Genomic DNA, 57,671 nt, shown 5'->3' on the forward strand with positions numbered 1-57,671 from the left:
AAGAAGAGAAAGCACATAAGTACGATTCACAGGATTTCAAAAAAGAATTCATTGAAAAATTAGAGTTTGACCTTGCCATTTTGAAGGAAGTGAAAACATTGTGGCAAACCGTTAATTCTGACCCCAAGTTAGAAACATTCATAAAGGAGCTTAAAACTAAATCAGCACTAAAAAGCAATAAACTTGTGATCTTCACCGAATCTAAAGAAACAGGAGATTACATCTACGAAGCTTTGCAAGATGAGTTTAAAGGCAAAGTGATGTTCTATTCCAGCACGGGCGGACGACACACAGACAACAAACTCACTTCAAACCAGACGGTTTCAAGAGACATCATTACTTCTAATTTCGACCCGAAACACAAAGAGAAAAGAGACGACCTGAAAATATTGATTGCCACAGATGTATTGGCGGAAGGTATCAACTTGCACCGTTCCAACGTGCTTATCAATTATGATTTGCCTTGGAACCCTACACGGGTATTGCAGCGTGCAGGTCGTGTAAATCGTTTAGGTAGCAACTTCCCGAATGTGCATATTTTCAACTTCTTTCCTACTTCTCATTCTGACGAACATCTTGGACTGGAAGTCAACATCACCAATAAAATCCAAATGTTTCACGACATTTTGGGAGAAGATGCCAAATACCTGAGTGATGGTGAAGAATTCGGCAGTCAGGAACTATTCAACACATTGAACAGTAAAACCGCTTATACGGGTGAAGATGGCGAAGGCGATTCGGAATTGAAGTATCTGGAACTGATGCGAAAGATACGTGATGACAATCCCGACTTGTTTGAGAAAATTAAAAACCTACCGAAGAAAGCCCGTTCAGGTTTCAAAAAAGAAAATTTGGAAGATGATGCCTTGGTCACCTTTTTCCGAATCGGTAAACTCAAAAAGTTCTACATCAACCAAAGCGGCAAATCGGGTGAGATTACCTTTTTTGATGCCGTGAAAGAATTGGAATGTAAGCCCGAAACGCAACGAGCTAACATTCCAAGCGATTACTTTCATTTGTTACAAACCAACAAAACACGTTTTGAACTAGATACTACCGTTGGGGATGAACCCACCAAAGGAAGTGGGGGACGTTCAAACGCCAAATACATCGAAACCCGATTGAAAGACAAGTCTTTCAAAAACTTCAAAGGTTTTACCGATTCCAATGATGAATTTTTGAATGGTGTGCGTGAAATGCTGGCACAAGGTACGATTGCCAAGAAAACAGCACAGTTAATCAAAACGGAATTGGAGAAAACCACCGACCCGCTTCAAATATTGCACATACTGGAAAAGCATATCCGATATGTAGCCATTGAAGGAGCACAGAACGCCAAGAAATTTCAAAAACGTGAAGTTATCCTTTCAGGGTACTTAATCAAGTAAGCAGTATGGATAAGAAAATAGCTCAAGAACTAATAGAAAAAACGTTTAACAATGCTTTCAGCGAAGAGCAGTTCACCGTTTTTGCCAAAAACCTGTTGAATGATTTTGAAGACAAGCACAATCAGTATAGCGGAAACCTGATTTGGGATGACTACAAAGAACATATCAACACCTACAAACGCATTGGTAAGTACATTGACCCTGATGGCGAAGCATTGGACGTGCTGATTGTAGAAGTAAAAAGCGTTAACAAATTAGAACGGGCAAGAACCGCACTTCGCAACTTTGTCATCAAGCACCTGAGCAAGTTTGAAAAAGATTATGCCTTAGTGGCTTTTTACAGCAAGGAAGATAATGGAAACGACTGGCGATTCTCTTTCATCAAATTGGAATATCGTTCGGAACTGGACGAAGATAAAGGCAAGGTAAAAACCAAGAAAGAATTTACCCCTGCCAAACGCTATTCGTTTTTGGTGGGTAAATACGAAAAAGCCCATACCGCGAAAAATCAGTTGTTGCCTTTGTTGCAAAACATTTCCAACAACCCCACCATCGAAGAATTAGAAGCCGCCTTTAGTATTGAAAAGGTAACAGACGAATTCTTCAACCAATACAAAGACCTATACATTAAACTGTACGAGCATTTCGAAAATGACAATAAAGTAAAAGCAGCCATTAAGGAAGCAGGCATTGACAATGCCCGATTTACCAAAAAACTCCTGGGACAAATTGTGTTCCTGTATTTCTTACAGAAAAAAGGTTGGTTGGGTGTAGCTCAAAATGCTCGCTGGGGAACGGGCAAAAAACGTTTTGTCCAGGAATTGTTTGAGCAAGCACAAACTCAAAAACTCAACTTCTTTAAATACAAACTGCAATACCTGTTTTATGAAGCATTGGCAAAAGAACGGGACAACGAAAACTCGTATTACAAACGTTTCGATTGCCGCATTCCTTTTTTGAACGGTGGTTTATTTGAAGCCGATTACAACTGGCAAGAAGCCAATATCAGTATTCCTTCAACTCTGTTCAGGAACGAAGAAAAAAACAAAGCGGGTGATGTAGGGACGGGCATTTTAGACGTATTTGACCGATACAATTTTACCATTAAAGAAGATGAACCATTAGACAAAGAAGTAGCTGTTGACCCTGAAATGTTGGGGAAAGTGTTTGAGAATATGCTCGACATCACGGAGCGGAAAAGCAAAGGTGCTTTTTATACGCCCCGTGAAATTGTACATTATATGTGTCAGGAGAGCTTGGTTCATTATTTGGACAATGCCCTGAACAATGGCACCAGCAGTTATCAGGAATTGGGCTCTGACCAAACCAAACTTTTTGGCGGAAGCACCAACAAAAAAGGCAACCTGAAAATAGAACTGGAACACGGCAAGCAAATTCTTGTACCGAAAAAGGATATTGAACTGTTCATTCGTGAAGGGCATTTTGCCTTAGAAAATGATGAACGGGTAGCCACCAAAGGCGAAACAAAAACCTATCAGTACCAATTGCCCGAAAGTATTCGCAAAAATGCCGACCTGATTGACCAAAAACTGAGCAGCATAAAAATTTGTGACCCTGCCATAGGTTCGGGAGCTTTTCCTGTGGGCTTGTTGCACGAATTGGTAAACGCAATGTTGGTACTAAAACCCCATTTGAGTTACGATTACCTGACCGAGAAACTCAAAGGCTTTGGATTTACCCACCGGGAAAGCATCAGCGACAGCCGCTACATCTACCGCCTGAAACGCCATATCATACAAGAAAGTATTTATGGTGTGGATATTGACAGCTCTGCCATTGACATTGCCCGTTTGCGTTTGTGGTTAAGTTTGGTGGTGGACGAAGACGACCTTGACCCAATTGAAACACTTCCAAACTTGGATTATAAGATAGTATGTGGTAACTCTTTAATAGGAATACCAGCAAATGGAACAATACTAGATGGTAATGCTCAAAAACATTTAGAAGAATTTAAAGAACAATTCTACAATGAGACAGATGAAGGTGAAAAAAAGAAACAACGAAGTATCATAAATAAAAAAATTCAAGAGTTTCTAAAATCTACTTCTCAGTGGGCAGGTTATAACATAGATTTTGACTTTAAACTCTTTTTCTCAGAAGTGTGGCGAGAAAAGGGGGGCTTTGACGTGGTTATTGGGAATCCACCTTATGATGTTTATGAAGGAAAGAAATCTGATGAAATACCTACAATAAAGAAAATTGATATTTATGATATTGCCAAGTCAGGAAAACTCAATGCATATAAACTCTTCCTGGCTAAATCAATAAGGATTTTAAACGATGGGGGAATTTTTAATCAAATCTTTCAAAATTCATTTTTAGGTGACAATTCAGCAAAACTTCTTCGCAAACACTTTTTAACCGAACAAAAAATTATCAAAATTGACTCGTTTCCCGAAAGAGACGATTTAAATAAAAGGGTCTTCGTTTCTGCAAAAATGAGTGTTTGCATTCTATTTTCTCAAAACAAAAAATGTAATGAATATGACTTCCCATTATTTGTTTGGAGTGAAAGATGGATGGAGACTTCATATTCCTCAATATTCAGCAATAGAGAACTACTAGCTTTTGATAAAGAATCGTATGTTATTCCTTCAGTTTCCCAAGCTGAAAAAGATATTTTGAACAAAGTATCTAAATTAAAAAGATTTGGGAGTACTATAAACTGCTATCAAGGTGAAATAAATCTTTCAACGAACAAGTCGATAATTGTTCAAGAGCCTAAATCTAATACAATGCCATTAATAAAAGGAGCCGGGGTTCAAAAATGGCATTTACCTGAAAAAATGAGCCAAGGTGTAGTAGAGTATTTAATTCACAATGATTATTTGAGCCAAAACAAAGGAGAGAAGAGCACACATTTTAATTTTCCAAGAATTGTAATGCAAGGAATCACAGGGGTGGATGAAAAGCATAGAATTAAATCAACAATTCTTGAAAAGGGTTTCTTTTGTGGACACTCAATTAATTACATCTCGCTAAGAGATGTAACAGATTTATTAGCAAAATATTACTTGTCAATTTTAAATTCAGAATTTTCAAATTGGTTTTTCAAAAAGTTTAGCACTAACAGTAATGTAAACAGCTATGAAATTCATAATCTCCCATTGCCAATTTACTCCGATAGATTTTTACCTCTTTCAATTGTTTCATCATATTTATTGAACAAAAAAAAGTGGATTAACGAAGTGATATTTAATTTTTACGAGCACCTTATTAATTCTATTGTATATGAATTAGTGTTTCCTAAAGAAATCAAATCGGCAGGCAAAGAAATCCTAAAGCATTTGGGAGACCTGAAACCCATCACTGATGATATGAGCGAAGAAAAGAAACTTGCCATCATCCAAAGTGAGTTTGAGCGTTTGTACGACCCCAACCACCCTGTTCGCTTTGCCATAGAAACACTGGATAGCGTGGAAGAAGTAAGGATTATTAAGGAAGCTTTGAAATAGAATGCTATGAAGATTAAGAAAGTTGAAATACGGGATTATAAGGCATTCTACGGCTTAAATAAATTCAATGTAGAAGGCAAAAACCTGTTTATCTATGGCGAAAACGGAAGCGGTAAAAGTTCCTTTTACTATGCCTTGAAGGACTTTTTTCAGTCATCCACGGAAACATTGAGTTATGATGAAACCGAAAATATTTTCCTGACCAAAGCCCAAAAAAGCAAAGGTTTCATAAAAGTAACTTTCAATCCTGACCGAAGCGGAGCAGCCAATGACAAAACTTACACCGTCAAGAAATCATCAAAAGACACCTATGCCGCTGGAGATACAAGCATCCGTGATGCTATTAAGCTCAAAAGCTTTTTGACCTATAAACACCTGCTTTCCATTCATCACATCAAAAGAGACAATGAAATTGATTTGTTTGAATTGTTGGTTAAAGGCGTTCTCAAGCATTTCAAGAGTGTAGCCATCACAGGCACAAAGGAATTAGGTGAATTGTGGGATGATGTAGAAGTAGCGACTGGCAAAGAAACCAGTCAAGCATTTAACATAACCGCCAAAAAAAAGGAAGTAGATGAAGCTATTGACAAGTTCAACAAGGCATTCAAAAAGCTGTTTGATAAAACGAGCATTGAAAACATAATGAAGTTTACCCAACCCATCTTGGACAAGTTTGGGCACAACATAGAAATTGAACTCAATTACACACAAGCCAGACCCAATGCTGCATACAATGCAATTGAACGTAACTACGTAAGAGCCAAAGTGAAATACTTGGGCAAAGAAATCCCGAAACCACATATTTTTCTGAACGAAGCAAGACTTTCAGCCATTGCTATTTCCATTTACTTAGGAATGGTAAAAAGACACGTTCAAGGCATTCCTTGTAAAGTGCTTTTCTTAGATGATATTTTCATTGGGTTAGACATTTCAAACCGTTTGCCTTTGTTGAAAATCCTTGATGAAGAATTTCCGAATTACCAGGTTTTCATAACTACTTATGACAAACCGTGGTACGAGTTTGTAAAATCAACATACTTAGACGGCAATAATTCTTGGAAGAGTTTTGAATTTTATGCCCGAAGGACAAGAAAAGGATTTGAAATACCTATCATAAGAGAGAACAAATCAAACTCACACATACAAAACTACATTGATAAAGCTGAGTATTACTTTAATCAAGCTGACAACAAAGCCGCTGGTGTTTATCTGCGTTCCGCATTTGAGTTTATCCTAAAAAGATTTTGTTATGAGAAAGTCCCAGTTACGTTTAACTTGGATAGTTCAAAAATGAAAACAGACACATTTTGGAACGCATTGAAGAAATTCAAGCAAGACAAACCAACAAAATGTGGACTAACACCAGCGACAACAGCACAAATTGACCATTACACAAGCTTAGTATTAAATCCTTTGAGCCACCACGACATTAACAAGCACGAAATAACAACAGAAATACAGGGTGCATTGACAACAATAAAAACTTTAAAAGCGGAACTGAATGTATAAGCCAACCCTTCACAGCCACACACATTGCCAAGCCGCACAAGCCCACGCTACAACCCAAGCTTGGCAAAGAGTGTGTCTGTCCAGCCGCACCACCAAAACGGCCGACAAACCAGTGTACGAAAAAGAACACCGAACCGGTAACATGCGTTTGGCGTCATGCGGGGTGAAGTGCTTAAATTCAAGTTCAGTTTTTCAAATCAACTTTAGTGCTGGGTTGACAGTTTTGTGCTCCGAAATCCCGCACGAACGCCAAGCGCAAAAACGTTCCCTTTACAACATATAGCAACGAATCGAAAATCTATAGACTGCCTTAGGAGCCTGATGAGTGCCCTTTCGTTGCGTAGCCCTCCCAAAAACTTCACAATTCCCCTATCTTCGGCCAACAATACTAAACCACCATGCTCGCGCTTCAACACGTTCACCATATTGCCATTATTGGGTCAGATTATGAGGTTTCGAAACGGTTTTACACCAAAGTGCTGGGCCTGACGGTCATTCAGGAGGTGTACCGGGCCGAGCGGCAATCGTATAAGCTCGATCTGGCGCTCCATGGGCAGTACGTGATCGAGTTATTTTCGTTTCCCAATCCGCCCGCGCGGCCGTCGCGGCCCGAGGCCACGGGGCTGCGTCACCTTGCCTTCGCCGTTGCCGATGTGCAGGCGACCGTCGATGCCCTGCAAAAACACGGTATCGAGGCCGAACCCATCCGCACCGACGAGCTCACCGGCAAGACGTTTACGTTCATTGCCGATCCCGACGGCCTACCCATCGAATTTTACGCGTCGTAACGCAACCGGCTATGGTAACGCTTTTTCCACCTGATCGAGCGATACGCCCAGCACTTTGCGGGCTATTTCGTCGAGTTTGGCCCGGTTGCCGGTCAGGTGCAATACCGTGTGGGTATGTCGCAATGAGCCGCCCGGCCCTAAAAACGCACCCGGCGATACGCTTTCCAACTCATAAAACGGCCCCATCTGCGAGCCGTCGGCCAGCGGACCATCGTTGTACGCATTCACGGCATCGCCCAGGTACGGATCGGGCATCAGCTTCCAGGCCTGATTGAGGTACGTCCCGTCCTTGTCGACCTCGAACAACGTGAGCGTCAGCACCTCATTACCGGCATCGTAGCTACCGGCCACCGGCTTGGCCCGCTTGCCGGTAAGTCCAATTTTACCCCGACTTTTACCATCAGCCTTGAAGAATAGTACGCCGTTCTGGTACGTAATTCGTTCGGGCGGAATGGCCCCGAAATAATCGGTAGTGGCTACAGGACCCGTACCGGCTTGCTCGTATGGCACCACAATGGTTGTCTGGTCGCTGGGCATGAGCATATCGAGCACCCAGAGGCAGGGTGCCCCGGTTTCGCGTGTCCAGGCCGACGTACCGATATTAGTCAGTGCATTTTCGGTCAGATACCCAACCGGCCGGATATCGTCACCGAGTGCCATTCCGAGCGCTTCGCCCACCTGCTGCCGGGACAGCAACCGCACAGCCCGGTCGAGACGAATGGCAAGCTGCGTACCGCTGTAATTGAGCAGGGTGGCTTTTTTCTCCATCACCAGCTCGCGCGGCTGCCGCGACACCACGGTCCAGGGCTCCGTATCGATAGCCGCCGGGGTCTGCCAATTGGCAAACTCCATACGGGTACCGGGCTTGAAAAACAGGCTATATGGCCCTCCTTCCGGACCAAGCCACAACCGATTTTCACCCCCATAGGCATTCATGTGGGGTTGCGGCTCGCCCTCAAACGCTTTGTAGTTGATCCAGCCGAAACTTTGACCGGCCGCACCGTTGGCTGTTGAAGTAAATACCTTGCCCTGATACCGGGCCGACACAATCACCTGCGCCCGTGTATCGTCGGGATCGGTCAGGAGGGCCAAATCGGGGTCCTTGGCTTTTAGAAATTGGAGGTCGTACCCAAAGGTTCCGGGCTGATTCATGGTATCGGATGGTTGATTAGCCGACGTACAGGCCACCAACCCGGCCATCAGATACCAACAGGGCAACAGTCGGGCAGACTTCATACGGCAGTACGGCGTTTGGTGTAACGGTTAAGCTACCTTACAAACCACGCCATCCAGCTTTTCTAATCCCCGGATAAACGTATTGGCGGGGCTAACCTTCACCGTTCTGGACAACAAACTCACCTCGATCCGCTCATCGGGGTCCGACACGTTGAGCAAAAACGTGCAATTGCCGGGGTGAGCCGCTACCAGCTCATTGATTTGTGCGATCATCTGCGCGTTGACAGATTGTAGCGCCAGCGACACCCGAACTTCCTTGCACATTTTCTCGCGCATCTCGGTCAGCAGCCGGATGTTGGCTGCCTTAAACTCCAGTTGGTCGGAGTTCCAGCGGTTCTGGGTTTTGCCCGTCACATGCAGGAAACGCCCCAGCTCAATGTATTGGCCCATTCGGACGTAATCTTCGCCAAACAGGGTCATTTCCATCGAGCCAGAATAGTCTTCCAGCTTGAAAATCACAAACGGGTTTCCGTTTTTGGCAATCCGCTGCATCACCGACGAAACAATACCCGCAACTTTGATTTCGGGCGTCCTGACTTCGTACACCTTGTCGAGCGTACAATTGCAGAAACCGTCTATTTCAAGCTTGAACTCATCAAGCGGGTGGCCCGTGATGTAGAAGCCAACAACGTCTTTTTCAAACTTAAGCTTCTCAATCTGATTCCATTCGGGCACCACCGGCGGCTTGGGCTTCGGAATCATGGGGTCTCCACCAGCCCCTCCAAACAACGACTGCTGACTCGCCGATTTTTCGGCGTGGTAATTGTTCGCGTACCGGATAATCTTTTCCAGATACGTACCCGTTTCGCCCGCTGGCACTTCGAAATACTGAGCCCGGTGGTATTCGTCCAGCGCATCAAAAGCACCGGCATACGCCAGCGATTCGAGGGTCTTCTTGTTCACCGTCCTGAGGTTTACCCGCACCGCAAAATCAAAGATGTCTCCATACGGGCCACCTGCTTTCCGCTCCTCAATAATCGCTTCCACAGCGGCATCACCTGCTCCTTTAATACCACCCAGACCAAAGCGGATTTCGCCTTTTTTATTAACGCCAAATACGCGCTCCGATTCGTTTACATCCGGCCCCAGTACCGGAATACCCAGCGCCTTACATTCTTCGAGGAAGAACGTAATCTTTTCGATGTTGCCCAGGCAGGACGTCAAAACGGCCGCCATGTACTCGGCCGGGTAATACGTTTTCAGGTAGGCCGTCTGGTAAGCGACAAAGGCGTAGCAGGTTGAGTGCGATTTATTGAAAGCGTACGAAGCAAAGGCTTCCCAGTCGGTCCAGACTTTTTCGCAGATTTTCAGGTTCAGTCCATTGGCTTTGCAGCCATCCATAAACTTACCTTTCATCTTATCCAGTACGTCCTTCTGCTTCTTACCCATCGCCTTCCGAAGCACGTCGGCGTCGCCTTTGGTAAAGTTGCCGAGCTTCTGCGACAAGAGCATCAGCTGCTCCTGATACACCGTAATACCGTACGTATCAGCCAGATACTCCTCCATTTCGGGGAGGTCGTACTTCACTTCTTCACGACCATGCTTCCGGTTAATAAACGTCGGGATATACTGAATCGGGCCGGGCCGGTACAGGGCGTTCATGGCAATCAGGTCCTCAAACCGGTCGGGCTTCAGGTCCTTCATGTACTTCTTCATCCCGTCGGATTCGAACTGGAAAATGGCGTTGGTTTCGCCCCGTTGAAACAGTTCGTAGGCTTTCGGGTCATCAAGCGGAATATCATCAATATCCGTCTCAACGCCGTTCACAAACAGCCCCCCGTGGTTTTGCTTCACCAACCGCAGGCACTCCTTAATGATGGTGAGGTTTCGTAACCCCAGAAAGTCCATCTTGATGACCCCCGCATCCTCAATTACTTTACCCTCATACTGGGTGATAATCAGGTTGGTATCTTTGGAGGTTGATACCGGAACGATGTTCGACAGGTCGTCGGGGGCAATGATGATGCCGGCCGCGTGAACGCCCGTGTTCCGTACTGTTCCTTCGAGCCGACGCGCCTGCTGAAGCACGTTCTGAACCTTCTCGGTATCAATTAGCTTCATGGCCCGCCCCACGCTCTGATCGCCTGCTTCGAGCGCCCGCATCCGCTTCACATTTTCGACTTCTTCGGGTTGGATCAGGTTAGACAAACCACCCGGCCCATCGATCGGATCTTCAAAAATCCGCCGGAGCGTCATGTTGTACGTCGGCTTGTCGGGCACCAATTTAGCGAGTGCGTTGGCGTCGTTGAGGGGCAGGTCCATCACCCGCGACACATCTTTAATGGCCGATTTGGCCGCCATCGTACCGTATGTCACAATAGCCGCCACCTGCTGCTTACCGTACTTCTGCACCACATAATCAATCACCTTCTGCCGACCTTCGTCGTCAAAGTCCGTATCAATATCGGGCATTGACTTCCGGTCGGGGTTCAGGAACCGTTCAAAAAGCAGGTCGTATTTAATCGGGTCAATGTTCGTAATACCGATGCAATACGCCACGGCGCTCCCGGCAGCCGAGCCACGGCCCGGCCCTACCATCACGCCCAAATCCCGGCCAGCCTTGATAAAGTCAGCCACAATGAGGAAGTAGCCGGCAAAGCCCATTGTCTTGATTGTGAACAACTCAAAATCAAGACGTTCCTGCACGTGCGATTCAATCTCGCCGTACCGCTTGCGGGCCCCTTCGTACGTCAGGTGCTTCAGGAATTCCCACTGATTGGCAACGTCGTCGTCGTGAATTTGAAACTCATTGGGAATCGGGAAGTTAGGCAGCAGAATATCCCGTTTCAGCTTGAGCGTTTCTACCTTATCGACAATCTCGTTGGTGTTGTCGATGGCCTGCGGCAAGTCATGAAACAAGGTGCTCATCTCCTGCGTGTTCTTGAAGTAGAACTGATCGGAGAAGAAGGCAAACCGGGTGTTTTTGGGCATCACCTCGTCGTCGCTGAATTCCTTCATCGACGGCGTACTTTGCTTTTCACCGGTGTTTACGCACAGCAGAATATCGTGGGCCACCCAATCATCACGGTCCACGTAGTGCGAGTCGTTGGAGGCAATAATTTTTACATTATGCTTCACCGCAAACTTCACCAGCACTTCATTAGCCTTGATCTGATCGGGAATCTCGTGGCGTTGTAGCTCCACGTAATAGTCTTCACCAAACCGGTCGAGCCACCATTTAAATTCTTTTTCTCCCTCTGCTTCCCCTTTTTTCAGAATTGTTTTGGGCACAATGGCACCAATACAGCAGGTGGTAGCAATAAGGCCCTCTTTGTATTTATCAATCAGCTCCTTGGTTACGCGGGGGTATTTACCATAAAGGCCCTCCATGTAGCCCAGTGAGCATAACTTCACCAGGTTTTTGTAGCCGGTTGGGTTTTTGGCAAGCAAAAGCTGGTGGTATCGCACATCTTTTTGCTCTTTGGTGAATTGCTTACGGGTATGATCTTCCACCACGTAAAACTCGCACCCGACAATAGGCTTAATTCCCTGCTTGGCCGCTTCGGCTACAAACTCAAACACACCAAACATATTACCGTGATCGGTGATGGCCACCGCAGGCATATTGTCGGCCTTTGCTTTTTTGATAAGCTTCTTGATATCAGCCTGTCCGTCGAGCAGGGAGTATTGAGTGTGGCAATGAAGGTGAGAGAACTGCATAAATGACCTGATTTACTGGCCTAAAATTACGGGTTTTGTCTGTGTCTTCAGTTATAAAAATTGGTGAACCCGTAACCTACCTCAAAGCCAGTCTGTAAAGGGCGGGCTTCCATCCATTTAGCTACTTTCTTTCTGGCCAATCCATACAGAAAACATAATTGTTTATGTCTGAAGTTAACAGACCCATTAATTTTGTGAAACCCATAAAAGTTTTTACTCCAACAAATAAGCAGCTTCTGCGTTACGTCCTGCACGAAGCAGAGGTGCATTCTTTTAGGTAAAAAATACACTCGTTAGAATAAATAACCTGTTTTTGAAAACTCAATATATGTTCATTAGTATTATTAAGAATCCTCTTCACATGGAGGTTTAGAGGTGCTACCACCCATCACAAAGTTGGGCTTTTTATGCAGCTCAAAAATTTTTTTTACAATCGCGATTACATTTCGACCTCCTCAAACGACTGATATATGTCAGGTACGAAACGGACACTAAACAGCTTATCGGATACCGACCTTTTGGCGGGTATCAAAACAGGTGATGGCATTGAACGAGCCATGCGGTTCATTTATCAATCTCATTACCGGATGCTGGAAAGCTATGTGTGCAATAATAGTGGTGACCCGGACGACGCAGCCGATTTGATTCAGGAGGTAATGGTTACGTTTATCGAATTGGTGCAGAAAGACAAGTTTCGGGGTGAGACAACGGTAAAATCGTTTTTATACACCCTCACCCGGAATTTGTGGATCAGCGAATTGCGCAAGCGCGGCAATGACGCCAAGCGCAATGAGGAATTTGAAACGAGCCGGGACACTCTCGAAGCTGATGCCGCTCAGTATGTGATGTATAAGGAAGCTCAGAAAACTATAGTGGCTTTGTTTGATAAACTCGGAGCCGTCTGTAAGCAGATTCTGACCTTGTTTTACTACGAAGATCTTTCGATGAAAGAGATTCTGGAACGTACTGAATATGATAACGAACAGGTTGTTCGGAATCGAAAGTATAAATGCTTGAAGGAGTTAACGGATCTGGTAAATTCCTCGCCAGCCACTTTTGATAACATAAAAGCTGCGTTGCAGCGCACCAAATGACATGGAACAGCTCGAACGGATTGATCGGTATTTAGACCGAACATTACCTGTTGATGAAGCAGATAATCTGGAGCAAATGCTTCAGATAGACTTCGAGTTGCAAAGTCTTCTGGATCGGGTTACAATCGTCAAAGACGCCGTCCGGTCGGCAGGCCTTCGCAATCAGGTTCGCGATCTGCACTTCCAGTTTATGCACGAACTGGATCTGGATCAACCCGGTGATGACATGCCCGAATCGGCACCCGAGAAAGCCATAGTACGGCCACTTTGGTACCAGCAGCCCGTCCGGTGGACAGCCCGGATTGCCGCCAGTGGGTTGTTGCTCCTGCTCGGTTATGGTACGTTCCAGTACGCAACAACAAATGTGGGCACCCTGTATAGTGCCAAGTTTATTCAGTACGAATTGCCCAATACAAGGGGCACTGAGGAAGCCAAAACACCCTTGGATGCTCTTTATCAGGAAGGAAATTACGATGCGGTCATCGAGCGGTTTATGACCTCTCCGACGCAGTCGCAGCGAGATCAGTTTCTGACGGCAATGGCCTATTTACAAAAAGAGCAATATGGCCAGGCTATTGAGCGATTTGACGCCCTGAGGGCGCTCAATGGGCGAACCAACCGGCAATTATTTGAACAGGAAAGCGACTACTACATGGCGTTGGCTTACCTGGGCGACGAGCGAATTGATGAAGCCTATTCGCTCTTTAAGAAGATCAAAAACACCCCTCGTCACCTCTACAACCAGAACGTGACGGAGCAGGATTTGTGGAAACTAAACCTGTTGCGGTGGAAAAAGTAATATGAAGTTATATCATATGGGTTAGGTAATTCGGAAAGGTCACTGTGCAATCGCAGTGACTTTTTTTTGTTTCATCAGCCGCCAGGCGCCCCCTCCCATTAGCAACAATGCAACGGCCAGCAGACCGATGGTTCGGGCATTGAACGGCGCTTCTGGTTCGGACGGAGAGCCGATAAATACCAGGTGCGACCAGTACTGGGGCGAGTGAAACTGGGCGTAACGGCCATCGCGCAGCAGGTCGAGTTTGGCCAGTTGTAACGAACGTGCTACAGAGTTGCCCTCGCGCAGGTGGCAGTAAAACTTCATACTGATATAGGCCGTTGCCCGGTCCTCAGCTTTCCAGAGCGAGGTGATCAGGTTTGGGCAACCCGCATACGAAAGCGCACGCGACAAACTCATAACTCCCTCCCCATCGATCAGCTGCCCGCTGGCGGTTTCGCAGGCACTCAGAAAGATAAGTTTGGCCCGATCAAACACACCAAACTGCAACTCATGGGCATACAGCCGATTGTCGGCCGATTGCGGAGTAAACGCAATAAACGAACGGGAAGGCTGCCCATCATTAGCAACTGCGTGTGTAGCCAGGTGAATAACCGATGCCTCTTTGGCCAATTCGAGAAACCGGCTTTTGGTAGCCTCCGTATTCAACAGCTTAATACCTTCCAGGCTACTTACCTCCTGCCCCGAAGCAGGCAATGGCTCAAAACCTCCCAAATTGGTACTATGGTTAAACGGCGCAACCGACAGGACAAGGCCATCTTCCAACTGCGGAATGGCCTCGACCCGCAAAAAAGCCGTTGAATATTGGTACGTAATATCAAACCGCTCAACTAAATACTGCTGCTGGGCATTTTCAAGTACGTCAAATGACAGCTGAGTCAGGTCACCGTGCGGAATCACAATGAGCGATTGTACCCCCTTCAGATCTTTTTCCAGGGGCTTTATCAGGCGGTCGTACAGGTATCGTGCACTCGTAACACCGGGGTATTGCTCACCGGGAATAACTTGTTTCAGGGTGCCAATCAGCCCCCGTAAATGATGCCGAAAAACCGAATCGTTGGGCGTCCTGAAAAGCCGGAGCTGATCATCCGTCAGCAAAAACGTGTACGTCATCTGGTCAGTCTGGAAATACGACACAATGGCTCTACGCGGATTCAAAACCTTCTGCCGGAGCATCTGCACATTGACTGAATCAGTCCCAAATTTTTTCTGATAGTAATCTGGATAGTCGTGTAATCGATCGGCCAGGCGTGACAACTCTACTTCTTTGTCCCGGATCTGCCCCCGAATTTGCGCGACTTCGCTCTGGGTGCTTGAGCGGTCGAGCCGCATAAATAGGTGAGAAATGGCAAACCTCAGGTTTCGCTCCTGCTGCAGCAGCGAATCGGGGATTCCGGTATTGGCCTTGCTCTCGTTTTCTTTCTGCCCGATATACAATACGGCCGCTTTGCCTTGCTCACACCGCCGAAAGGCTTTTTCGAGATACTTCGGATTATTGGTACGGTCATAGGCGTAAACCAGCAATGTAACAGCCCGCTGTAACACCGGATATCCTTTATTGACCACAAACAACCGGCTCTGCTCAGTATCAAACGACTTTTCGATGTAGTTGGCCAGATTCAGAGCCGACCGGTAGGTACTTACGGCCATTTCCATGGCGCGTACATCGCCCGACAATCGGGCTATTTTTTCCAGACTCGCTGCTTTGGCGGCCAAACTTTCGAAAAGCAGGAAGCTGGTAAAATCACCGTTGAAATGCGTGGGGTTTGCCTGCGGATTGGGGTCGTTAAAATCGTAGTCTAACTGAATAATAGCCTGCTGATAAAGTGTAACGGCTTGCCGGTACTGTGCTTGCTCGGCGGCTACATCTCCCAGTAATTTGTAGCTAAGTCCCAGGTTTTTATTTTTTGTAGAAGCCTGATTCTGCGAGAGCTGACGCTCATACTTCTGCATAGCCTGAGTCAGGATTTGCGTAGCCCGGTCGTACTCCTGCAATTGAATGTAGGCCCGGGCCAACGTATTTTCGTACAGAATCTGGTAACGATCTTCAATAGGCCCAATCTGCTTGAGATAGTACAGCGCCTGCTTAGGGTCTTTCTTACCTACGTAGGTGATGCCCAGATTAATGAGCAACTCGGCCCGGTTGTTATGCAGTGGCAACAACTTTTTGTACAGATTGGCAGCCGACTCGTACTGTTCCAGGTGCAGCAGGGCCGAAGCAATGTTGCTGGTGTAACGAACAAAAAAGTCGTTTTTCCGTCCACCCTTCTGCTGCTCATTCAGTTGCAGTGCTTTCTGAAAATAATTGATACTCTGCTGGTAGTTGCCTGCTTCGTAGTACAACACCCCAAACGAGTTATACAATCGTTGGGCTTCGGGCAGGTGCGGGTTCCGCAGGTAGATTTGCTCGGCTTTCTCGTAGTAATACGTCGACGAATCGAATGCGTGCAGGTAGTAGTGGGCCGTACCAGCGTAAAGGTAGGGTTTGAAGAGCAGGGTATCGGGCAACCGAAACCGATTGCCAATCTGAATAGACCGCTGATATAACCGTAAAGCTTCGGATTGCCGGTTATCGTCCTGATTTATGATCCCCGCGTATAGATAACTGCTGGTGAGCAGCCGGGCCGAAGCAGGCTCTGGCTTTACAAGCGACGTAACTTTCAGGAAGTTGGCTAACGCGGTGCTGTCTGAACGTTCGTCAGGGACAGGTTGGCTAAACTGGCTCAGCGCATACGCGTAAACCCGTTCGGCCACCCGCAGTTTGGCCTCCGTCTGGGCGAAGAGTGTCCCGACGTACCAACAACCTACCCATAGCAAACAAATTACGTATGGTCTTTTCATAACCTTCCCTTCGGGGCAAAGTTATAAAAAGAAGCAGGTTAAACTTAATTAGTCTAACCTGCTTTGTCTATGATTTGTATAAATTTTGTTAAACAAACTTCCGACTAGGGTCCAACGATGATAATATCGGGTGGACGTGGACGTGATGAGTCTTCGGCTATATCTTCAGCCTCATAGTTAAGTGATTGGGCGGTGGGCAGACTTGGCGTTGCCTGACGGAAGGTAGCAAACGTTTTTACATCAGCCTTCGCAATCAGGTTACCCGGTACTGCACTCATTTTGCTGTAGTAATGGAGCCGCACGTCGATGTAGTTGAGCGACTTTTTACTCGCATCGTTCATTCGGTAATAAATCCGAAATATCTGCACGGTACCATCAGCCGGTTTTTGCCCGAATGCACCATTCAGCACCGTTTTACGCAGGTTTATAGCACCGGTAACCTTATCAATGTCAACGCCTTTGGGCTTTTTCATCCGACTATCGAGCACGGTCGCTACCGCGGCATCATCGTCGTCCAGAAACTCCCCGGCAGCCGCCATTTTTTTGTTTTGCTGTCCATTATAGAATGGCATAGCCAAGTCGTCTCCTTCGGTTAGGTTATAAATCCGGCTTCGGTAGTTAATACCCGAAATCGTAATGTACGTCGTGCAGGTATCTTTTGACCCTTTAGCCGTGTACCAGACCCGGTACGTAAGGCCCGACTCACTTTGGTTTACGTCAATGGCTCCGGTTTGTGGGTTGATCGATAAACCCTTCGGAAAAGCGCCGTAGGTACCTGCCCGTGAACTTTTGGGTCGTTCGGCATAATTGGATTTCTGCTCGTTGTAATAAAAAACAGAATCGGTGTAAACAAACGAATTACAGGCTGTTTCTCGGGCGATTCGAGCCGAAGTTTCGGGGGTAATTTGGGCATCTGGATTCATCTGTTCACAACCTAACAAGGTCCAGACTACTGATACAAATGCAGACAAAAGCGAAAATGAACGTTTTTTCATGACTATGTTATTTCAATGGGTTTGTTACCCTTATGGGTCGATTCTGATGAACAGAATGTAATCGACGTGCAGCAACTTTTTCCACAAATCGATTTGACCCATTGACACATAGTCACTCAATTGGTCATTACGCTTTCGCTACGGGATTGGGCATGGCTGTCAGCATGTTATCAATATCGACATGTTCGTTGAGTAAGACCCGGGCATTGAATATTTCCCAGAATAACTCATCCGAAACCTGATAATATTTTTGCAGCCTGATCATATCCTTGATACTTTCTTTTAGCGGCTGCGGGTCACTTGTCGGGGGTTTGGAATACAGGGGTTGCATAGCTTGTGTCTGGTTTTGTTGTACATGCATGCGCGACATACTAAACTCGCTCATTTATAGAGTGTTTCGTCATATAACATTAAAATTAATGCTTCCTTGCAGAGTACAAGCTCTGGAGCCTCTCAAGGGCCTATTCCTAAAATTTATCTTAGAAACTTGCAACCCGACGAACCGACGGTTTCCTTTGACTCTGAATGTAATCCAAAGACGATCATGCAAAAGACATGCCTGAAAATTACCGTATTAGGTTTCGCGCTGCTCGGAGCAACCCTGGCCCAGGCATCCACTATTCAGCCTAAGCCCAAACCCAAAAAACTGGTGATGGCCTGGGAAACCGATACCACCCTGCGTGTGCCCGAGTCGGTACTGTACGACCCGGCTGGTCGGGTATTATTTGTGGCTAACATCGACGGAAAACCCGACGGTCTCGATGGCAACGGCTTTATCTCCAAAGTGGGCCTCGACGGTAAAATCCAGAATCTTCGCTGGACATCGGGCCTTAATGCACCCAAAGGAATGGGGCTCCACCGGAACCGCTTATACGTAACCGATGTGTACCGGCTCGTAGTAATCAACACTACTACCGGACAGGCGGAGAAAACATACGATGCCGTCGACACCAAAAACGCGTTTCTGAACGATGTTACAGTCGCCAAAGATGGAACGGTGTACGTATCAGACAGCCGTTTCGACAAAATCTACCGGCTCAAAGACGACAAGTGGGAAGTCTGGATGGAAGGCGAAACCCTGAACAAGCCGAACGGCCTATTGGCCGTTGGCAACGACAAGCTGATGATCGGCAGTACCAAGCTGGGAGCGTTGCAGGCCGTAGATGTGAAAACCAAAACGATTACGCCCGTTGCCAACGGAATGGCGGCAACGGACGGCATCGTAGCCGATGGCAAAGACAACTACCTGGTTTCGGACTGGAACGGCCAGATTTTTTACGTCGACGGCAAAGGCGAGAAACAACAGTTGCTCGATTCACGCGAACAAAAGGTAAACACAGCCGACATTGAATATGTACCGGGTCAGAAGCTGTTGCTCGTCCCTACATTCTTCAAAAATAAGGTGGTTGCGTACCGGGTTGAATAAGCAGAACAGACAACTGGAAAGCCCTCCAACACAAACCGTTTGTGTTGGAGGGCTTTCCAGTTGTAAAACATACAGTGAATAATGCCCCGGCCATTAACTGGCAGTTGGCTCATTTTACGTCGTTCATTTACACACTCTCTTCCTCGCCTGTCATGGGGCTAAGCAGGCTATTCAGAGCCTCGGTGACCCGATCATTGCCAAAGCCGGCCATAGCCTCATCCATATGCTGCACAATCCGGTCGTTCATCAGGTTACCGATGCTGCCTTCGTGCGTGTGGTTGAGCTGACGGGGGGCCGTGTACGTATGTTCGGCAATCTCCTTGCCTACAGCCTGATAAGCCTCCCTGAACGGCACCCCCTGCAATACCAATTCATTGACCCGCTCCACACTGAACAGCAAATCGTACCGCTCACTATCGAGCAGGTTTGGCTTCACTTCCAGGTTTTCGAGCATGAAGGCCGTGATGTTTAAGCAATCGAGTAATTCATCGAATGCCGGCATCAGTACCTCTTTGAGCAACTGCATATCGCGGTGATACCCCGACGGCAGGTTACTCATCACGAGTGTCACCTCCATAGGTAACGCTTTCAGGCGGTTGGTTTTGGCCCGCAGCAGTTCGGCCACATCAGGGTTCTTTTTGTGGGGCATGATGCTGCTTCCCGTCGTGAGGGCGTCGGGCAGGGTCAGGAACCCGAAATTCTGGCTGTTGTACAGGCAAATATCCATAGCCATGCGCGACAGCGTAGCCGCCACCGACGCCAGTGCATTCAGGGCGATCTGTTCAGTTTTGCCCCGGCTCATCTGGGCATAAACCACGTTTACGTGCATGCCTTCAAAACCCAAAAGCTCAGTCGTAAGCGTACGGTTGAGCGGAAACGACGAGCCGTAGCCCGCGCCCGACCCCAGTGGATTGCGGTTGGCAAAGCGGTAGGCCGTCTGGAGGGTCAGCATATCGTCGGCAAGGCCCTCGGCATACGCCCCAAACCACAGCCCAAACGACGAAGGCATGGCAATCTGCAAGTGCGTATAGCCCGGCAGCAAATCGGCCTTGTGCATTTCGGAGCGGGCCACCAGCTGATCGAACACACGCCGGGTGGCCTCAGTAACAGCCCAAAGTCGATTCCGGGTAAAGAGCTTCATGTCGACCAGCACCTGATCGTTGCGGGAGCGCCCGGCATGAATTTTCTTACCAATATCGCCCAGTTGGCGGGTCAGCAGCAGTTCAACCTGCGAATGCACATCTTCGACCCCTTCTTCGATTTCAAACTCACCAGCCTCAATTTCGCCATAAATAGCGAGTAGCTGCGCCTTGAGCAGCAGTAATTCCTGCCCATTGAGCAGGCCAATTTGCTGGAGCATGGTGGCGTGGGCAATATTCCCCAACACATCGAACGGAGCCAGATAAAGATCCATTTCGCGGTCGCGCCCCACGGTAAACCGTTCAATTTGGTCGTCAGTAACGACCCCTTCTTTTTGCCAGAGTTTCAAGACGTAATGGGCGAACGAGTGGATGGGTGAATGAGTGAATTGGCAATGGGGACCCATTTTTTCGGGTGCCAAAATAGAATCAGAACGAAACCCGACCATCCGCCAATTCACGCATCGGCTCCTTCGCTAAATGCAAATGTAGTACAAGCCTGTCAACTTTTATGAGCGGTTTTTTGTTGACAACTCACAGACCTACAAGATCATCCGTTAACTTTGCGGTTCATTTGAAGCCGCGACTGATAACCTATCATGCTTACTATTAGCGATTTACAGGCCAACATTGGCGAAAAGCAGATTTTAAAAGGCATTAACCTCACCGTCAACGCCGGGGAAGTACACGCCATTATGGGCCCCAACGGCTCGGGCAAAAGTACGCTGGCGTCTGTTTTGGCAGGGCGGGAAGACTATGATATCACAGGCGGTAGTGTAGATTTTGAAGGAAAAGATTTGCTCGACATGGCGCCCGAAGAGCGGGCAGCCGAGGGCATTTTTCTGGCATTTCAATACCCTGTGGAGATTCCGGGCGTAAGCACGACTAACTTCCTCAAAACAGCCATGAACGAGATCCGCAAGTATCGCGGACAAGACCCACTGGACGCCGTTCAGTTTCTGAAGCTGATGAAGGAGAAAATGAAGCTCGTCAACATCGATCAGTCACTCCTGAGCCGCGCCCTCAACGAAGGGTTCTCGGGTGGAGAGAAAAAACGGAATGAAGTGTTCCAGATGGCCATGCTCGAACCGAAACTGGCGATTTTGGACGAAACCGATTCAGGTCTCGACATCGATGCCCTGCGTATTGTAGCCGAGGGTGTCAACAAACTGCGCTCACCGGAGCGGGCTACCATTGTGGTGACGCACTACCAGCGTTTGCTCGACTACATCGTCCCTGATTTTGTACACGTGCTTTACAAAGGCCGGATCGTGAAATCGGGCCCGAAAGAACTGGCTCTGGAGCTGGAAGAAAAAGGATACGATTGGATCAAAGCAGAAGTGGAAGCCGGCGTATAAGATCATGAGCAAGACCAATCAACCTGACAATACCCCTGTTCCGACGTTCCGCGATCAGCTACTGGCTGGTTTTCGGGCTTCGGAAGAGCGGATGAACGGCGAGAGCAAATCGGCCCTGCATCAGGTACGCCGGGCGGCTCTGCAAACATTTGAAACCCTCGGTTTTCCGACCATCAAGCACGAAGAGTGGAAATACTCGAACGTAGCTGGCCTGATTAACAAGGCCTATGAGCTGGAGCAACCGTCGGCGCTAACGGCCGAAGAGCTCGACGTTTTGCAAATTCCGAACCTCTCCGGCAACATCCTGTACTTCGTAAACGGGCAGTACCGCGCCGACCTATCGCGCATTGTGAGCCCGGCTTCGGAGGTGCAGATTCTGTCGTTCCGGGAAGCCATGAGCGAGCAGTCGGAAGCTGTGGGCGCGTACTTTTCGCGTCTGGCCGACTTCCAGGACAATGCCTTCACGGCGCTCAACACCGCTTTTGCGTTTGATGGCGTGTTCATCCGGGTACCCGACAACAAAACCGTTGCCGAGCCGATTGTGATGCGGTTTATCAACGACGCCCGCGAGGCCAACGTAGCCGCTCAACCCCGTAACCTGATCATTGCCGGACGCAATGCCGAGGTGAAAGTGATTGAGTCGTACCGGACGCTGGGCGAGCAGTCGAGCTTTACCAACACCGTGACCGAGGTATCGGTGGCCCGCGACGCCCGCGTGGAGTACTACAAAGTACAAAACGACACGGAGCAGGCGTACCACATTGGCACGACGCAGGTTCGGCAGGCCGACAGTAGCCTGTTTTACTCGGCTACCGTGACGCTCAATGGTGGGTTTGTGCGCAACAACCTCAATATTGTGCTCGACGGTGAGCATTGCGAGGCTCACATGTACGGCCTGTACATTCCGAACGGACGGCAGCATATCGACAACCACACCCTGGTTGACCACGCTAAGCCAAACTCGTACAGCAACGAATTGTACAAAGGGATTCTGGAGGAGCGTTCGACGGGGGTTTTCAACGGGAAAATCTTTGTTCGGCCCGACGCCCAGAAAACCAACGCGTACCAATCATGCAAAAACGTGGTGCTCTCGCCCGATGCAACCATGAACACCAAGCCTCAGCTGGAAATTTACGCCGACGATGTGAAGTGTTCGCATGGAACCACCACGGGTAAACTGAATGAGGAAGCGTTGTTCTACATGCAGTCGCGGGGGATTCCCAAGCAGCAGGCCCAAACCCTGCTCATGTACGCCTTTGCGGAGGATGTGCTGAACAAGATCAAAATTGACCCCATCCGGGAATATCTGGAGAAAGTTGTAGCCCAGAAATTGGCTATATAACTTTCCTAATGAATAGTGTATAACGAAGAATGGATAATGCTGCTTCCGGGCGGTTCGTTATCCATTTTTCATTATACACTATTCATACTTCATCCTTCATTATCCATTTTCCCCACTTAACTCGCCCCAGGCAGTAAGAACGAGTGTACGGCTACCACCCCGGTCCCGGTGCTCGCCCAGATAAATGCCCTGCCAGATACCAAGATTCAGCTGCCCGTTAGTGATTGGGATAAGAACCGAATGCCCTAGCAAAGCCGCTTTGAGGTGGGCGGGCATATCATCGTCGCCCTCATAATTATGCTTGTAATAGGGCGCTCGCTCAGGCACCATCTTGTTAAAGTGTGTTTCAAAATCCTGCCGCACCGTTGGGTCGGCATTCTCATTAATGGTAAGGCTGGCCGATGTATGCTGAATAAATACCTGAAGCATGCCAACGCGGAGCTGTTGCAACTCCAAAAACTCCCGCTCCACGGTTCGGGTGATGAGGTGGAAGCCGCGTGGATACGGCTGCAATCGAATCGTTTTTTGAAAGAAAGGCATACGGGCAAATCCTAAATTTTAGTGGCTCAACCGGGCACAGGTACTAACTTGCAGTGTCTTTTCTGTAACGCCTATTCGGCCCGTTGAGTTTTAGCGTTCAAGGGTCGGTGAGCGTCACGAACACCCCACGAACCAACATGGCTATGCGCCCTTACATCTTAGCTGAAACCAACTACCGCGCCATTCAGGAGAAGCCCATCGAATTGGCTATTCTGCCCTGGGGGGCTACCGAAGCGCACAATTATCACCTGCCCTATGGCACCGATGTGTACGAAGCCGACCACATTATGGCCGAGGCCGCCCGACTCGCCTGGGAACAGGGCGCCAATGTGATGGTACTACCCACGGTGCCGTTTGGGGTGAATACAGGTCAGTCAGATATTTTGCTCGACCTGAATATCTACCCAAGCACCCAACTCCTTATTCTGAACGATCTGGTGGAGGTGCTACACCGACAGGGCATTCGGAAACTGCTCATTTTCAACAGCCACGGCGGCAACGATTTCAAGCCGCTGATTCGGGAAATTGGCCGTCGATACCCCGACATGTTTATCAGCCTTTGTTTCTGGTTTACGGTGCTCAACCGGTCGGCGTATTTTGAGGAAAAAGGGGACCATGCCGACGAACTCGAAACAAGCGTGATGCAGTACCTCCGCCCCGATCTGGTACAGCCCCTGTCGGAAGCGGGCGACGGAGCCGCCAAACGGTGGAAAATCAAAGGTATGGACGAGGGCTGGGCCTGGGCCGAACGCCAATGGTCGAAGGTGACGGCTGATACGGGCATCGGCAACCCGTACAGTGCTACCCCCGAAAAAGGCGAACGGTTTTTTAAAGACCTGACCCAAAAAGTAAGTACGCTGCTGGTAGATCTGGCCAAAGCCGACACAGACGACCTGTACGAGTAAGCAACCCTTCGCAGCCTGCTTTTACCGGTAACAATTCATCCTCAACCGGTTCGGCTCCATGCGTCTGCTTCTTTGTTTACTCCCCGTTTCGGTGTTGGCTCAGTCGGGTTCAAACACGTCTACGAAAACCCCTTCCGATCCGAAGTTTCGGATTGAGGTTGTTGATAATCAAATCAGTATTGGATACGGGTTGGCGATTGGCGATGTCGACGGCGACCGCCAACCCGATATTCTGATGGCCGATCAGAAAGAGTTTGTCTGGTACAAAAACCCCGGCAAGCAGTCGCCCGGCCAGGCGAACGGGGCAAAACCCGCACCCGACGCACCGAGCCGATGGACCCGGCACGTACTGGCCCGTAACCTGACCCCACAAGACAATGTGTGTATTGCGGCCCGTGACCTCGACGGCGACGGCCGGGTTGAAATTGCGGTGGGGGCCGGCTGGAACCCCGCCGAAACGGCCGACAGCACCAAATCGGGCGCGGTATTTTACCTCGTTCGCCCGCAAGACCCTACGCAACTCTGGGAGGCCGTTCGGTTGCCGCACGAGGTAACCACTCACCGGATGCGCTGGGCCCGCACCGGCCGTAATAACTACCAGCTGATTGTGGTGCCGCTGCACGGCCTGGGCAACAAAAATGGCGAAGGCCGGGGTGTGCGCATTTGGGGCTACGAGTTCCCGAAAAACCCACGCGGTCGCTGGAAACAGCATCTGGTCGACTCGACCATGCACCTGACGCATAATTTCGAAATCTGGGAAGATGGCAACACCACCAGCCTGATGATTGGCGGCAAGGAAGGAGGCAAACGGGTAGCCTGGCAGAACGGAGCCTGGCAAAGTATGCCCGGTACCAGTACCAGCAACCTACCACAAGCAGGAAGTACGACTGGCCCCATGGCGGCCGGTATCGGCGAAATCAGGCGGCTCGATGGCGGTAAGGCCATTGCCACCATTCAGCCGATGCACGGTCATCAGTTGGTGATTGAGACAGGAACTTTTACGGCTGCCCAATCCCGACCCAACGCACCGGTACAGACTCCAAACGCCCTGAGTCGTGAACTGAGCCAGGGCCACGCGTTGGTCTGCGCCGACTGGCTGGGGCTGGGTCGCGATCAGATAGCCGTGGGCTGGCGTAACCCCAATGCGGAGGGCAAAGTGGGCGTCCGACTGTTTCGACCTGAAGCCGACGGTAACTGGACTCCCCTACCCCTCGATGATAGCGTCCGTATGGCCTGTGAAGACCTGTTTACTGCCGACCTCGATAACGACGGCGACCTCGACCTGATTGCGTCGGGCCGGGCCACGCTCAACCTGCTGATCTATTGGAACGAGCGGATTCCCTAACCGCCTTCTCGTCGTCTATGACTCAACCACTCATACAGTAATTTGACCGCTCGTCAGGCTTGAGGGCTTCAGCAGAATAGTTAGTCAAAAAAGTTGACCAAACGGGCGTTTGGTCAATCATTTAGTCTTAATTTCGTTGTTTCACCGATACATTCTACTGAATGAAACTCACTTCTTTACTCCAGTTTGCCATTGTCGGGCTGGTGTCGGTCGGAACCGCCTATTCGCAGGCGAAACTGGTCGAAAAAGTAACCCGCAAGGGCAACGAACTAGTGATTCCGTACGAAAAGTACGTACTCCCCAACGGCCTGACGGTGGTGGTGCACGAAGACCACTCCGACCCGATTGTCCACGTCGATGTGACGTACCACGTGGGCTCGGCCCGCGAAGAAATTGGTAAGTCGGGCTTTGCGCACTTCTTTGAGCACATGATGTTTCAAGGCTCCGACCACGTGGCCGACGATGAGCATTTCAAAATCGTAACAGCTTCCGGGGGTACCCTCAACGGTTCAACCAACCGCGACCGGACCAACTATTACGAAACGCTGCCGAGCAATCAGCTGGAGCGGGCCCTTTGGCTCGAAGCCGACCGGATGGGCTTCCTGCTCGACGCCGTGACCCAGAAGAAGTTCGAGATTCAGCGGGCCACCGTGAAAAACGAACGGGGTCAGAACTACGATAACCGCCCTTATGGTCTGGCGGGCGAGTACATTGCCAAGAACCTCTACCCCTACGGACACCCCTACTCGTGGCTGACCATCGGCTACGTGGAAGACCTGAACCGGGTGGATGTAAATGACCTGAAAAACTTCTTCCTGCGCTGGTACGGTCCTAACAACGCCGTGCTGACCGTAGGCGGTGACGTGACACCCCAACAGGTGCTGGCACTTGCCAATAAGTATTTTGGCACCATTCCGCGCGGCCCCGAGGTAACCAAGACAATTGTACCGGCGGTGGTACTCGAAAAAGACCGCTACGTGTCGTACGAAGACAATGTCCGGTTCCCAATGTTGCAGATTGCCTACCCAACCGTACCCAACTACCATCCCGACGAGCCCGCCCTCGATGCCCTCGCCGAGATTCTGGGGGGAGGTCGCACCTCGCTGTTCTACAAAAACCTGGTGAAAACGCAGTTTGCCGTACAGGCCAACGCCGGTCACCCTACCACCGAACTCGCCGGTCAGTTTGCCTTGTCGGTGCTGCCGTTCCCCGGCAAACGCATCGATAGCACGCAGGCGCTTATTCGCCGGACAATGGCCGAGTTTGAAAAGCGGGGCGTTACCGACGACGATATGGCGCAGTTCCGCGCGACCCGCGAAACCCAGCTGATTCAGGGCCTGTCGAGCGTATCGGGTAAGGTATCGCAGTTGGCCGCGTACCAGACATTCCTGGGCAACCCTAACTACCTGCCGCAGGAGTTGAAGCGTCTGCAGAGCGTAACGAAAGAAGACGTAATGCGGGTGTACAACCAATACATCAAAGGCAAGAACGCGGTGATTCTGACGGTGTACCCCAAAGGCAAGCCCGAAACCGTAACCACGCCCGACAACTACACGATCTCGACAGCGGGCTACAAGGCCCCCGATTACGGCTACGCCGGCCTGAAATACAATAAACCGAAGGATTCGTTTGACCGCAGCGTGAAGCCTGGCCCCGGCCCCAACCCGGCCCTGAAAGTACCGCCTTTCTGGAACGACAAACTGGCTAACGGCATCAAGGTTATTGGTACCCGCAACGACGAAGTGCCGACCGTAACCATGCTGTTTACGATCAAGGGCGGGCATTTGCACTCGGCCAACGACCCAGGCAAGGCGGGCATTGCCCAACTGACGGCGTCGATGATGAACGAGGCCACCCAGAACTTTACAAGCGAGCAACTGAGCCAGAAACTCGACAAACTGGGCAGCGACATCAGCATCCGGGCAAGCACCGAAGAGATCAACATCTCGGTTGAATCGCTGGTGAAAAACCTCGACTCGACGCTGGCCCTGCTCGAAGAAAAGCTTCTGCGCCCCCGGTTCTCAGCCGAAGATTTCGACCGGTTGAAGAAGCAGCAAATTGAACTGGTAGCTAACCAGAGCACGCAGCCCGTTGTGATTGCCAACAAAGCGTACAACAAGCTGCTGTATGGCGCAGGCAACATCCGGGCGGTACCCGTGAGCGGCACCACCCGCACCGTAGAAAGCATCACGCTCGACGACGTGAAAGCATTTTACCAGAAATACCTGTCGCCGACGGTGACGAATCTGGTGATTGTAGGCGATGTGGAGCAGAAAGCCGTTATGTCAAAGCTGGCTTTCCTGAACAAGTGGGCGGCTAAACCCGTAACGGTGCCCACGGCCGCCGTGACCCGCAAAGTCGACAAGACGCGGCTGTACCTGATCGACAAGGAGCAGGCGGCTCAGTCGGAAATTCGGATTGGTTACCTCACCGACCTGCCCTACGATGCCACAGGCGACTACTACCGGGCTTCGTTGGCCAACTACATGCTGGGTGGTGCGTTTAACAGCCGGATCAACATGAACCTGCGCGAAGACAAAGGCTTTACGTACGGTGCCCGCTCAGGCTTTGCGAGCACGCACACACCGGGGCCCTTTACGGCGCAAGCTGGTGTGAAAGCAGCCGCTACGGATAGCTCGGTGGTTGAGTTTGTGAAAGAAATGACGCGGTACGCCAAGTCGGGCATCACACCCGAAGAGTTGGACTTTGTGAAAAGCTCACTCGGCCAAAGCGACGCCCTGCGCTACGAAACCTCGCTTCAGAAGGCGTTTTTCCTTAACCGGATTATCGACTACAACCTGCCCAAGAACTTTGTGGAGCAGCAAAGCGACATTCTGCGCAAGATCACGAAAGCCGAGATTGATGCCATTGCGAAGAAGCGTCTGCCGGTCAATAACATGATTATTACGGTGGTGGGCAACAAGCAGCGCATTAAGCCGAGCCTGGAGAAACTGGGCTACGAAATTGTGGAGCTGGACAAGGAAGGCGACCCGGTGGGTACGTCGGCCAACCAGAAAGGCAACGAAGCCCCCCCGGCCAAAATGTCGGGCGGCAAAGGGGAGTAATACCCTGACGCGTAACCTTTTCACCGGGGGCGGATTGGCAACAATTCGCCCCCGGTGTTTTTTTAGGCCACGCTTAATAGAAAGTAAGCCCGCTTCCGGGCATACCTATTGCAGGAGAAAGTTTACGTATGTATGATTGTGGGCGGGTTAAGCTACTTCTCGAACACTTAACTACTTTTTTTGAAAATCAACAAGTTATGATTAAGTGAGTTTGCGTACGATATGGTGTTGGGTGACCCGTTCATGTCAGTGGGCGTTTCACGTATCGTGCGACAGGATAACGAATTGATAGTGAGTGTTTTTTGCTGGCTTTTCGCGTTCCGGTCGACAGGTCAAAGCCCGTTCGACAGCACGTTTTTGTTGGCGTTTCGCACTACAAAGGAAGCATTGTAGTTGGTGGATTTCGTATTTATCAAGGTCCAGATTCTTGCCTACAGGCGGGCCATTTAAGTATAATTTTTTAGTCTAACGATTAAACATAACTCTAAGCTCTAAGTTAATGAACATCATTCAAGATTTAATTCAAAAACAGTTGTACACTACTGATTTCAAGTACGTTGTCGCTTTAGTTTTATCAGAGGATCAGAAAGAAAAGTATACGTATTCTGAGATTGTAGACCTTTTCAAATTAGCCGACTTGCCAAATATGGCGGTCGTCGAACAAGATAAAAAAACCTTCTACAATACAATCGGAAAGACTTTGTCATCGGTTGTATATGATGGTACAATTAATCAAACTTATCAAGAATTTCACCGCTACAATTTACTTGACCAATACTCGCAAGTAGTTATTGACATGATTAGCGAGATTAAAGCTTTTGATGAAAGTCAATTCCTTGGCTTATGGAAAGTAACCAAAAATACGTTAACAACTTCCGCAGTAAACGATTTTTTAGAAAGCTTAACAGGCTTCAGTGCCAGAGTTATTGAATTTCAGTTGATTCAAGTTGAAAAGGAAATCGGGGCTAAAAAAATGGGTGTTGTAATGGAGATGTTAAACAGCCCTAGCCCAAAGCAAAAATCTAGCAAAAGTGGCTGTTACATAGCAACTTTTGCATATGGCGATGTAAATGCTATTGAGGTTAACAAGTTCAGAGAGTTTAGAGATACAAAACTACTCAGAACTGATTTGGGTAGCTTGTTTGTCAATTTCTACTATAAATTCAGTCCACTATTTGTCAAAGTAATATCTAAAATTCCTCATAGTCAGAGGGTAAGTAGATACATATTGGATTCAATTTTGAGAAAACTTTGATTTTCTAATTGCAAGTTTACTGACACAATCAACTGCATACCATGCCTTTTATTACTCAATCTAACTTTAGTAGAATTGTAGGTGAAATGCCTACGAGTGAAGAAATTCAGGGAGAACTTTACAAAACTCCTATTTACTTTTTCAATAAAACGGAAAGGTATAGACTTTTAAGGATAAAACAATTTCTACAATTAGGTGAGGATAAATTAGTTAAGGTCTTCATTAAGGTCGAAAGAGAAGATACTCAAAGCTGGATTTTTGAAGGTGGCAAGCCAGCATATCACAAATCTACTGACTGCTCTACTCTTAATGGTGAATACGTCAACTTTCCAATACCAGAAGAAATTAAAGAGAAAAATCAAGTTAAAGAGTTTAGGGAATGGTTTAAAGAAAATAGCTATTTACTTGAAGACAGTTTAAAAAGGAATGAAGAAGCATTTGCTTTAAAAATAAAGAGCAGGTTCGGTGTAAATATAGAAGGGCGAATTACAAGGCCTAATTCTGGTAAAATGTTATTTATTGATCTGGACTTAGAGGAACTAGAAAAAGCAATAGATAACCTTCTTGAAAAATCAAGAAGGTTTTATGGTTCGTCCTCGCAGAGTCAGCAAGCAGCGATAAAGAAATACTCTCAAAGGGCGTTTCTTTATTTACGAAAATATGAAATTTCAGATAATGATACAGGTTTAAGCGAAGAGCAATTAAGGCAGTTTTTACAAGAGTACGATCAAAAATTTAAACAGCCTGTCAAAGATTTGCTTACAAAGTATTACATGGTAAAGTATAATCCAAAGCTTGAATTTAAAGGCAGTTTGTTAGAGCAACTTGGTTTCAAGGAGTGCCAGAAATGTTATGGCAATTGATTGGTTTTTTGCACTGTTGGTCAGCTCTGCATGGTCCACTTACCTCGGACAGGAAACATTCGGAGTAGGCCAGTGGGGCACCCAACACGAACAAGGGTGAAAAGGTCAAGGCAACGTATCTGACTATAGCCTTTCTTCCTTTTGTCATTATCTTTTCTAATAATTTGAAGAAGACAAAAGCCGAAATTCGTTCAAGGAACTGATGCGTGAAGGGCTCTGCGAAAGATGGACATAGTATCCGCTCAGCGCTGCTTGGTCCACTTACCTCGGACAGGAAAGTGCCCGGCTAGCCAAAGCGGCACCCAACGTGGCATTGGGTGAACACAACAGCATGTGGGTCCAAAGCGGGTTACCGGCGACAGGGCGCACTCCTCGCGGAAGCAGGTTTTGGGCTTCCATTTCGAAGTTTCGAGCGACAGAATAAACCTGTGAAATACAACGTTTTTTTATCTCGTATGCCGCGTCTCGTCTGACAATTCAAATCGTGTGTCAAGACTTTTTTTCGTTATGTACAACTTTGAGCAACATTTACATAATTATTCTGTCTGGACAGCCGCAAGAGCAGCCCAACGTGGTTATGCATCTACAGCAACAATCAAGGCAGCAATTGAAAATTCCGAGTTGAGACAATATGCTGAAAATGGTCTGTCTGATAGAGAATCATTTAATGCGTTTCACAGACGATGTGCAAATGATTTGATTCATCATTTAAGTAGAGAAGTAGGCAGGGAAGCTACCTATGGCCGAGCAGCTAAGATCATTTCAATTTACCTCAAAACATCAGTTATTTTAACAAACAAGGCTGGTTGTGAAAGGAGCAAGTTTATTCACCCACCAATTGATAGAATCTTGTTAAGGAGAATAGCCGAACATACAAAGATTCGAAAATATCAAAAAATGAACTGGACTCGGCTTGACGAGGTATCATACTGGAAATTAGTAGATGAATTATCGAATCTATTCGGCAAATTTGATTGGAGTCTTGAGGAGTTTTGGTCTCCTGAACGAGAGTAGATTAGTTTGTGCATTTGCGTGCGCTCCGCGTGGGGTGGCTGTCTGACGACAGGCCGCACTTTCCGTCGTTTCCAATACCTTTGCCTCATGGAGACAGGCGTTTATATACCCATTATTTCTGACTACGGTTTTAAAGCCACCTTCGGAAACGAAGCGGATAGTTTATTCCTTCGCACAGCGCTACAGGCACTGATCAAATCAGACACACCTATCCGCGAAGTTCATTTTGACAAAAATGCGTTTGAGGCTCTGACTATTGATAGCCGGAGCGGCATTTTTGATTTGGCCTGTACCGATGAAAACGGTAGTCAATTCATTGTCGAAATGCAGTTAGGTTTAGCTCCGCACTTTGTGCAACGCATGAAGTTTTACGCTCTCCATAAGTTCAATACGGTGGTCGAACGGGGCGAGTTTGATTATGCTAACCTGCCCAAAATCTATGCTATCGCCATTTTAGCCAAGAGCATTCTGTCGACGGCTCATTTTCATACGGTTGCCAATTTGAGAAGTGAAACAGGCGAAATTATTGACAGCCAGCTGACGTTTATTACGGTAGAATTGGCTAAGTTTAACAAACAAGTAGCTGAAATAGAGACCGATTTAGAAAAACTGGTTTATACTATGAAAACGCTTCATACAACCGAATCCACCCAGTATCCAGCTTTCTGGAATGAGGAGTGGCTTAAGCGGGCCATTGATGAGTTAGATACCCGGAAGATGACCCCGGAAGAGCGAGCGTATTTTGCTCGTGTGACAGCCGCCAATGCCGAAGCGGTCAAGGCTGAAAAGCTGAAGATTCAAGAAGCAGAGGAACGCAAAGAGATAGCAGTAAAAACCGAAACAGTAAAAAAAATGCTGACTGTCAGCCAACTGTCCGTAGAAGATATAGCCAATTTCAGTAATACCTCTATTGATTTTGTTCTGGCTATCAAGCAGAATCTACAAACCGGCAAATAGCTACTAATTTGCTCTGCCAAGTTCACGCTCCCGGCGACAGGATGCATGTCCCAAAGTCGGGCTTGACAGCCCAACCGGCCATGTGTGTAAAGGCTTCCTACGGTCGCTATCAACACCTGTGACCGTTGGGTGAACAGCCTAAAAAGTGCTCGTTTGCCGTCATTTCGGCGACAGGTCGCACGGCTCGCAAGGGCAGTTTCATTCTTTCATTTCTAGCGTCGGTCGACCCTCCGCACTTGGGGACAAGGCTAACTCTCAGGTACGTGGAGCGGCTCCGGGCGACAAGCCAACCACCTGTGTGGGCCAGTCTGATAAGCCGGGCAGGTCCCATCCGACAGGTATAGCATTTTGGGTGAACAACTTTTCTGAAAGAATGACATTACAGCAGTTTCAGCGTACTTACTTAATTACCCACTCTGAGTTGATGGCTGTGCAGATCGAGTACTACAATGGAGAGACTGTTTGGGCTGATACAGTTACTCTAAAGTTGAAAGGGCGTAGGCTATTATCGAGACAAAAATGGGAATTCGTACCCTTTGCTTTAGTTTTTGAGAAGACAATCAAGTTTGACTTTTTGGACACCTTTGACAATCGAATTGTCTCCCAACCAACTTTAGTCCGTACAGAATCAGGCTATTATCTGTTACTAGACCCTTTTGACGAGGGTCAACCCTCTGAGCGAGACAACATGGTCATTGCGTCAGAATTTCTTTATCTCCTTGATGAACAGGGAGAAAAGTATCAGTTGAATTAGTCCCTGCACTCCGTGCAGGGTAGCTTCTGGGCGACAGGACGCGGGCCGCAAAGCCGGGGCTGTCAGCCCAACAAAGAAAGGGTGTAAAGGCACGGAGTACGTTTGTTCAGGTGAGTAACTTGTGTGGCCATCAACACCTGTGGGTGTTAGGCAATACCGAGCAAGAAACAGTTGCAAGGCTTTTTTCGCGTAAAATTTCACATGTCTCGAAGCCGTCCGGTAGTCCGTTAGGCCATCTATATTACATAACCAATGCTGGGATTCAGTGCTGGTGGATATACTTCCACGTCTCCAGTGACAATGGGGATCCCCCCAGATAAGCAGCGTTAGCTTTTATTCGACAGTGTAGACCTTTTCTATGACCACCAAACGTTTCATTCTGGTTCTTCTGGGTTTGGTTTTGTTGGACGCTTTTACCAGAGGCATGGGACCAGCCTTAACTATCTACCTCTCCTCTGGCAAGTGGGACCTACGCTTGGCTGGCGCTATTGCTACCATGTTTCTGCTCTATCGGAGTTGGCTCTACATTCTCGGTTCGGGTCTGTTTTTACTTCTGGTTGAGAGGTTGCCCTTACGCAAGCCGTGGTATGTGATGGTCGGTTTTCTATACGGTTTAGTAGGGTATTTGCTGTATTACTACTTTTGGTCATTTCCTGAATTTGAGCATCGCCATTTTCGTTTCGCAACTCGAATCATTCAGTATCCTTTATTTGGTATTTGGTGCGCTATTGGGCTACGTCTGCTATCAACTCAAACTAAAAACGTCAGATGATTTTGTCAGTGAATCGTAGTGGCCGGGCTTGTCGTACACTATAATGGCCGCAAAATGGGAATCACAAGACAGCAGGATTTTACCCCGAAACAGAAATAGACATCGGTTTTGGCTACCATCTCGTCGATGAAAACAGGCCAAGCTTTTGAGGCACACTAACCTTGAAAGGCAAATTAGGTTCGCTGTTGCACCTCACTATGCACTTGAATTCATAATGAAATACATGAAAGAAAGATTAAAGTTAGATGAGGCCCTTGCTCCGTTTAAGCCATTTGTAGAATATTGGTGACTTACTACAAATTGTTCATTTTCATGCAACACCAATCTAATACGCCAATCACCATCAAGAAACATTGGGTCAATTATATCCTGCCTGGATTTCTAGGTTTTCTTGGGTTACTCATTTTGTTACTCGATGGAGTATTCTTTAAAATCGTAGGCGGCCTTTGGACTCTTTACTGCATACTGCTAATTTTAACAATTGCCTCAGTAAAATGGACACTATCCGACAAACAACTAACTATATCTAAAGGGATTTTGCCTTGGAATAAAATCTTCTGGCAAATCCCCATTTTTGACATTTATGAAACTATTTACAATCATAATATTATAGGGTATTATTTAGGCTATGGGCAGATTATAATTAGAAGAACAGAGGGGGTAACCTCGTCAATAGAAGGTTTCCGTTTAGCTAATGCAAGTAGATTTGCGAATCTGACTAACCAACTTGTACAAGAGCAGAAAAGCCTCAAACATTCATTTGTTGCCTCTCCTTTCATTTCTGCACCCTCTAGCAAAAGCCTCATTGAAGAATTACAACATCTTGCAGATTTAAGAAAATCCGGAGATATTAACCAAGCGGAGTATGACCACATGAAAGCTATACTGATGGCTCGTAGCTGAAACGATATTTGTTCACATCTCAGCGTCCATTTCAGCAATGATTTAGCTGAACTCCATCGGAAGTAGTGCCGCCGGGTGTGGTGGCAAGCGACACTTCCGACATGATTCGGTGGGTTTCTCGGTACCGGAGCTTTAAGTCAAACGTAAGGTTAGCCTGAATAGAGACGTGCACAGCCTTTAGCTCAGGTTTTCCGCGCTTCAGTTTGTAGGGTGAGACGTCAACAGAAACTTCCGTAGGCATACAGGCGTTGGGCCGTATCTTTTTGCTACCGATAACCAACGATGTAGGCGCTCAAACCGGGAATCTTTTCCTATATTCGATGTTTTGCTGATAGACAATTCACGAACTCATGATTGAAAGACCCATTACGGATTGGTTGCCGCTGACCAAACAGGAGGTTGAGAAAAGAGGCTGGGACGAGGTCGATATCGTGCTGGTGTCGGGCGACGCCTATGTGGATCATCCGGCCTTCGGAACCGCTGTAATCGGCCGGATTATGGAAAGTGAGGGGTTTCGGGTGGCTATTATCGCCCAACCTAACTGGAAAGATGACCTGCGGGACTTCAAGAAATTTGGTCGCCCCAAATACTTCTTCGGCGTAACGGCCGGGTGTATGGACTCGATGGTCAACCACTACACGGCCAACAAGCGTCTGCGTTCCAACGACTCCTACACGCCCGGTGGCGAAGCGGGTTTCCGCCCCGATTATGCCACCATCGTGTACACCAAAATCCTGAAAGAGCTGTACCCCGACGTGCCCGTGCTACTGGGTGGTATTGAGGCTTCGCTGCGCCGGGTAACTCACTACGACTACTGGCAAGACCAGCTCATGCCGTCGATTCTGGTCGATTCGGGGGCCGACATGCTGGTGTACGGTATGGGTGAGCAACCCCTCCGCGAAGTGCTGAAACTGGTGCGCAAAAACGTACCTTTTTCGTCGATGCGCAACATCAATCAGGTGGCCTTTATGCACGATGCCCGCACCGAACTCCGCGATTACAACAACTGGAATACGGTGGAACTGGCAAGCCATGAGAAGTGCCTGGAAGATAAAATTGCGTATGCGGCCAACTTCAAAATTGTGGAGGTCGAATCGAATAAATGGCAGGCCAACCGCATTATACAAACCGTTGGTAATCAGATTTTGGTGATTAATCCGCCGTTTAAAACGATGGATGAAACCGAGATCGACAAGTCGTTCGATTTGCCGTACACGCGGCTGCCGCACCCCAAATACAAAAAGCGCGGGCCTATTCCGGCCTATGAGATGATCAAGTTCTCGGTCAATATGCACCGGGGCTGTTTTGGGGGATGTAGCTTCTGTACCATCTCGGCGCATCAGGGCAAGTTTATTGCGTCGCGCAGTGAGCAGTCGGTGATGCGGGAGGTGGAAGAAATCACGAAACACCCGGAGTTCAAAGGGTACCTTTCGGACTTGGGCGGGCCGTCGGCCAATATGTACAAGATGAAGGGCAAAGACGAGTCGATTTGTGCGCGTTGCCAGAGCCCAAGCTGTATTCACCCGGTGATCTGCTCCAACCTCGACACCTCGCACAAACCGCTTACGGAGCTGTACCGGAAGGTGGATGCCCACCCGAAGATCAAGAAGGCGTTTGTAGGGTCAGGGGTTCGGTACGACCTGCTCGTCGACGACTTTAACAAGAACAACGAAGACGGCAACCACGACGAATACATGGAGCAACTTGTTACGCGCCATGTGTCGGGCCGGTTAAAAGTTGCCCCTGAGCATACCGCCGACGATACGCTGCGGATCATGCGGAAGCCGTCGTTTAAATACTTCAAGCAGTTTAAGCGGAAATACGATCAGATTCAGGACAAGCACAACCTGAGTCAGCCGCTGATTCCGTACTTCATTTCGTCGCACCCCGGCTGCGAAGAGGCCGACATGGCTAACCTGGCAGCCGAGACCAAAGACATGGGTTTCCAGCTCGAACAGGTGCAGGACTTTACGCCCACACCTATGACGGTGGCCGAGGTGATCTACTACTCGGGTGTGCATCCGTACACGTTGAAGCCCGTAAAAACGGCCAAAACGCGGGAGGAAAAACAGGCGCAAAACCGCTACTTCTTCTGGTACAAACCCGAATACAAAGACTGGATTCGGAACCGGCTAACCCGGCTCCAACGCCCCGATTTGGCCGAAAAGCTGCTCGGTGGCCCCAAAAAGAAAGAAAACGCCCCCTCCGAGGGCAAGCGCAAATTCACCCGGAGTTTTTCTGGCAAGAAGAAGCGGTAAGAGTGAGGCCTGGAGATGACATCTCGTTTGGAGAGATGTCATCTCGTTTTTTAGAGTCAGACTTCCAGAAATGACATCTCGTTTTGTAGAAGGAAACTTCAGAAATGACATCTCTCCAAACGAGATGTCATTTCTTTTTGTAGCCCTAACGGCCGGCAACAGCCACGGCGATTTTTGAGTCGGCGGTGCCGTAATACAGAAACCACTTGCCCCGGAACGGTACCATGCCTTCCAGAAAACAAACCTGATTCACCTGCCCATCGGTCTCGTAGGGTTGATCAGGCTTGATAAAGTACGTTTCCGAACGGTCGATCAGGCGAGTGGGGTTCGCGGCATCAAACAGCAATTGGCCACCGGCATATGCCCCTTCGGGTAAGTTGGGATCACCCGTTTTGGCCTCATTCATACCGTTGTAAATAAGCAGAATCCCTTTGGGCGTGAGCATAGCATAGGGGCCGGGCTCCAGCAACCGGACATCGTGCTTGCCTTTCCGCGAGTTGGCGACACTCACCCGTTGGCCCGGCTCGGTTTCGAGGGGTGTCCAGTGAATCAGGTCGTCCGACGTAGCCACGTACAGTTGGGGTTGGTCGCCCCAGTACATCCAGTATTTGCCGTTAATTTTTTGCGCCACCATCCGGCTGCCTATCTGCCTGCACACAATGGCCCCCGACTTCGACCATTCGTTCCGATACCGGCCGTTATACGCATCGCCGAAGGCCAGTCCCTGCTTCTGCCAGGTCTGCAAATCACGCGAGGTAGCTACGCACAGCCGGGCTTTGTCGCCATCGTAGGCCGTGTAGGTCATCACATACACCCCGCTGGGGCTTTCGATCACGCGCGGATCTTCGCAACCTCCCTCCCACTCGTACGCCTTCATGGGGTCGTTGTTAGGGTAAAATACAGGCTGCGGCATCCGCTTGAAGTGGATACCGTCGGTGCTAACGGCCAGCCCCAGCCGCGACGTTCCGGCGTGTTTACCCACCACATCCTCGGCCCGGTAAATCATGTACACCTTTCCGTTGCGCACCACGGCCGCCGGGTTAAACACATCCTTTTCTTCCCACCGTACCGTTTCGCCCCGTACCGGGCAGGCAAACGTGGTACTTTTCAGCGGAGTGATAATCGGATTGGTCTTATTCTGCTTCTGAAACGGCCCCAGCATCCAGGGTTTGTATGGCGACTGCGCCCAGACAGGCAAACTGATAAAAAGCAGCCACAAGGGGCGCAGCAGGTTGCTATAACGCATAACGGAACGGATCAATCGACTAAAAACACGGTCATTGTTTTCGGACCGTGGGCACCCAACACGAGCGATTGCTCAATATCGGCCGTTTTCGACGGACCCGCAATAAATAACCCGAATCCGTAATCAGCTGAGCCAATGCGGGCGTAGGCCTCATGCATGGTTGGAACGATTTGGCCCGCCGACAGCACTACGCCCAAATGCTGACAGATAAACGGCGATGCCCGGTGCATCATGAGGGGGTCGGTGATCCAGACAGCCCCGTTTTCGGCCACGCCAAAATGCACGTTGAGCACGGCAAACTCCACGTCGGCCAGTTCGTGAGGGCTGGTATCCTCCCAGTGCACTTCGGCCACCTCGGCCAATTCCGGGAAGGTCGTAATCACCCGATGGGCCGGGTAATGGCTTCGGATATACTCGGCCACACCGTTCATATCGGGCACAGACACCACCTGCCCGCCAATGGTGGTCAGAATCTCAGTAAACCGCTCCACCACCTGGTCGGCAAAGGTGTTGCTCGTAGGAATGGCGGGCAAAGCCGTGAGGGCTGGCTTATTCTGCCGAATGGCCTGTAGTATTTTATCGCGAGGGCTCAAGGCGTATTTCGTTTTAGAATTGCGGTTTTAGCGGTTTTTCTCGTACCACTCCCGAAACGACTCTTTGGGTGGTTCGGGCATTTCGCGCTGTTTGTACCAGGGGTTCAGGCTATTGCTCACAATGCCGGGAAACCAGCGCATGAGGGTACGGCCTGCACTACCAGCTACGGCAAATACCCGCCGGTTAGAAAGTACGGTGCTCATGGCCTGCATACCCGCTGCTTTCGACGCGCTGACGTGCCCCTGCTGCACCAGCACCTGCCGCCATTTGTAGAGCTGCTGGTGAATATCAATTTTCACGGGGCACACGTTACTGCACGACCCGCAGAGCGTACTGGCAAAGGGCAGGTCGGCGTAATCGGCCATGTTCAGGTTGGGGGCCAGAATAGAGCCGATAGGGCCGGCAATAGCGGTATGATAGCTATGCCCCCCGCTCCGGCGGTACACCGGGCAGGTGTTCATGCAGGCCGCACACCGGATACACTTGAGTGAATTCCGAAAATCTTCGCGCCCCAGCTGCACCGTCCGGCCGTTGTCGACAATAACGAGGTGCATCTGTTGCCCGTTGCGGGGCTTTTTAAAATGACTGGTGTAGGTGGTACTCGGTTGGCCCGTGGCCGAGCGAGCCAGTAACCGGGTGAAAACGCCCAGGTGCTCGCGTTTCGGGATGATTTTCTCCATGCCCATACAGGCAATGTGCACATCGGCGAGGTGCGCGCCCATGTCGGCGTTGCCTTCGTTGGTGCAAACGACAAACTCGCCGGTTTCGGCAATGGCAAAGTTGACACCGGTGAGGGCCACCCGCCGGGTCAGAAACCGCTGCCGGAGGTCGGTACGAGCCAGGCCGGTCAAAATCTGCGGGTCGCTCAGGCCCGCTTCGGTACCCATGTGGTGGTGGAAAATCTCCCCGATTTCTTCTTTCTTCTTGTGAATACAGGGCATCACGATGTGGCTTGGCGGTTCGCCCGCCAGCTGCACCACGCGCTCGCCCAAATCGGTATCAATTACTTCAATCCCGTTGCGCTCCAGATACTCGTTCAGGTGGCACTCTTCGGTCAGCATCGACTTGCTTTTGACCATCTGCGTCACCTGATTCTCGACCAGAATCCGGTGCACAATCTGGTTATGCTCGGTCGCATCGGCTGCCCAGTGCACCGTAACGCCGTTTTGTTGGGCGTGCGCTTCGAACTGCACCAGGTACTCGTCCAGATTCGACAGTACATTGTGCTTGATCTGCGAAGCCGCTTCGCGGAGGGCTTCCCACTCCGGCAGTTTGTGGGCCGCCATGTCGCGCTTCTGCCGAACCCACCAAAGGGTTTTATCATGCCAGTCGACCCGATCTTCGTCGCGGTTAAACACTTCGGCACGCTGAGGGTGGTTCATCTGAGTTGGGAGTTGAACGTTAAGGTTAATGTATAATGAACAATGTAAAATGGATAATGGAATGGCTGATTGTCAATGGGTAACCCAATAATTCATTTTACATTATTCACTCACCGAACTCTTAACTATTTAATATTTCAGCAATATGGATCACCTTAGTCCGGCTGTTTTGCCGACGGAGAATCCCTTCCAGGTGCATCAGGCACGACAGGTCGGCCCCGGTGATGTACTCGGCTCCGTGCCGCACATGATCGGCCACCCGGTCTTTACCCATCTTGGCCGATACAGCCTCTTCGACAACGCAGAACGTCCCGCCAAAGCCGCAGCACTCATCGGGCCGGTCGAGGTTGACCATCTCGATTCCGTCGACCATATTGAGCAGTTGCATCGGCTTTGAAAACGGTGACGCCACCAGCTCGCTCATCTGTGACAGGTGCAGGCCGCGCAACCCGTGGCAGCTTTGGTGCAAACCCACCCGGTACGGGAAGCGAGCCTTCAAGTGGGTCACTTTCACGACATCGGTCAAAAACTCGGTCAATTCGTAAACTTTTTGGCGCGTAGCCGTAGCCCGGTCTTCGTTTCGGTCCGAATGCAGGTGCTCTTTCAGGTGCAGGGCACAACTCCCGGAGGGCGACACGATATAATCCACCGCGCCAAACTGCTCAACAAACTGCTCGTTGAGGGGTTTGGTTAGATGCTCAAACCCCGAATTGGCCATGGGCTGCCCACAGCACGTCTGACCTTTGGGAAACACGACCTGTATGGGCCCGCCGTTTATCTGCTGTTTCTCAAGCAGTTCTAGGGTGGCGATGGCCGCCTTGGGATAAAACTGATCAACATAACAGGGTACAAATAGCCCGACAGTCGTCATACAGAGCGTGCGAATAAAAGAGTGAAGAACAAATCCTGCACAAAGGCAAAGACAAAACACCGACAAAATCTCCCTCAAATCAAGGGTTGGGCGGCTTGTTTGCTTTCCTTTACCTTCCTACCGGCCTTGCTTAATAGACCAACATGAGTCATCACGAATTTTAGGTTAGGGGGAAGATTTCTTATTCGAACGCCCCATTAGGGGCTCAATGTTGGTAGAAAAGACGTCTCCCCGGAACACCAGAGCCCCGAAGGGGCGTAACTTGTTTAGGGTTACGCCCCTTCGGGGCTCTGGCCTTGGGTCCATGCTAGGGTTGGCTACCAATGTTAGGTCCCTACGGGGCGTCAAAACGAGCGTTGAGCCAAAAACACCAAGACTTTAAAATTTGGGATGACTCATGTTAGTGCGTTAGGCGCGTTTAGGACGCTTAGATATTCAGCTTCTGTACGTTCTGGTAGCTAATGGCGATGGCTTCAAGCGGAGGACGCTGACATACGTCCTGCTCCACAAACGAGTGTACCAGACCGGCTGTCTTTTTGGCTTTCAGCAAACGCGCAAAATCGATGCTGCCCGTGCCCACCTCAGCAAACTCGCGCTTTTCGGTCTTGGCCATATCTTTCAGGTGCCAGAGCGGGAACCGCCCGGGATTCTGCTTGAACAGTTCTACAGGGTCTTTGCCCGCAAATACCGTCCAGTACAGGTCCAGCTCCATTTTCACCAGCTTGGGGTCGGTGTTTTTCAATAACACGTCGTACGGCACCTGCCCTTCCACGTTCATAAACTCGAAATCGTGGTTGTGGTAACCAAACTGAATACCCCGCGCTTTGCAGGTTTCGGCGGCCTTATTGAACAGGTCGGCATACCGCTTGTAATCGTCGAGCGACTTACGCTCGTCGGGAAACAGAAACGCACAGATCATGTACTGCTGACCCAGTTCGGCAGCGTCATCTACGGCCCGGCTCCAGTCGTTCATCAGCGTGCCTTTCATATTTGGCATGGCCTTGCCCAACAGATAGTGACCGCTGGGGGCCAGCAACCCATTGTTTTTGAGCAGAGCAGCGTATTCTTTGGGGCTTTTACCGAAGAACTTACCATCGGCGTACCCGAAGTTTTCTACCTTTTTATAGCCAATCTGCGCTACTTTGGCAATGGTCCCTTCGAGGTCTTTACCCAGTTCGTTGCGCAGCGTATAGAGTTGCAAACCGGCCGCCTTGGGAGCCAGAGCCAGGGCATCCAGTTTCGACAGGAAAGGCGCGGTGAGCGCCAGAGCACCGGCTTTCAGAACAGACCGGCGCGACATTGATTTTGTGATCGGGTTCATTGTAGGTGGGCTTACGCCCGGTAAAGCATTTTACGTACCGTAAAGGTATAAAACCTGACGAGTTGTACCTACCCAAAATCGAGACTCACCATCCGACCAACGCACCCCTGCATCGGCATCGGTTCGGATCGAGAGCTCACTTCAGGCAGGCACAACTCGTCAGGCTTACGTGGATTTCAGCGTCGACAACTCTCCGCCAAAATCTGTAGTGTCAGCTACCAAAAACCAGAAACTAAAAACGATAAACCATTTTACTGCCGGGGCCGATTGCCGCCACCGGCCGGAGCCGCCGGAGCTGCCTGCTGACCACCGCCGTCGTTACCGCCACCGCCGTCGCCTTTCACGTCGTCGTTGCTAACGGACTTCCGCTTCCGGCGGGGCTGCTGCTCAAAGCTCATTTTACCGATCTTGTACGAGAACGTCATGCGTACACCCCGGTTAAACATCTGGTTGAGGCTGTTCTGCGAGAATGTGGGCGTGCTGACGGCCGTCCGAACCTTCATCGAGTTGGTCAGGAAGTTTTCAGCGGCTACACCCAGGCTACCCTTCTTGTTCAGGAAATCTTTCCGAACCCCGAGGCTGTACATATAGAAGCTCCCCGTGGTTCCCTGCAGGTTGATCTGGTTGCCCCGCATCCCACCGAAGCCCTGAATACCCCAGCCGTTTTTGATTTGCAGGTTGGTAAACATCCGGCCGGAGAATACGACACCGGAGTTGCTCTGCCGGAGCGTTGGGTCCATAATGGTACCGCTGTTGTTGTTCGAGAGGTACACATAGAACGCATCGAAACCACCGCCAATCTGCCACTTTGAGAACAGCGTCGCGTTACCGAAAAGGTTGATACCGGTGGCTTTTTCCGTACCGATGTTATCAAAGGTGGTGGTGATTACACCCCGCTCATCGGCCGTGCGGATGCTCTGAATCGAGTTGTTCGTTTGCCGACCAAATACGGTCAGGTTCAGATACACCGACTTGATGTAGGCGCTCAGGCTGGCTTCGAGGTTATCGCTCAGTTCGGGCGAGAGGTAGGGATTACCCACCGTGATGTTTTGCGGGTTAGCCGCATTGACGTTCGGGTTCAGGAACTGAATACCGGGGCGCTGCAACCGCCGGTTGTACGCCAGTTTAATTGTTTTGCCACCGGCCAGGTTCTTCGACAGGTTGATGCTGGGGACAAAGTTGCCGTAGTTCGGAATATTGATCGGCGAGGCCGACTGCTCTGCCTGAAAACGGGCGTCGATCATGGTGTACTCGTACCGACCGCCTACTTTCAGAGTGTACTTCGATTTCGACTGGTAGGTGTACGACAGGTACGAGCCAACTACATTCTGATCGTAGTCGAGCGCGTTGGCGGGCTGCAACTCGGTGTATGAACCGTTCTGGAGAGTCAGGTACCGGAAATCGCTGTTTACCTGGCGGAAAATAGCCTTACCACCCAGTTCAAGCATCTGGTTTTTCCGAATAGGCGACTGATAATCGACCTGTACGGTACTTTCCTGGTTGAAGCTCTGGTTGTCGTTGCGGGTACCCCCGATCACGTTGGCCCGGTTCTCGTTGAATAAATCAGAAATAAAGTTGTTGGTCCGGTTGTTCCGGCTAAACTGGGTCAGAACGCTCAGTTCCTGCTGCGGCTTGCTTAGCGTACGCGTGTAGTCCACGTTCACGTCGACCGTGCCCGACAGATCCTTGATATCGACGTGCCGGAACGACGTCACATCGGCCGGGAGCGTGCCCCCCGATGTGCGGGTGAACAGATCCTGGGTCGACAATTGGTTCCGTGTGCCGTACCGAACGCCCGCTGTAATGACGTTTTTCGAGTTGATGTCGTAATCCCAGCCCAGGTTATAAAAACCGTGCAGGCCGCTGTTCCGGGTGTCGGCCTCCTGCATGGTTTTGAGCGAACCACGCATCTGCTCGTTGGTAAACTGCCCCTTGATGTTGTACATGGCCCGGCCGTGCCCCGAGAGCGAGAAGCCCATTTTACCCGTCCGGTAGTTGCCGTTCAGGCCCAGGCTGGTACCCCGGTTGCCCACGCCCCCGTCTACATTCAGGGTAGCGCCCTGCAAGGTGTTTTTCTTCGTGATGATGTTAATAATCCCGGCTGAACCTTCGGCATCGTACTTGGCCGAGGGCGAAGTAATCACCTCCACCGACTTAATCATATCGGCCGGAATCTGCTTCAGGGCATCGGCGACGCTCGCGGCTACAATGGTCGAAGGCTTGTTGTTGATGAGCACCCGTACGTTGCTGCTTCCGCGCAGCGACACGTTTCCGTCCAAATCAACCGAGAGCATCGGCACCCGGCGCATTACATCGGCGGCATCGCCCCCTTTGCTGGTTACGTCTTTCTCGGCATTGTACACCAGCCGGTCTACTTTCTCTTCAACAATACTCCGCTGACCGGTCACTTCTACTTCCGACAGCGTCCGTACGTCGGGCGAGAGTTTAATGATGCCCACCTGAATATCGGCGTTCTTTTCCACCTTGATGTTGCGGATCAGCTTCTCCTGAAAGCCCAGAAACGTGGCTTGCAGGTTATAATCGCCGGGGGCCACTTTCGTGAGGGTAAACCGCCCTTTATCGTCGGCCGTTGTCCCGTCAATGGCTTTGCCTGTTTTCTGGCTGATGAGGGCCACAGTAGCAAACTCAACGGGCTTGTTGGTGGTCGAGTCCATCAGCAGACCGCCTATTTTACCATTGCCTTTGGGCTGTGGCTGTTCGGGCGCACCGGCGGGCATGCCGGTCGGGTTCGACGCGTTGCGCCGGTCGCCGTTGCCGGAGCCCCCAAAGCCGCCAAAACCACCGGGCATCTGGGCAAACGCAATCTGTATGGGCAACAACACCCCGCCAAGCAGGAGTAGATTAATTCGGTTCATCGGAATTGGGTGTAATGAATGATGGGCACAAACCAACAGCCCCCCCAATTCATAAAAAAATACAATAGACAAGGAATAGGCATGTATCGGCCGAACCGCCCTTTTTGCCGACGAACGGTTGGCGCTCTCCGGCTCCCGTATGCATACCTGCCCAAACTCAGTTGGGAGAACAAAACGGCCGTATGGTCGATGGATTTTCGCTCCCTATCTATTAGGCACTACCGCATATGCTAAAGCCATTGTATGTTTACACTCTTTTGATAGTCTGCACCCTTCTACGGTCAATAGTAGTCAACATACAGCCCCGTAACGTTTGTTTATTCATACGCCGATGTCAGCTAAAATCATGCGCCACTATGTTCCGGTTCTGATCCATATTCTGGGTTGGGGGCTGCTGGTTTTCATTTTTCTGCTTTATCAGCCCCTGACAACGGATGTCGACTGGCCCGTTTTGTTCTGGGTGAAACAGGGGCTGCTCTGCTCGCTGCTTATCGGAGCCTTTTATCTAAATTCCGAAGTTCTGACTCCCAGGCTACTCCTCCGCGACCGCACGGGCCTGTACATGGGGACCCTGGCTGTGGTAATAATGGCTATTCTGGCAGCGATCTGGGCGTTTGAAAGCTACTTTGACCTACCCGGCCTTATCCACCGGGCCTTCCACCCCAACGAGACCACGCCCCCCCCGGTCCGGTCGGGCAAGCGGTTTCAGTTCACCCTGCTCAGCACGTTGTTCATTTTAGGGATTAGCACCAGCATTACGGCGGTTCGGACGTGGCAACGCGACGCCCAGCTCCGGCAGGATCTTGAACAGGCCAAAATCAGTTCGGAGCTGTTATTCCTGAAAACCCAGATCAACCCGCACTTCTTTTTCAATACCCTCAACAACATTTACGCCCTTACGCTGATCGACGTGGTCAAAGCCCGCGAAGCTCTCCACCGGCTATCGCGCATGATGCGGTACGTGTTGTATGAGAACCCCAACGGTTCGGGGCAAATCAGCCAGGAAATCGCGTTTGTGCAGGATTACATTGAGCTGATGCAGCTCCGCCTGACCGATAAGGTGACGGTGCGATTCACGCAGCCTACCCCCCTGCGCGATGCCTCTATCCCGACTATGCTCCTGCTGCCGTTTGTCGAAAATGCGTTTAAACACGGCGTAAGTGCCCTGTTACCCAGCCGGATCGAGATTGACATTACCCAGCCCGATCACCAGTTACGGATGCAGGTGCGCAACACGGTTTTCCCCGAGAAGAACCCGGCGGCATCGCTCGAAGCAGGCAGCGGCATTGGTCTCAACAACACCCGGCGTCGGCTCGATTTGCTGTACCCCAACCAGTATCACCTCGATACCCATCTGGATGCCGACCATCAGGAATACGTCGTGGATCTGGTGCTGAAAGTATAAGTTGACGGACCAACGGGCAGTAAAAGGATGAACGGTACGTCGATCAGGAAAAATATTGAGTTATTTTGGGCTTGTTTTCCTAACGCCCTGTAACGCCAATACGAATCCGATCATGACTCTTACCTGCATCGCCGTCGACGACGAACCGCTGGCCCTCGGTCTGGTTTGTGCTTTTATCGAACAAACGCCTTTTCTGAAACTGGCTGGCCGTTACAGCAACGCCATTGAAGCCCTGCGCGGCCTGCACGAACAGCCGGTCGATCTGCTGTTTCTCGATATTCAGATGCCCGACCTTACCGGGCTTGAACTGGCCCGTGTACTCGACCCCGGTGCGAGCGGACGCCCGGTGCCCCGTGTCATTTTCACCACGGCCTACAATCAGTACGCCCTGGAAGGCTACCGGGTCGATGCACTCGACTACCTCCTCAAGCCGTTTAATTATGAGGAGTTTTTGCGGGCAGCCCTCAAGGCACAGTCGTACTACGGACTTATTCGTCGGCCCGTGGCGGTTTTGCCCGAAACGATTACCCCGGCAATTCCCGCTCCTCTACCCGAACCCGAAAAAGAATATCTATTTCTGAAAGTCGAGTACCAGCTCGTTCGGGTCGCGTTCGACGACATTCTCTACATCGAGGGGCTTAAAGATTACATCAAGGTTCACCTCCGAAGCAGCCCCAACAAGCCGTTGCTCTCGCTCACCAGCCTCAAGGCACTGGAAGAAAAGTTACCTCCCCAGCGATTTATGCGGGTACACCGCTCGTTTATTGTGGCCCTGAATCAGATTACGGCCGTTACCCGCAACAGCATACAGATCGGTCAGATCCAGATTCCGGTCAGCGATCAGTACAAAGAACCTTTCAACCAGTTTCTGGCTAAGTGGGTGTAGGCCCCGGCCCGGTGGGGTTAGCGATTGGTAGCCGGGGTGCTTACTTTTGTCTCCCGACCTGACCTACTTCTTTTTACCGGACGGTGTCGGTTCTGCCGTATGGAAACCCATTTGCTTATTCACGAGGTCGCCAAAATGATCGACCACGCCCTGTTGCACCCTACCCTGACCGATGCCGAAATGCGGGATGGCTGCCAAACAGCCCGCCAGTATAATGTGGCTTCGGTTTGTATAAAACCCTATGCTATTCCGCTCGCCGTCGACGAATTACGGGGCAGCGACGTTCGGGTTGGCACGGTGATTGGTTTTCCGTCGGGGAGCCACTCTACGGCCATCAAAGTAGCCGAAACGATAGACGCCTGCCAGAACGGAGCCGAGGAGATTGATATGGTCGTGAATATCGGCAAGGTTCTGGCCGACGACTGGGCGTATGTTCAGGCCGAAATTGCCGCCGTGCAGCAGGTCTGCCGCGAGCACAATGCCTTGCTCAAGGTCATTTTCGAAACCGACTACCTGCCCGAAGACCGGTTCATCACCCGACTATGCGAAATCTGCACCACCGTCGGGGTCGGCTACGTTAAAACCTCTACCGGGTTTGGGTTTGTGAAGGGCCCGGACGGCCGCTACAGTTACAAAGGGGCTACGCTACCGCACCTGCGGCTTATGCTCGCCCACGTAGGGTCGGGGGTAGGTGTCAAAGCATCGGGGGGCATCCGCACCCTCGACGAACTGCTCGAAGCCCGGACACTGGGCGTTGGGCGCATTGGCACGAGCTCCACCGTCAGCATTCTGGAAGAAGCCTACCGGCGGTTTGGCCGGACTACTGACGCCCCGGGCACTCCATTGCCCCTCCCCGACGACCGGGGCTATTAACCGGCCGTTGGGGTTATCTTGTCCTCGTTCTACAAGAGGCTGTACACTTCAGCAGACCACTGAGTATAGAAAAGCCGGTACCTACCTAAAACAAGGGCAGCCCATTGTATATTTGATCTCATCAGGTGCCCCCAGCGGGGGTACCTGATGGCTTTACCCACTATCCCACTGCTTCGTTTCATCCATTCCATCTGCTTCTATGTCGTTAACGTCAGCAAAACCTACTTACGCTTTCTGGCAGGGAGGTGGCCAATCTGGCGAAGCAATTCGTGCGTACTCCTGGGTAAACACCGCCCTGGGCCCGGCCGAGCGGTGGGCGCAGAGTCTTCGTACCGCCATAGGTATGGTGTTGCACACGCCCACCCCGATGGCTTTGTGCTGGGGGCCGTCGTTACTCTGTTTTCACAATGACGCCTTCCAACAACGCTTATTTCCGAACCGCCTGGCCATTGGGCAACAGGCCGAAACCCTGCTGGGCTCTGCCTGGGAAACGGTTTGCCCGTTCATTGAGCAGATAATGGCCACGGGGGCACCCGTAGAGCCGGACCTTAGGCATTCACTCTTCAGCTTTGCACCCGTTTTTGACGAGACCGGTGTCGGTGGGGTACTGATTACCCTCTCCGACACGACTCCGACGCCCCACCTTGCCGACGAGGCCCCTTCGCGCGAAACTCATTTCCAACAACTCACCGACTCGGTGCCGGCCATTATCTGGCAAACCCGACCCGATGGCTACTGCACGTATATCAATAGACGTTGGTTCGACATAACCGGACAAACCGAGCCAGAAGCCCTTGGATTTGGCTGGCTCGATGCCACCCACCCCGACGATGCGCAGCAGGCTGGTGAGGTATTTATCGAGGCTAACAAAGAGCACAAACCGTTTTCTGCCCTGTACCGACTCCGTCAGAAAGACGGGCGCTACCGATGGGCTGTCGACAGCGGAACCCCTCAATTCGGGCCCAACGGCGAGTACCGGGGTATGCTGGGTTCGGTAGTCGACGTACACGATCAGAAACTGGCCGAAGCGGAGAAGAACAACCTTGTGGCCCTCATTGAAGCCAGCCACGAGTTTATTGGTCTTGCCTCGCTCGACGGGACCATTCAGTACCTCAACCCCGCTGGTCGGGAAATGCTGGGTTGGGAAAGCGCAGAGGGCAACGCAATTCTCGACAGTATTCACCCCGACGACCGGGAGCTGGCTCTCCAGAAACTAGCCGAACTCGAAACCAACGGGCGGTTCTCGCAGGATATTCGCTGCGTGAATGCCCAAAGCGGAGAGCCTTTCTGGCTAGGCTGGAACGCCTTTACCATTCAGAACCCATTCACTGAAGAAATCTCCGGGGTGGCTACTGTTAGCGCGAATATCACCGCCCGGCGCGCCATTGAGCAACAACAGGGGGAAATGGCCGACCTGCTCCGGGCGGTTTTCGACGGGGCCATTGCCGGTATCAGCGTGCTTCACTGCGTTCGGGACAGCAACGGCACCATCATCGATTTTGAGCACCGGCTCGCCAACCGATTGGCCGCAGAGAGTTTCAACCGGGCCGATCTGGTCGGTCGCCGATTTTCGGACGTCTACCCCGCCTACCGCGAAGCCGGGTTGTTTGCCGATTTTGTGCAGGTGGTCGAAACCGGGCAAACGATTGAACAGATCCGCCATTTTGTGGGGGAACAAACCGAACGGTGGTACGATACCGTGACCGTGAAACTTGACGATGGCGTGGTGTACTCGTTCCGTGACAGCACGGCCGAAATGATTACCCGCCAGAAAGCGCACCAGAGCAGCGAGGAGCTGGCTTTTGCCATCGAAGCCGCCGAACTGGGTATCTGGGATCTGAACCCAGTCACAAACTCGCTGCGGATCAACTCCCGACTCGGCGACTGGTTTGGTGTTCCGGCCGATGCCCCGCTCAATGTCATGACCTTGTCCGACATTATTGCCGAGACTGACCGGGAGCGGGTATTTGAGTCACTCAATGCGGCTGTACAACCGGGCTCCTCGGGCAAATACGAAACGGAGTATACCATCACCCATCGGCTTACCGGTCAGCAACGCGTGGTCCGTGCCAAAGGCAAGGCCCAGTTTAGTCCCGACGGGCGCGCATACCGCATCAACGGTACCCTTCAGGACATAACCGAGCAGCAACGCGCGGATCAGATTCGGCGCGAAACCGAAGCCCGTTTCCAGACCATGGCCGAAGGCAGTGAAGTGCTTATTGCCGTTGCCGACGAAACGGGCCGGGCCACGTATTTCAACAAAGCCTGGGTTGACCTCACCGGTCGGTCGATGGACGATCTGCTCGACTACGGCTGGGCTGATCTGGTTCACCCCGAGGATCGGGAAGGGTATCTGAACACGTATCTGAGCGCTTTTCGGAAGCGGGAGCCGTTCAGCGGAGAGTTTCGGTTACGTACCAAAGCGGGCGATTTCCGGTGGCTGCTGGCCAAGGGGCCAGTTCGGTTCAGGCCCGATGGCTCGTTTGCGGGCTACATCAGCTCGTGCGTCGACATTACCGAAAACAAACTGGCCGAACAGGCTCTGCGCGCCAGCGAGGCCCGGCTACAGTCGCTCATTGCGGCCGCTCCGGTAGCCATTGGGGTGTTCAGAGGGCCCGATCTGGTGGTGGAGTTGCCCAATCAGGCCTTTATCGACATTGTGGGCAAAGGACCCGACATTGTGGGCAAACCCCTGCGGGAGGTCATGCCCGAACTGGTCACGGAAAACCAACCGTTCCTGAATATTTTGGAGGGCGTACGAACCACCGGAAAGCAGTTTAAGAGTTACGATTCGCTCGTAAAAATTGTTCAGAACGGCCAGCTAACCCACAACTATTACAACATCACCTACACACCACTCTTCGACGAAGCCGGTGAGGTGTACGCCATTCTGGACATTGCCGTCGACGTGACCGGACAGGTACAGATTCAGCAGGAGCTGACCCAACAGAAAGCCTACCTCCAGAATGCGCTCGAAATGGCGCACATGGGTACGTACCGAATTGATCTGGCTTCAGCAACGGGCCATTTCTCCGAGAATATCCGCGACTGGATGAATCTCGAAACGGCTTCGAACCCCATGAGCCTGATTTACCAGAAAATACACCCCGGCGATTGGCCTCGTGTGGAGCAGGTTATCACGGATTCGCTGCGGTCAGAGGCTGACAGCCACCATGACATTACGTACCGCCTGGCCGAAGAAGCGGACCAACCTGTACGGCACCTGCGGAGCATTGGAGAGGTGACCTTTGTCGACGGGGTTCCGGTAACCATCAACGGTATCATTCAGGATGTGACACCCCAGCTTCAGGCCCGGCAGGCCATCGAGCAAAGCGAACAGAATCTGCGCAGCCTGGTCAACAGCGCGCCCTTCCCAATTGGGGTGTACGTGGGGCGGGATATGCGGATTCAGCTGGCCAACCAGTCGATTATCGATGCCTGGGGCAAAGGCAACGACGTGATCGGCAAACGCTACGCCGACGTACTCCCCGAACTGCAAGGCCAGCAGATATTCGAACAGCTCGACCAGGTGTTCACTACGGGTATCTCCTACCACGCCCAAAATAGCCGGCTTGTTTTACATAACCAGGGCACACCCAAAGTCACGTACTATAATTACAATTTCACCCCCTTGTTCGATGCCAACGGGCAGGTGTACGGTGTCATGAGCACAGCCGCTGACGTAACCGATCTGGCGGTGGCCAAACAGCGGGTCGAAGAAGCCGAAGCCTCACTCCGCGGGGCCATCGAACTCGCCGAACTGGCTACCTGGAACATGGACGTGAACTGGGAAGCTGGCACCCGCCACATGACCTACTCCGAGCGGCTTTGGGCCTGGTTCGGTTTTGAAGGCAACGAAACGGTGCACAATACAGGTTACAATCCCATTGCCCCGGCCGACCAGGAGCGGATAGAACAGGCGATTGCCCGCGCGCTTCGGCCGGATACGGGCGGTGCTATCGATGTTGAGTTCACGGTCATCCACTACAAAACCGGTCAGCAACGGCAGGTGCGAGCTGTGGGAAAAACGTATTTCGACAAAACCGGCCGCCCCGTTCGGATGACCGGCACCGCCCAGGATGTTACTGAACAGCGGCAGACGCAAATGGCCCTCGAACAACAGGTAGAGGAACGTACGCAACAGCTCAAAGCCCTTATTCAGGACCTCGAACGCTCCAATCAGAATCTGCAACAATTTGCGTACGTGGCCTCGCACGATTTGCAGGAACCCCTGCGCAAAATTCAGTCGTTTGGCGATTTACTCCAGACCTATCATGGCAAAGCACTTGGCGAGGGTGTTGAACACCTCAACCGAATGCGGACCGCTGCGGGCCGAATGTCAATTCTGATTAACGACCTGCTCACGTATTCCCGCATCTCGACCCGGCAGGATATTTCGGGGCCGGTATCGCTCACGGAGATTGTAAAAACGGTGTTGAGCGACCTCGATATGGTCATTGAAGAAACCGGCGCCGAAATCACGCTCGACCCACTCCCAACCGTATTGGGCGACCGCTCGCAGCTTGGCCAACTGTTTATGAACCTGTTGAGTAATGCGCTCAAATTCCGGCAGACCGACGTGGATGGCCATTTTTTACCCCCTCGCATCACGGTGACTAGCCAGGTTGTACAGACCACCGATTTGCCGCCGGGCATTAAACCAGCACGGGCCGCCGACGCGTATTACCGAGTAGATGTATCGGACAATGGTATCGGTTTCGACCAGAAATACCTCGACCGTATTTTTCAGGTATTCCAACGTCTGCACGGCAAGAGCACCTTTGCTGGCACAGGTATCGGGCTGGCCATCTGCGAAAAAGTCGCCATCAATCACGGTGGTGCCATTACGGCTACCAGCCAACCCGGCGAGGGTGCTACATTTACCCTATATTTGCCGAATTAAGTGCCCCGGAGTGGGCAGGCAGACCTACTCACTCCTATTTACTCACTCCTATCTCCTGTACTATGCTCCACCTTGGCTTTGTTTCAGCGATTCTGCCCGATTACGATCTGAACAACGTACTGAAATTTGCCTCCGAACACCAGTTTAAGTGTGTTGAAGTGATGTGCTGGCCCACCGGCAACGCCGATGCCCGACGCTACGCGGGCGTGACGCATATCGACGTCAATAACCTCAATCCGGGTCTGGTACATCACCTGACCGGTCAATACGGCGTGTCGATTTCGGGCCTCGGTTATTACCCCAACCCCCTCGATCCCAACCCCGAACAGGCCGAATTTTACCGCGAACATATCAAACAGGTAATCCGGGCGGCTGCCCAGCTGGGTATTCCGGTGGTCAACACGTTCATTGGGCGTAACCCCTCGCTCAGCATTACCGACAACCTGAAGCTGTACGCCGAACACTGGCCCGCCATTGTAAAGGTGGCAGAAGAGAACAACGTGAAAATCGGGATTGAAAACTGCCCGATGTGGTTTACCGACGATGAGTGGCCGGGCGGTAAAAACCTTGCCACCACCCCCGCCATCTGGGATCGCATGTTTGAGATTATCCCGTCGCGGGCGCTGGGCCTCAACTACGACCCCAGCCACATGATCTGGCAGATGATGGACGAAGTAAAACCCATCTACCAGTACCGCGACCGGCTCCACCATATCCACCTGAAAGACGTAAAACTCTACCGCGACAAGCTGGATCGGGTTGGTATCATGGCAAACCCGCTGGAGTACCACTCACCCAAGCTCCCCGGCCTGGGCGACGTACGCTGGCGCGACTTTTTCGCGGCCCTCACCGATGTGCGGTACCGGGGCCCGATCTGCATCGAAGTCGAAGATAAAGCCTACGAAGGCAGCCCTGAAGACGTTCGCACGGCTATTCTCACAGCCCGTAATTACCTGAGCCAGTTTCTGGTGCTTTAATCAAACTCGTGCCGTTCGGCGGTGGCCCGCCAGTCGGCGTCCATCTCGGCAAACCGCCGGGCTACGGTTTCCAGAAAAGCCTCATCGACCAAATTTGGCAGTTGTTCGGGGTCGAGCACGTCGGTTTCACTAATTTTGTAGGTCTGCTCAAGCAGACCTACTTCAATTTTAAGGATATACTTGTTGTTCCAGGCATACAGCCCGATCCGAAAATGCGGGTGCGGAATGTCGTTGAGATAACGCATACGAAAACAGGGAAAATGGAAAATGAAACAGGGCAACCGGCTCACGTTACGCCAGCTGCCGAGCGGGCAAATGTAGTAAACCACCGCCAACCCGGCCTATTCAGGCCAAAAAAGTATGTTTCTTCGCTGCAAGCACTTATTCTTCTGTTTGCTCTCGGGCTGTTGACGGTTTCCTGCGCCGATAAAACCGACGAAGCCGCTCAGTTCTTTCTGCGGGGCAACGTGCAATTGCAGAAACGCGAGTACCGCGAGGCTATTCGGTTTTATACCGAAGCGATTGAGAAAAAAGACGATTTTGCTGATGCCTACAGCAACCGGGGGCTGGCCCGGTTCCGTAATGGCGACCGCGAAGGGGCCCTTGCCGATTACACCAAAGCGATTGAAACCGACCCCCAGTTCGAAGCCGCCTATTTTAACCGGGCGGAGGTGCGGCTCGAAACCGGCGACCCCAACGGCAGCCTGACCGACCTCCAACGGATTGAAAAAACGTACCGCGACTCTACTTTTTTCCAGACCCGCCTGGGCGATACGTATACGCGACTCAACAACCTCTCGATGGCGCAGGCCGCCTACGACCGGGCCATTCAGCTCGACCCACGCAACACCGAAGCCCTCACCAATCGAGGGGCTCTGTTCTTCAATCAGAAACAATACGAAGCCGCCAAAGCCGACCTCACGGCAGCCCTCAAACTAAACCCCAACCAACCCGAGGCCCTGAACAACCAAAGCCTGTTGCTGGCCCGCGAGGGGCGGTACACCGAGGCCCTGACGCTGGTGGAGCGGGCTCTGACAGCCCAAACCGGTCAGCCGTATTACCTCAACAATAAAGCCTACCTGCTACTGATGCTGAAGCGCCCCGACGAAGCCCTGCCCCTACTCCAGGAGTCGATTCGACGCGACGATCAGAATGCGTGGGCACACCGCAATCTGGGCCTTTACCATCTGGACAAAAACAACCCGGCCGAGGCTCTGCCCGCCCTGCAACAGGCCGAGCGACTCGATGCCTCCGTCGATGGCCTATACACGTATCTGGGCCGGGCCTATCTGCTCACCGGCAACCGGGCCAAAGCCTGCGAGGCCTGGGCCCGCGGGCGCTCGGCTGGCGATGAGCAGGCCCGGCAGGAAGCCGATAAACAATGTCGGTGAAACACCGTGTCTGCTACCGATTATAATGGCGAATTTTGCACCTCCTTACTTTTATTTTAGATCAATGCAGCTTTTCAAAACGCTCCTGATTGCTTTGTTTATGCTTACCCAGACCGCCTACGGCCAGCCCAATACCCAGCAACCCGTTACCGCGCTACTGGGGGCCTTCGGGGCAGAGGTAGCTTTGGTCAAACAAAACCTGAGTAACCCTCAGTCCATGAGTCTCAGTGGTATTGAATTCACTACGGGTCGTATTGGGAACCAGAACGTGGTGGTGGCCGAAACAGGTATTGGTAAGGTCAACGCGGCAATGACAACTACCCTACTGCTGCATTATTTCAAACCAGCACGCGTCATTTTCACGGGCATTGCGGGTGGAACCAACCCCGATCTCCAACCCGGCGACATTGTGATTGCGGGGCAAACCGCCCACCACGATTTCAACTCGCTGAACCAATTGGCTACCCCAACCACACAAACACTGAACCCGCTCACGAAGGTGCTGAACCCGCGCTACTTTCCGGCCGATTCGGGCCTGATGCAACGCGCCATCAAGGTAGCCGATAAGGTAAAGTTTGAGGGTATTCCGCTCGCCAACGGGCAGGTATCAACGCGCCCGGTGCGGGTGTTGGTGGGCACCGTTGTCACGGGCGATCAGTTTGTGTCGTCGGCTGCAAAGGTGAAACAGCTCCGTGCTGATCATAATGCCGATGCCACCGAAATGGAAGGGGCCGCCGTGGCGCAGGTCTGCTACCAGCTAAAAACTCCGCTGCTGGTCATTCGGAGCCTGAGCGACCGGGCCGATGCGGAAGCGCATCTCGACATTCGGGCGTTTTACCCCACGGCCGCCCGCAACTCAGCCAATCTGGTTTTGGCGCTTGTGAAAGGTTTATAGTACAGGCTGGTTCCGCCAAACCTATCACAGCTCATCCCGCATCTGAATCAGAAACGCCTTTAGATTTTCGAGTTTCTGAATGTGCTGACGGGTCTCGTCGAGCCGACTATTTTTCTGTTTGAGAAACGCGCGGGCGGCAGGTAGCTTAAGCCCTTTCCCCTCGACCAGTTCGAAGATTTCGCCAAGATGGTCGATATCTTCCTGCGTATAAACACGGTCGCCGGCACTGTTCTTTTTGGGTTTCAGGGACGGAAACTCCTGTTCATAAAAACGCAGTTTGGAGGTTTTTACCCCAAACCGTTCGGCCACTTCTTTGATGGTGTAATAGAGTTTCCTAGGGGTTTGCATGACGAAATGGATGGAACATGG

The 57,671-nt window shown here is 50.8% G+C and carries 43 protein-coding genes (1 of these 43 only partly in view); 27 read left to right on the plus strand and 16 right to left on the minus strand.

The window, feature by feature from the left end; translation table 11 throughout:
- The 4 genes from F5984_RS13650 to gloA2 form a co-directional block, all read left to right on the plus strand.
- Positions 1–1,388, plus strand: partial view of a helicase-related protein gene (locus F5984_RS13650; protein WP_221412965.1) — the final stretch only. It extends 1,825 nt beyond the left edge of the window; the window shows 1,388 of its 3,213 coding nt (coding positions 1,826–3,213); its start codon lies beyond the left edge, outside the window; its stop codon occupies positions 1,386–1,388.
- Positions 1,389–1,393: 5 nt separating this feature from the next.
- A complete protein-coding gene (locus F5984_RS13655) occupies positions 1,394–4,864 on the plus strand; it encodes an Eco57I restriction-modification methylase domain-containing protein (protein ID WP_152124812.1) in 3,471 nt (1,156 codons plus the stop codon).
- 6 nt (positions 4,865–4,870) lie between these two features.
- Positions 4,871–6,373, plus strand: coding sequence for an AAA family ATPase (locus F5984_RS13660; RefSeq protein WP_152124813.1), 1,503 nt, complete (start codon positions 4,871–4,873; stop codon positions 6,371–6,373).
- Between the two features lie 398 nt (positions 6,374–6,771).
- Positions 6,772–7,161 carry an SMU1112c/YaeR family gloxylase I-like metalloprotein gene (gene gloA2, locus F5984_RS13670; protein ID WP_152124815.1) on the plus strand — a complete coding sequence of 130 codons (390 nt, stop codon included), beginning with the start codon at positions 6,772–6,774 and terminating at the stop codon, positions 7,159–7,161.
- A 9-nt stretch (positions 7,162–7,170) separates the two neighbouring features.
- Here gloA2 and F5984_RS13675 read toward each other — a convergent pair whose 3' ends face one another.
- Complete coding sequence (locus F5984_RS13675) at positions 7,171–8,397, minus strand: DUF6786 family protein (protein ID WP_152124816.1); 1,227 nt, start codon at positions 8,395–8,397, stop codon at positions 7,171–7,173.
- Positions 8,398–8,424: 27 nt separating this feature from the next.
- A complete protein-coding gene (gene dnaE, locus F5984_RS13680) occupies positions 8,425–12,057 on the minus strand; it encodes a DNA polymerase III subunit alpha (RefSeq protein ID WP_152124817.1) in 3,633 nt (1,210 codons plus the stop codon).
- Between the two features lie 470 nt (positions 12,058–12,527).
- Between dnaE and F5984_RS13685 the strand changes: the two genes are divergently transcribed.
- Together F5984_RS13685 and F5984_RS13690 are read left to right on the plus strand one after the other, a co-directional pair.
- A complete protein-coding gene (locus F5984_RS13685; RefSeq protein ID WP_152124818.1) occupies positions 12,528–13,151 on the plus strand; it encodes an RNA polymerase sigma factor in 624 nt (207 codons plus the stop codon).
- Position 13,152: 1 nt separating this feature from the next.
- The gene (locus tag F5984_RS13690; protein WP_152124819.1) at positions 13,153–13,950 is read left to right on the plus strand and encodes a tetratricopeptide repeat protein; all 798 of its coding nucleotides are present in this window, start codon (positions 13,153–13,155) and stop codon (positions 13,948–13,950) included.
- A gap of 39 nt (positions 13,951–13,989) precedes the next feature.
- Here F5984_RS13690 and F5984_RS13695 read toward each other — a convergent pair whose 3' ends face one another.
- The 3 genes from F5984_RS13695 to F5984_RS13705 all read right to left on the minus strand — a co-directional run bounded on the left by F5984_RS13695 (position 13,990) and on the right by F5984_RS13705 (position 18,117).
- Positions 13,990–16,791, minus strand: a complete 2,802-nt coding sequence (locus F5984_RS13695; RefSeq protein WP_152124820.1) for a CHAT domain-containing protein — start codon at positions 16,789–16,791, stop codon at positions 13,990–13,992.
- Positions 16,792–16,895: 104 nt separating this feature from the next.
- A complete protein-coding gene (locus F5984_RS13700) occupies positions 16,896–17,786 on the minus strand; it encodes a hypothetical protein (RefSeq protein ID WP_152124821.1) in 891 nt (296 codons plus the stop codon).
- Between the two features lie 127 nt (positions 17,787–17,913).
- The gene (locus tag F5984_RS13705) at positions 17,914–18,117 is read right to left on the minus strand and encodes a hypothetical protein (protein ID WP_152124822.1); all 204 of its coding nucleotides are present in this window, start codon (positions 18,115–18,117) and stop codon (positions 17,914–17,916) included.
- A 213-nt stretch (positions 18,118–18,330) separates the two neighbouring features.
- On the opposite strand from F5984_RS13705, the gene F5984_RS13710 reads away from it, so the two are divergent.
- A complete protein-coding gene (locus F5984_RS13710; RefSeq protein ID WP_152124823.1) occupies positions 18,331–19,212 on the plus strand; it encodes an SMP-30/gluconolactonase/LRE family protein in 882 nt (293 codons plus the stop codon).
- 127 nt (positions 19,213–19,339) lie between these two features.
- On the opposite strand, the gene argH is transcribed toward F5984_RS13710, so the two are convergent.
- Positions 19,340–20,701, minus strand: a complete 1,362-nt coding sequence (argH, locus tag F5984_RS13715; protein WP_152124824.1) for an argininosuccinate lyase — start codon at positions 20,699–20,701, stop codon at positions 19,340–19,342.
- Positions 20,702–20,950: 249 nt separating this feature from the next.
- Here argH and sufC point away from each other — a divergent pair, with 249 nt between their 5' ends.
- Positions 20,951–21,709 carry a Fe-S cluster assembly ATPase SufC gene (gene sufC, locus F5984_RS13720; protein WP_019986364.1) on the plus strand — a complete coding sequence of 253 codons (759 nt, stop codon included), beginning with the start codon at positions 20,951–20,953 and terminating at the stop codon, positions 21,707–21,709.
- 4 nt (positions 21,710–21,713) lie between these two features.
- Complete coding sequence (gene sufD, locus F5984_RS13725; RefSeq protein ID WP_152124825.1) at positions 21,714–23,051, plus strand: Fe-S cluster assembly protein SufD; 1,338 nt, start codon at positions 21,714–21,716, stop codon at positions 23,049–23,051.
- A 99-nt stretch (positions 23,052–23,150) separates the two neighbouring features.
- Here sufD and F5984_RS13730 read toward each other — a convergent pair whose 3' ends face one another.
- Positions 23,151–23,591: a secondary thiamine-phosphate synthase enzyme YjbQ gene (locus F5984_RS13730; RefSeq protein WP_152124826.1), complete on the minus strand. Its 441-nt coding sequence runs from the start codon at positions 23,589–23,591 to the stop codon at positions 23,151–23,153.
- Between the two features lie 143 nt (positions 23,592–23,734).
- Here F5984_RS13730 and F5984_RS13735 point away from each other — a divergent pair, with 143 nt between their 5' ends.
- From F5984_RS13735 to F5984_RS13780, 10 genes are all read left to right on the plus strand, one after another.
- Entirely contained in the window at positions 23,735–24,496 is a 762-nt protein-coding gene (locus F5984_RS13735; protein WP_185155511.1) for a creatininase family protein, read from the plus strand.
- Between the two features lie 58 nt (positions 24,497–24,554).
- The gene (locus F5984_RS13740) at positions 24,555–25,841 is read left to right on the plus strand and encodes an FG-GAP repeat domain-containing protein (RefSeq protein ID WP_152124827.1); all 1,287 of its coding nucleotides are present in this window, start codon (positions 24,555–24,557) and stop codon (positions 25,839–25,841) included.
- 161 nt (positions 25,842–26,002) lie between these two features.
- Positions 26,003–28,906, plus strand: coding sequence for a M16 family metallopeptidase (locus tag F5984_RS13745; protein WP_152124828.1), 2,904 nt, complete (start codon positions 26,003–26,005; stop codon positions 28,904–28,906).
- Positions 28,907–29,405: 499 nt separating this feature from the next.
- On the plus strand, positions 29,406–30,161 hold the full coding sequence (locus tag F5984_RS13750; RefSeq protein ID WP_152124829.1) for a CFI-box-CTERM domain-containing protein: 756 nt from the start codon (positions 29,406–29,408) through the stop codon (positions 30,159–30,161).
- A 41-nt stretch (positions 30,162–30,202) separates the two neighbouring features.
- A complete protein-coding gene (locus F5984_RS13755) occupies positions 30,203–31,024 on the plus strand; it encodes a hypothetical protein (RefSeq protein ID WP_152124830.1) in 822 nt (273 codons plus the stop codon).
- Positions 31,025–31,531: 507 nt separating this feature from the next.
- Positions 31,532–32,038: a hypothetical protein gene (locus tag F5984_RS13760; protein WP_152124831.1), complete on the plus strand. Its 507-nt coding sequence runs from the start codon at positions 31,532–31,534 to the stop codon at positions 32,036–32,038.
- Positions 32,039–32,125: 87 nt separating this feature from the next.
- Positions 32,126–32,995, plus strand: coding sequence for an Rpn family recombination-promoting nuclease/putative transposase (locus tag F5984_RS13765; protein WP_152124832.1), 870 nt, complete (start codon positions 32,126–32,128; stop codon positions 32,993–32,995).
- 298 nt (positions 32,996–33,293) lie between these two features.
- The gene (locus F5984_RS13770) at positions 33,294–33,749 is read left to right on the plus strand and encodes a hypothetical protein (RefSeq protein ID WP_152124833.1); all 456 of its coding nucleotides are present in this window, start codon (positions 33,294–33,296) and stop codon (positions 33,747–33,749) included.
- Positions 33,750–34,107: 358 nt separating this feature from the next.
- Complete coding sequence (locus tag F5984_RS13775) at positions 34,108–34,521, plus strand: hypothetical protein (protein WP_152124834.1); 414 nt, start codon at positions 34,108–34,110, stop codon at positions 34,519–34,521.
- A 312-nt stretch (positions 34,522–34,833) separates the two neighbouring features.
- Positions 34,834–35,424: an SHOCT domain-containing protein gene (locus F5984_RS13780; protein WP_152124835.1), complete on the plus strand. Its 591-nt coding sequence runs from the start codon at positions 34,834–34,836 to the stop codon at positions 35,422–35,424.
- A 31-nt stretch (positions 35,425–35,455) separates the two neighbouring features.
- On the opposite strand, the gene F5984_RS13785 is transcribed toward F5984_RS13780, so the two are convergent.
- The gene (locus F5984_RS13785; RefSeq protein ID WP_152124836.1) at positions 35,456–35,665 is read right to left on the minus strand and encodes a hypothetical protein; all 210 of its coding nucleotides are present in this window, start codon (positions 35,663–35,665) and stop codon (positions 35,456–35,458) included.
- A 109-nt stretch (positions 35,666–35,774) separates the two neighbouring features.
- On the opposite strand from F5984_RS13785, the gene F5984_RS13790 reads away from it, so the two are divergent.
- The gene (locus tag F5984_RS13790) at positions 35,775–37,682 is read left to right on the plus strand and encodes a YgiQ family radical SAM protein (protein ID WP_152124837.1); all 1,908 of its coding nucleotides are present in this window, start codon (positions 35,775–35,777) and stop codon (positions 37,680–37,682) included.
- Between the two features lie 145 nt (positions 37,683–37,827).
- Here the strand turns inward: F5984_RS13790 and F5984_RS13795 are convergent, their stop codons facing one another.
- The 6 genes from F5984_RS13795 to F5984_RS13820 form a co-directional block, all read right to left on the minus strand.
- Positions 37,828–38,928: a glycoside hydrolase family 130 protein gene (locus tag F5984_RS13795; protein WP_185155512.1), complete on the minus strand. Its 1,101-nt coding sequence runs from the start codon at positions 38,926–38,928 to the stop codon at positions 37,828–37,830.
- A gap of 11 nt (positions 38,929–38,939) precedes the next feature.
- A complete protein-coding gene (locus tag F5984_RS13800; protein ID WP_152124838.1) occupies positions 38,940–39,521 on the minus strand; it encodes a LutC/YkgG family protein in 582 nt (193 codons plus the stop codon).
- A gap of 27 nt (positions 39,522–39,548) precedes the next feature.
- Complete coding sequence (locus F5984_RS13805; RefSeq protein WP_152124839.1) at positions 39,549–40,904, minus strand: lactate utilization protein B; 1,356 nt, start codon at positions 40,902–40,904, stop codon at positions 39,549–39,551.
- A gap of 121 nt (positions 40,905–41,025) precedes the next feature.
- Entirely contained in the window at positions 41,026–41,775 is a 750-nt protein-coding gene (locus tag F5984_RS13810) for a (Fe-S)-binding protein (protein ID WP_152124840.1), read from the minus strand.
- Positions 41,776–42,202: 427 nt separating this feature from the next.
- Positions 42,203–43,096: a sugar phosphate isomerase/epimerase family protein gene (locus F5984_RS13815; RefSeq protein ID WP_152124841.1), complete on the minus strand. Its 894-nt coding sequence runs from the start codon at positions 43,094–43,096 to the stop codon at positions 42,203–42,205.
- A gap of 251 nt (positions 43,097–43,347) precedes the next feature.
- Complete coding sequence (locus F5984_RS13820) at positions 43,348–45,972, minus strand: outer membrane beta-barrel family protein (RefSeq protein WP_152124842.1); 2,625 nt, start codon at positions 45,970–45,972, stop codon at positions 43,348–43,350.
- Between the two features lie 331 nt (positions 45,973–46,303).
- Here F5984_RS13820 and F5984_RS13825 point away from each other — a divergent pair, with 331 nt between their 5' ends.
- The 5 genes from F5984_RS13825 (at position 46,304) to F5984_RS13845 (ending at position 55,016) form a co-directional block, all read left to right on the plus strand.
- Entirely contained in the window at positions 46,304–47,377 is a 1,074-nt protein-coding gene (locus tag F5984_RS13825) for a sensor histidine kinase (protein ID WP_152124843.1), read from the plus strand.
- 112 nt (positions 47,378–47,489) lie between these two features.
- Entirely contained in the window at positions 47,490–48,263 is a 774-nt protein-coding gene (locus F5984_RS13830) for a LytR/AlgR family response regulator transcription factor (protein WP_152124844.1), read from the plus strand.
- 99 nt (positions 48,264–48,362) lie between these two features.
- The gene (gene deoC / locus F5984_RS13835; protein WP_152124845.1) at positions 48,363–49,136 is read left to right on the plus strand and encodes a deoxyribose-phosphate aldolase; all 774 of its coding nucleotides are present in this window, start codon (positions 48,363–48,365) and stop codon (positions 49,134–49,136) included.
- 199 nt (positions 49,137–49,335) lie between these two features.
- Positions 49,336–54,039, plus strand: a complete 4,704-nt coding sequence (locus F5984_RS13840) for a PAS domain S-box protein (RefSeq protein WP_152124846.1) — start codon at positions 49,336–49,338, stop codon at positions 54,037–54,039.
- A 62-nt stretch (positions 54,040–54,101) separates the two neighbouring features.
- Positions 54,102–55,016: a sugar phosphate isomerase/epimerase family protein gene (locus F5984_RS13845; protein ID WP_152124847.1), complete on the plus strand. Its 915-nt coding sequence runs from the start codon at positions 54,102–54,104 to the stop codon at positions 55,014–55,016.
- On the opposite strand, the gene F5984_RS13850 is transcribed toward F5984_RS13845, so the two are convergent.
- The gene (locus tag F5984_RS13850; protein ID WP_152124848.1) at positions 55,013–55,261 is read right to left on the minus strand and encodes a hypothetical protein; all 249 of its coding nucleotides are present in this window, start codon (positions 55,259–55,261) and stop codon (positions 55,013–55,015) included. The two genes, F5984_RS13845 and F5984_RS13850, sit on opposite strands and share 4 nt — an antisense overlap.
- 15 nt (positions 55,262–55,276) lie before the next feature.
- On the opposite strand from F5984_RS13850, the gene F5984_RS13855 reads away from it, so the two are divergent.
- Positions 55,277–56,407: a tetratricopeptide repeat protein gene (locus F5984_RS13855; RefSeq protein WP_152124849.1), complete on the plus strand. Its 1,131-nt coding sequence runs from the start codon at positions 55,277–55,279 to the stop codon at positions 56,405–56,407.
- A gap of 64 nt (positions 56,408–56,471) precedes the next feature.
- Positions 56,472–57,302 carry a 5'-methylthioadenosine/adenosylhomocysteine nucleosidase gene (locus F5984_RS13860; protein ID WP_152124850.1) on the plus strand — a complete coding sequence of 277 codons (831 nt, stop codon included), beginning with the start codon at positions 56,472–56,474 and terminating at the stop codon, positions 57,300–57,302.
- Between the two features lie 24 nt (positions 57,303–57,326).
- On the opposite strand, the gene F5984_RS13865 is transcribed toward F5984_RS13860, so the two are convergent.
- Complete coding sequence (locus tag F5984_RS13865; RefSeq protein ID WP_152124851.1) at positions 57,327–57,650, minus strand: MerR family transcriptional regulator; 324 nt, start codon at positions 57,648–57,650, stop codon at positions 57,327–57,329.
- Positions 57,651–57,671 lie beyond the last annotated feature (21 nt).

The organism is Rudanella paleaurantiibacter, from assembly GCF_009184635.1.
Taxonomy (GTDB): domain Bacteria; phylum Bacteroidota; class Bacteroidia; order Cytophagales; family Spirosomataceae; genus Rudanella; species Rudanella paleaurantiibacter.

Excerpts from the sequence above, each read along its gene's own strand:
- F5984_RS13860 (WP_152124850.1), top strand. The coding sequence starts at position 56,472 with ATGCAGCTTTTCAAAACGCTCCTGATTGCTTTGTTTATGCTTACCCAG.
- F5984_RS13705 (WP_152124822.1), bottom strand. The coding sequence starts at position 18,117 with ATGCAACCCCTGTATTCCAAACCCCCGACAAGTGACCCGCAGCCGCTA.
- F5984_RS13855 (WP_152124849.1), top strand. The coding sequence starts at position 55,277 with ATGGAAAATGAAACAGGGCAACCGGCTCACGTTACGCCAGCTGCCGAG.
- F5984_RS13815 (WP_152124841.1), bottom strand. The coding sequence starts at position 43,096 with ATGAACCCGATCACAAAATCAATGTCGCGCCGGTCTGTTCTGAAAGCC.
- F5984_RS13785 (WP_152124836.1), bottom strand. The coding sequence starts at position 35,665 with ATGCCTACGGAAGTTTCTGTTGACGTCTCACCCTACAAACTGAAGCGC.
- F5984_RS13755 (WP_152124830.1), top strand. The coding sequence starts at position 30,203 with ATGCCTTTTATTACTCAATCTAACTTTAGTAGAATTGTAGGTGAAATG.
- F5984_RS13845 (WP_152124847.1), top strand. The coding sequence starts at position 54,102 with ATGCTCCACCTTGGCTTTGTTTCAGCGATTCTGCCCGATTACGATCTG.
- F5984_RS13710 (WP_152124823.1), top strand. The coding sequence starts at position 18,331 with ATGCAAAAGACATGCCTGAAAATTACCGTATTAGGTTTCGCGCTGCTC.
- sufD (WP_152124825.1), top strand. The coding sequence starts at position 21,714 with ATGAGCAAGACCAATCAACCTGACAATACCCCTGTTCCGACGTTCCGC.
- F5984_RS13780 (WP_152124835.1), top strand. The coding sequence starts at position 34,834 with ATGCAACACCAATCTAATACGCCAATCACCATCAAGAAACATTGGGTC.
- gloA2 (WP_152124815.1), top strand. The coding sequence starts at position 6,772 with ATGCTCGCGCTTCAACACGTTCACCATATTGCCATTATTGGGTCAGAT.
- F5984_RS13830 (WP_152124844.1), top strand. The coding sequence starts at position 47,490 with ATGACTCTTACCTGCATCGCCGTCGACGACGAACCGCTGGCCCTCGGT.
- F5984_RS13850 (WP_152124848.1), bottom strand. The coding sequence starts at position 55,261 with ATGCGTTATCTCAACGACATTCCGCACCCGCATTTTCGGATCGGGCTG.
- F5984_RS13735 (WP_185155511.1), top strand. The coding sequence starts at position 23,735 with ATGCGCCCTTACATCTTAGCTGAAACCAACTACCGCGCCATTCAGGAG.
- F5984_RS13760 (WP_152124831.1), top strand. The coding sequence starts at position 31,532 with ATGTACAACTTTGAGCAACATTTACATAATTATTCTGTCTGGACAGCC.
- F5984_RS13805 (WP_152124839.1), bottom strand. The coding sequence starts at position 40,904 with ATGAACCACCCTCAGCGTGCCGAAGTGTTTAACCGCGACGAAGATCGG.
- dnaE (WP_152124817.1), bottom strand. The coding sequence starts at position 12,057 with ATGCAGTTCTCTCACCTTCATTGCCACACTCAATACTCCCTGCTCGAC.
- F5984_RS13810 (WP_152124840.1), bottom strand. The coding sequence starts at position 41,775 with ATGACGACTGTCGGGCTATTTGTACCCTGTTATGTTGATCAGTTTTAT.
- F5984_RS13825 (WP_152124843.1), top strand. The coding sequence starts at position 46,304 with ATGTCAGCTAAAATCATGCGCCACTATGTTCCGGTTCTGATCCATATT.
- F5984_RS13750 (WP_152124829.1), top strand. The coding sequence starts at position 29,406 with ATGAACATCATTCAAGATTTAATTCAAAAACAGTTGTACACTACTGAT.
- F5984_RS13775 (WP_152124834.1), top strand. The coding sequence starts at position 34,108 with ATGACCACCAAACGTTTCATTCTGGTTCTTCTGGGTTTGGTTTTGTTG.
- sufC (WP_019986364.1), top strand. The coding sequence starts at position 20,951 with ATGCTTACTATTAGCGATTTACAGGCCAACATTGGCGAAAAGCAGATT.
- F5984_RS13865 (WP_152124851.1), bottom strand. The coding sequence starts at position 57,650 with ATGCAAACCCCTAGGAAACTCTATTACACCATCAAAGAAGTGGCCGAA.
- F5984_RS13790 (WP_152124837.1), top strand. The coding sequence starts at position 35,775 with ATGATTGAAAGACCCATTACGGATTGGTTGCCGCTGACCAAACAGGAG.
- F5984_RS13675 (WP_152124816.1), bottom strand. The coding sequence starts at position 8,397 with ATGAAGTCTGCCCGACTGTTGCCCTGTTGGTATCTGATGGCCGGGTTG.
- F5984_RS13695 (WP_152124820.1), bottom strand. The coding sequence starts at position 16,791 with ATGAAAAGACCATACGTAATTTGTTTGCTATGGGTAGGTTGTTGGTAC.
- F5984_RS13690 (WP_152124819.1), top strand. The coding sequence starts at position 13,153 with ATGGAACAGCTCGAACGGATTGATCGGTATTTAGACCGAACATTACCT.
- F5984_RS13700 (WP_152124821.1), bottom strand. The coding sequence starts at position 17,786 with ATGAAAAAACGTTCATTTTCGCTTTTGTCTGCATTTGTATCAGTAGTC.
- F5984_RS13745 (WP_152124828.1), top strand. The coding sequence starts at position 26,003 with ATGAAACTCACTTCTTTACTCCAGTTTGCCATTGTCGGGCTGGTGTCG.
- F5984_RS13820 (WP_152124842.1), bottom strand. The coding sequence starts at position 45,972 with ATGAACCGAATTAATCTACTCCTGCTTGGCGGGGTGTTGTTGCCCATA.
- F5984_RS13685 (WP_152124818.1), top strand. The coding sequence starts at position 12,528 with ATGTCAGGTACGAAACGGACACTAAACAGCTTATCGGATACCGACCTT.
- deoC (WP_152124845.1), top strand. The coding sequence starts at position 48,363 with ATGGAAACCCATTTGCTTATTCACGAGGTCGCCAAAATGATCGACCAC.
- F5984_RS13765 (WP_152124832.1), top strand. The coding sequence starts at position 32,126 with ATGGAGACAGGCGTTTATATACCCATTATTTCTGACTACGGTTTTAAA.
- F5984_RS13660 (WP_152124813.1), top strand. The coding sequence starts at position 4,871 with ATGAAGATTAAGAAAGTTGAAATACGGGATTATAAGGCATTCTACGGC.
- F5984_RS13730 (WP_152124826.1), bottom strand. The coding sequence starts at position 23,591 with ATGCCTTTCTTTCAAAAAACGATTCGATTGCAGCCGTATCCACGCGGC.
- F5984_RS13740 (WP_152124827.1), top strand. The coding sequence starts at position 24,555 with ATGCGTCTGCTTCTTTGTTTACTCCCCGTTTCGGTGTTGGCTCAGTCG.
- F5984_RS13795 (WP_185155512.1), bottom strand. The coding sequence starts at position 38,928 with ATGCGTTATAGCAACCTGCTGCGCCCCTTGTGGCTGCTTTTTATCAGT.
- F5984_RS13655 (WP_152124812.1), top strand. The coding sequence starts at position 1,394 with ATGGATAAGAAAATAGCTCAAGAACTAATAGAAAAAACGTTTAACAAT.
- F5984_RS13840 (WP_152124846.1), top strand. The coding sequence starts at position 49,336 with ATGTCGTTAACGTCAGCAAAACCTACTTACGCTTTCTGGCAGGGAGGT.